Source organism: Nisaea sp., assembly GCF_039990255.1.
In the GTDB taxonomy this organism is placed as follows: Bacteria; Pseudomonadota; Alphaproteobacteria; order Thalassobaculales; family Thalassobaculaceae; genus Nisaea.
On sequence record NZ_JBDXGG010000009.1, the window covers coordinates 57,672 to 112,481 of the forward strand.

Sequence of the window (54,810 nt, forward strand, 5' to 3'; positions counted from 1 at the left end):
CCAAGCTGAACTAGCGAGCGAGAATGTCGCACAATCGAAACGACCGCTTTGGGTCGCCTGTTGCCAGGATGAACGCAAAGGCATTGAATTCCGTGTCAGGAGGGATGGAGCATTCTTTTGAGAGGATGCGACGATGCTTACTGACCCTGATGGTTTTGAAAGTTCCGCACTGCGTACCCCCTGGAACAAGGGAAGACTGGTCGGCCAGAACCAGAAGCGGCCGCACAAGCCGAAGGATGTCTGGTCAATCCGGGTGAGGCTTGAGATAGCGGGGAGCCTGCGCGACCTCGCTTTGTTCAATCTCGCTATCGACAGCAAGCTGCGGGCCTGCGACCTGGTGAGCCTGCGGGTTGATGATATTCTTTCCGACGGCCGTATTCGCGAGCGCACGACAGTTGTTCAACAGAAGACCGCACGTCCGGTTCAATTTGAGATGACAGCAGCAACCCGGAATGCATTGGCCGCGTGGATAGATCAATCAGGACGACGTCCCGGCGGCTATCTCTTTGTCAGCCGGCTCCGTAAGAGCCCTCACTTGTCGACGCGCCAATACGCCCGGATTGTACATGGCTGGGTCGAGAGCGCAGGTCTCGATAGCTCGGCTTAGGGGACTCACACCATGCGCCGGACCAAATCGGCTCAGATTTACCGGAAGACTGGTAACTTACGCGCCGTTCAGCTTCTCCTCGGTCACACGAAGCTTGAGAGCACGGTGCGCTACCTTGGTATAGAGGTCGAAGACGCATTGGCGATATCCGAGCAAGTCGAACTATGACTATGACCGTCACTGGCTAGACCACAGGCGACGGTTATCGTTCTGCAGGTGCATGACAATGAGGTGGTCTCGGAGAGGTATCCTGAGACCACCGATCAATTGCATCGCGGACAGTGGTCAAACGAGGCAATCACTGAATTTATCCTGCAAATGTCAAACATTACCAATTTGCCGGATAAGTTGTTATTTTACATATGGTTAAGGGGCCTTTTTCTGAAGATATCAATTGAGCGGTATTTCGTGTGCCGAGCAAACATTCAGGAATATCGATGGGCACTTTGGGATGCCAAAGGCCGAAAAGGCCATCAGGCTCTGCTGGGGAGGGTAAAGCCGTCATGGATGGGCCCCATGCGAGAAACTAGTTTGGCTCGGATCCGGGCGGTCAGGCTGCATGCATTTTTATTCTTTTTTGTTCCCATGTGCCACATTGCGCAGTCCTCAGTAGCGAAATGGAGGCCTTTGCTCGAATTGCAGAAACCACGATTTCGGGTTGCGCAATGACGTTCAGCGCATCAATCGCCCTTCATCATCGATGACGCCCAATGTCCCGAACGGCGGTTTGTTCCACTGCCAAAGAACGAGGTTCAGTTCGCCAACTGTCGCACCGGGCACGAAGCTCTGGACGAGTAGTCCAGCATATCCATCTTCCAGGAGCTGCCACGCAAGCTCGTGTGTAGGCACCGTTTCGCCCGCATACATCTTCGTCCGCCAGGCGTCGTCTGCCAGGTCCTCGGCTGACATCGCATACCTAGCAAGCGCAACATCATCCCGCGTGTCGAAAAAAGGCCCGATATCTGCTTTGTAAGCGACGAGCGTCGTCGGCTGCAGGGTTCCGACCTGATTGGCCTCACGAATAGCGGTCTCAAGCCTCAGAGAGGTATAGAGGGCTTCGACACCGCGCTTGTTGAAACGGCCGCCATGAATAGCGGCACCGTACCCTGACAGCGGCTCACGAGCATAGACGGGGTTGAGGGCTCGAAACAGAAGCCCTTTGAATCTGTCGTTGCTAAAGCGGGGGCTGGTCATGCATGGACGCCGGCATCCACAGCATCGACATATTGGAGCACTTGATCGGCCTTCCCGTCTTGAATGAGCTGCATCGCGGTCCAGCCGGAAAACCCGGCAAGCGGTGTGGATCGAAGCCAAGCATAGGCCATCAATTCCGAGCCGAAGCGCGGGGTCACCTTGTTGATGATCTCCACCATTTCCCTCAGACGGCGCTGGGTTTTGTGAGACGTCACCCGGTCTTTCCGCTGCACGGCGTCCTTACCGAGGCCAACCGTGCTCGCGACCTCTTCGGTCGTTGTATGAAGAACGGAGGCGATCTCTTTCGGGGAGAACACACCGTTTCTCGCAAATGCTGTGATTTCCATGGCATCCTCGTTCGCACATCATGGCACAATGATTTAGACGCAACATAGCGTCTAAACGAGCGGCGTTCAAGGTGGCGTCATACTGGACTTAGACGAGCAATCTCGTCCTCAAGATCTTTCAGCCGCTTGGCATCGGATATCTCCCCACGCCGGGCACCATGTGCAAGCGATGTGGACCTAGAACAGCGAGTTTTTCAGTTTTATGGCGCCGGACAATTTGCGCTCACTGGATCGGATCTGTTCGCAAAAGCGAGAGGGACGACACCATCGACCAGTCGACCCTGCACAACATCACGGGCATTTAAGGCAATAGAGCCATGGTTAGATCATGCCATGGTTCGGTGTTCCCCGTCACTCGACAAGCGCTTTGGAAAACCAGTCACGGATGGCATTTAGCGAATGTCCGCTTTGGGCCGCGTTCAGCTAACAGAGAAATGCTTCACAAAACCCGGGTCCGGCTCGACCCCAAGCCCCGGACCGCCCGGCAGGCCGACGCTCCCGCCGCTTTCCTTGACCTGTTCGCCAACGCGGAGCGGTTCTGTAAGCAACTCCTCGCGGAACCGGTTCGGCGTGGTGTCGTATTCCAGCATCGGCTGGACCGGGTGTGCTCCGCCCGGCAGGTCCGGCAGGGCGGCCAGCAGGTGCATGTTGGTGGCAACAGCTACCGCCGAGCCCCAGACATGGTTCACGATCGGCATGAAATGAGCTTCGGCCAGCGCCCGGACCTTCAGATATTCCGTGATACCGCCAAGTCCGCAGACTTCCGGCTGCAACACGTCGACGCAGCGGTTATGGATCAGGTCCCGGAAGCCCCAGCGGGTGAACTCCCCCTCCCCACCGGCAATCGGCATGTCGAGGGCGAGGCACAGATCGCGATAGCCCTGCCGGTCCTCCGGCGCGACCGGTTCCTCGAACCAGGCGACGCCGAGCCGCTCCAGCTCACGGCCGAGCGGGATGGCCTCGCGCGCCGTATAGGCGTGGTTTGCGTCCACCATCAGGCCGATATCCGGGCCGATGGCATCGCGCACCGTCTCAACCAGCGCGATATCCTCTTTTACGCCGCGCCCGACCTTCATCTTCATGGCCTTGTAGCCGGCATCGCGTATCGCCGCGCTCTCGGCCGCGAACCGTTCCTTCAGGTCCGGCACCCGTTGCAGCATCATGCCATAGCCATAGACCTGAATACGGTCGCGGAAAGCACCGCCGAGCAGCCGGTAGACCGGCACCCCGTGGATCTTTCCAGCCAGATCCCAGAGCGCGATATCGACCCCAGAGAGAGACTGGATCGGCATACCCTTCTGTCCGTGGTCCCGCAGAAGGTTGTAAACCTTGTGCCAGATCACCTCGCGCTCAAGCGGATCCATGCCGAGCACCATCGGCTGGATCACCCGTTCGACGATGGCCTTGTTGGCGAAGGCGATATCGCCACCACCGAAACACTCGCCCCAGCCAACCACCCCCTCGTCCGTGGTGATCTCCACCAGATGGGTCGTGCGCTTCAGATAATATTGCTGGGAATAGCCGAGCTCTTCATCGAGATCGTACTGGAGCACATGGCTCCGGATGCCGGTGATCTTCATGAGCGACAGACCTGCAGTGTTGCCAACCCTGAAAGCCTAGATCATCCGGGATCACATAGGCCACGCGCTTTTCACGGGACGGTCCAGCTCCCGGCGAGAGGCGGCCACACCGGACCGCCCCATAAGATCATTCAGGCCGGAACATCATACGCAGTGATCGTCATGTCCGCCGCTTCCTCGCGCAACGGAATGATCGCCTGATAGGCATCCGAAGCGTACCAGGCTTTCAGATCCTGCATGCTCGGGAAGGAGGCAATGCCGGTCGCCTGATGAGTGGCGGAACTGCCGGTCAGAACCTCGCCAACCTTGCCGCGCAACACCATTTCACCGCCGAACGGCTTGAAGGTTTCCGCAGCTTTCTTTGAATAGTCCTGCATCTTTGCCGGGTCCTTGACCGCGACCACAGCCACAAAAAACGCCGTCATGAATATCTCCTCATTCCCTGAACGCTCGACAAGATTTGTCGGGCACGTTATGTACAGGTGTGGATAAAACATGCGTGTAGCTTTTTGTCCATACCTGTACAAAAATTTTTTCGTGAGTGATTTTGGCCCGACCGAGCAAATTCGACAGAGACGAAGCCGTCGATACAGCGATGGAAATCTTCTGGCAGGACGGCTATGAGGCTTGTTCAGCCAAGGCGCTTTCCGAACGTCTCGGGATCACCCGGTCAAGCTTCTACAACGCCTTCGGCAGCCGCGAAGAACTGTTCCGCGAGGCACTGACCCGCTATGGCGAGCAAGCGCCGGACCGGGCTTTTGCAAGAGACCCTGCTTCAGCGGGCAGCGTCCGCCGGCTGATCACGCAGACGTTCCGCGCCGCATGTCACGCACGCGCCACCGACCCCGATGCCAAAGGCTGTTTCGCAATTAAAAGCGTCGCCGAACTCTGCAACCGTGACGAAGCGCTTGGCCCGTTACTTGATGAGATGATCCAGGCCAATGTCGCACGACTGGAACGATTGCTTGAATTCGGTAAGGCGACCGGCGAGCTCCCTTCCGAACTCGACCCTCATGCCACCGCACTTGCCATCAAGACCGTTCTGGTCGGCCTCAACGTCGTCTGCAAGGTGATCCGCGAGGAAGGCGAACTCTGGCTCTCGGCCCGCACCGCCCTCAAAGCCCTCGACCTGCTTGAGGAAGATACAGCGCCGTGACGTGATGTTTCGTGTCACACCTTCCTGCCGTCCGGTCTCTAAACTTTCAGACCAACGACGGAGCGACGGACATGCCCCTGAATGAACCCGGTACGAAAACCCTGAACAATCTAGCCGAACAGGCCAGAACCGGAGACAAGAGCGCCCTAGAAGCTTTGATACGCGCTTCACAGGATTCCCTCTACACCCTAGCACTGCGCTTTCTCGCCAATCCCGACGACGCACGGGACGCAACGCAGGAAATCCTGACTATCCTGGTCACCCGGCTCTCAACCTTTGAGGGGCGCAGCGCCTTTCGCACCTGGGCCTACAGGATTGCCGTCAATTACCTGCTGCGCTCCCGCAAGATCCAGAGCCGCACCCTGACCCTGAGCTTCAAGGCCTTCGAAGAAGATCTGCATGCGGGCCTGGTCGAGAACCCGGCTCCGGCAGCGGATGATGTTGCCATGCTCGGCGAACTCCGGATCGCCTGTACCATGGCCATGCTGCTCTGCTTGGATGTCGAGCACCGGATCGCCTTCGTGCTTGGAGAAATCCTCGAGCTCGGTCACCGAGAGGCAGCGGACGTGCTGGAGATCGCACCCGCTACGTACCGTAAACGTCTGTCCCGTGCCCGCACAGAGGTCATTGCCTTCTCCGGCCGGGTCTGCGGGCTCGCCAATCCGACGGCGCAATGCACCTGCCCGCGCCGTCTTCCTGAAGCGCTTCGCCTCGGGCGTCTCAACAGATCGCGCCCCCTCACGAACGGCGCTGAAGACGGCGACTACGCTGATGTCCTGGCCCGAACCCGCGATATGGAACGGGATCTGGCCACACTCTGCCTGCAAAAGAGTCCCGCGCGATTTAGCTCTCCCGGGGACCTCGCAGCCACAGTGCGCTCCATCGTCACAGAGCAGAAGCTCCACTAAACATTCGCGCCCTCTGAACAGTACCCGTCCGTTGACGCGGGCCCGACCGACATTCAGCGCGCGCCGGTTTGTGCTGCTCCTGCACGCGTACCTTGAATGCAGCATATGAAGGAACTCAGACCATGGAAGACAAGCAAGCCGTTCTCTCGACTATCCTGACCATGACAGCCAATCTTGAGAAAGGCGATCTGGACGGTGTCATGGCGTCCTACGAACCAGGCGCCTCCATCCTGTTCGAACCGGGCCAGCCAGTTGCAGACGCAACCGCCGCCCGGCAGATCTTCGGTGACCTCGCGGCCACCAAACCGGCCGTTCACTACGGGGAGCATGAAGTCTATGTCACCGGCGACATGGCTGTGCATCTTGCCCCCTGGGGCATGCGGGGTACCGCTCCCGGCTGCGAGGACGTCACCATGGGCGGCCTCACTGTTGCCGTCCTGCGGCGCCAACCGGATGGCAAGTGGTTGATGCTGTTCGACAACCCACACGGCGCCCATGGGCTTGAGACGGCAAAAGCAGAATAGAAGCCGATCAGCTCGGGCCGCTCGTCACCCTCGACGGGCGGCCCGGGCACTGCGCCGGGTTGCCAGCAGCAGGTTGGTCTCAGAATTCGCGATGCCTTCGATCAGTCTGATACGGCGCAGCACATCATCGAAATCCGTGAGGGTTTCGGCGCCGATTTCGGCAATCAGATCCCACTTGCCGTTCGTACTGTGAACCGCGCCAACCTCACCTATGCCAGTGAGCTGACGGACCACATTCTCCGTCCCGCGCCCCTCGATCTCGATCAGCATGATGCCGCGTACCGGCATTTCTGACGCATCCCCGCGCAGCACCACCGTGTAGCCGAGCACATGGCCGTCTCGCTCCAAGCGTTCCAGCCGGCTACGCACCGTGGCGCGCGACACCCCTACCGTGGCGGCAAGCTCCGATATCCCTGCCCGCCCGTCCCGGCGCAGCGCGGCGATCAGTTTCTGATCAACAGCATCCATGTTTCATATCGCCATATAGAGATGACCATTTTGATCATATCATGGATCAAATTGCGCAAATTGCCATCTATTTTGCGCCAGAGACTTGTCCACATACTGAACCAAGTTCGATGCGGACAGATAACCCGCACGATTTCTTGGAGTCGAGAATGACTGATCCCCGTTCCTGCGTTCTTGTCGGCGCCCCCGTTCAGATCGGGGCCGGCCAGCCGGGCTGCCTCATGGGACCAGACGCGTTCCGTACCGCCGGGCTCGGCCGGGCGCTGGAAAGTCTCGGTCACTCTGTCGAGGATCTCGGCAATTGCACGGCGGCACCGCTTCCAGAACGCAACCACCCGAACAAGGCGATCAAGAACCTGACCGAAACAGCAGGCTGGGTGGAAACACTCACCGAAGCGGCCTATCAGGCAAAACAGAACGGACGCACGCCGATCTTCCTCGGTGGTGATCACGCCCTGGCGGCCGGAACGCTTCCCGGCATTGCACGGGCGGCCCGTGACGAAGGCCGTGAACTCTTCGTGCTCTGGCTCGACGCCCATACCGACTATCACGATCTGGACAGCACCGGGAGCGGCAACCTGCATGGCGTCCCTGTTGCCTACTTCACCGGCCGCGACGGCTTTGACGACTACTTCCCCGCGCTGGATGTGCCGGTGAAGCCCGAAAACGTGACCATGATGGGCATCCGTTCCGTCGATCCGGCAGAGCATCTCGCACTGGTGAAACAGCCGATTGAAGTGATCGACATGCGCGCCATCGACGAGCATGGCGTCAACATCCTTCTGAAAGACTTCCTGGCCAGGGTCGAAGCGGCGGACGGCATCATTCATGTCAGCCTCGACGTCGACTTCCTCGATCCCGAGATCGCGCCTGCGGTCGGCACAACAGTGCCCGGCGGCGCGACCTTCCGCGAAGCGCATCTGATCATGGAAAAGCTGAACGATTGCGGGCGCGTCGGCTCCCTTGATCTGGTCGAGCTGAACCCGTTTCTCGACGAGCGCAGCAAGACAGCGCGCCTGATGGTCGATCTGACAGCGAGCCTCTTCGGCCGCAAGGTCATGGACCGGCCGACCCGCTCTTTCTGATTTCATTTTTATCTGGCCGAGGAGAAGCGTCATGACAGCCGTTGCAGCAGACTTCATCGCTACCGAACAGCGCCTCGGCGCACACAATTACAAGCCGCTGGACGTGGTGTTGTCCCGGGGCGAAGGCGTGCATGTCTGGGACGTGGACGGCAAGCAGTATCTCGACTGCCTGTCCGCTTATTCGGCGGTTAACCAGGGTCACTGCCACCCGAAGATCTTGGAGGCGATGGTCGAGCAGGCAAAACGCATAACCCTGACCTCCCGTGCCTTTCATAATGACCAGCTCGCCGGTTTCTACGAGGACATCGCCCGGCTGACCGGCTCCCACAAGGTGCTGCCGATGAATTCCGGCGCCGAGGCGGTTGAGTCCGCCATCAAAGCGGTCCGCAAGTGGGGTTATGAGCAGAAGGGCGTCGAGGAGAACCAGGCCGAAATCATCGTCTTCTCCAACAACTTCCACGGCCGCACCATCGGTGTTGTCGGTTTCTCCACCGATCCGGTCGCACGCGGCGGCTTCGGTCCGTTCGCGCCGGGCTTCCGTGTGGCCAAGTTCGGCGACATCACCGCTTTCGAGGAGGCGATCACACCAAACACCGTGGCCGTGCTGATCGAACCGATCCAGGGTGAGGCTGGCGTGATCATTCCGCCCTCAGGCTACCTGAAGCGGATGAGGGAGCTCTGCACCGAGCACAATATCACGCTGATCCTCGACGAGATCCAGTCCGGCCTCGGTCGCACCGGCAAGATGCTGGCGGAAGAGCATGAGGAGATCGAAGCGGACGTGACACTGGTTGGCAAGGCGCTGTCCGGCGGCTTCTACCCGGTTTCGGCCGTACTTTCGAATACCGAGGTTCTCGGTGTGTTGCAGCCGGGCCAGCATGGCTCAACCTTCGGCGGCAATCCGCTGGCATGCGCCATCGCCCGGGCCGCGCTCGACGTACTGGTGAGCGAGGGCATGATCGAGAACTCTGCAGAGCAAGGCGCCTATTTCAAAGCTGGGCTAGAAGATATCCGCTCGAACGCGGTGAAGGAGATCCGGGGCCGGGGCCTGATGCTGGCGGTCGAGCTGCAGCCGGAAGCGGGCGGGGCCAAAAAATACTGCGAGGCCCTGAAAGAGCGCGGCATTCTGGCGAAAGACACGCACGAGCATTCAATCCGTATCGCCCCACCGCTGGTGATCACCCGCGATCAGGTCAACTGGGCGCTGGAGCGTTTCCAGGACGTGCTGACCAACATTCACTGATTGGCGGATGAACCGCGCGCCAGCATTCGGAGTCCGAAGAGACCCGGCTCAGGATGCCGGATGCGGTAGACAGGGATGGCCGCGAGATAGTCAGCCATCCTCCCTTCCCCATTGAAATGCGCTCGAAACAGATCTTCACGAAAATCATTACCGGCGTGCCCCAGCACACCGCCGGTCAGATAGACGCCACCGCGCGCCCCGACCGTCAGGGCCGCATTCGCGGCAACAGCGCCAAGAAAGGATGAAAACTGGTCCAGCGCCTCCCGTGCAACCGGGCAGCCCGTATCGGCCAGCCTCGCCGTAACGTCTTCACCTTGCACCACTCGAATGCCGGCGTCGTTCGCCTCCGCAACGGCATTGAACAATGCCGCAAGCCCTGCGCCGGAAAGGACGGTCTCCGCCGAGACGGGACCATCACGGCGAAGCACCTGGTGAAGCTCGGATCCCGACTCATCCCGACACGGCAAGTCGACATGACCGCCCTCGCCATCAAGTATCGCCCAACCTCCCTCGGCCGGAACCACAGCGCCGACGCCAAGCCCGGTACCGGGACCGAGCACGAGTTTTGGCGCCGCTCCGTTGTTCGCTCCCGTCTGGACTGTCAGCAGATCCTTATCGGAGAAATGGGGCAACGCCGCAGCAACGGCGGAAAAATCATTCATCAGCCGGAACCGGTCCCAGCCAAAGCGCTCTGCAACAGCGCGGCGGGAGAAGCTCCAGGGACAGTTGGTCAACTTGCACCGGTCACCCGATACGGGCCCCGCCACAGCCAGAAAGGCGGAGACCGGCCAGGCTGTATCAGGCAGGCTTTCGAGGTACCGGTCGAGAACAGATTCCAGTCCTGGGTGATCCGCAGTCCTGAACCGGGCCTCGGCTTCGACAGACGTGCCGTTTGTCAGGGCAAGGCGCAAGTTCGTCCCGCCCAGATCGCCGATCAATGTCCTTGCCGTCATGCACTACCAGTCGCGCCACGCGCGAACCGTCCCTATAGATTTCGCACGCACGAGGTACCGGAAGCCGTCATTCTATGCAACTGTGACGCAGTGACGGCTCCCGGCCCAACAGACGAGGCTTCAGGCTTTGACACTGCACGGGATAGCGCACTTCTGACGGAGGCGTGATTTCACACGCACGGCTAGAACAGGCATATGCATACCCTTGGTGAAATCGGGAAACATCAATGGAAAGCATCTACTACGTCCTCTCCTGGGCCTGTCACCGGCGCTGCAAGCATTGCTATGAAGAGCGCTTCCGCCCCTATGTCCGTGACGAGTTGAAAGCGGTCGTCAGCACGGCGGAGGAGAATTTCCCGAGGATCATCCGAAACCTGCCGGAACGCCTTACTTATCTCGACCTCGAACAGCCGGACGACAATGCGCCGGGCGGTTATGTCGAGCGGAACAGCCGGATCATCGTCTCCGGTGGTGAAGTGCTGATCGATCCGGTACGAGAGGCCATCCTCTATCCCGCGCTGGAAATGATCAGGGACAAATACAAGGCGCAAGGTGGCGTCAGGGTGGTAGTCCAGACCACCGGCGACCTGCTCACCGAAAAAATCATCGACGAGCTTCTGGAGCGCGGCGTCTACATGATTTCGGTCGCGGGTATGGATGATTTCCACGTCGGCATGGAGGGAGAGAAGCGGGTTCCGCTTCAGGAACAATTGACACAATGGTTCAAGGCGGCCGACATGCGCGACTTCGTGCATGAACCTTCCAAGCGCGCATGGGAAGATGATGGACCGGCTTATTCCTTCTTCGGCGCGACGGAGGATGCCTGGATCGGTAAGATCTGGCCGCGCGGCCGCGCCTGGAAGAACGGCCTTTCGAAAGCCACCATCAGCGACAATTTCTGCAATGTCTGGTCGGGCGGACTGAATTTCCTGAATCGGCGCTATTCCGGATCGGAGGTCTCCATCGATCCGAACGGCGACGTCTTCCCCTGTTGCCTGAAGACCAAGGCACCGCTCGGCAACCTTACGGAAGAGCCGCTGGATGACATCATCGACAGCCTGGTCGGCCACCCGGCCTTCGAGGCAATCTCGATGGGCCATCCGGAGCGCATGGGCATCGCCCATGGCTGGGATGTCGAGACGTTCTTGAAGAAGTCAGAGACTATCACCGTAAAAGGCGAGCCCTATCGCAACCTTTGCATCGGCTGCGACCGGTTCCACACCGAAGTGCTGGCTGGTGTGCTCGATACGGCACGGCACCAGCGGCTCTCGGCAAGAAACCAGGACGCGGCCGACTAAATTCGCAGGCCGCTCGCCGCCAGCAAGACTGTGTAGACACTTTTTGTTGCGGTGATGAAAAGCCGATTTCTCTTCGGTCCACCAAAGCAGAGGTTCGAGACGATTTCCGGGATGAGTATCTTTCCGATGAGCATTCCGTCCGGAGCGTAGCAATGCACTCCGTCTGCGGCGCTCGTCCATAAGCGGCCCTTGTTGTCGAAACGGAACCCGTCGAAAACGCCGGCCTCGCATTCGGCAAAGACCTCCCCGCCCCGGAGCCGGTTATCGTCCGTGACGTCGAACACGCGAATATGCTTCGGCGCTCCCGGATAGCGCGTCGCCCCGCTGTCTGCGATATAAAGTTTCGTCTCATCGAGCGAGAAGGCGAGACCGTTCGGGCAAGTAAAGTCGTCAGTGAGCTGGGTGATCACGCCCGTTCCGCCGTCGATCCGGTAGACGTGCTGCCCACCGATTTCTTCCTCGCTCTCGAAACCTTCATAGTCGGATTCAATGCCGTAGGCCGGGTCCGTAAACCAGATCGATCCGTCCGATTTCACGACCACATCGTTCGGGCTGTTGAGCCGCTTGCCTTCGAACTGGTCCGCAAGCGTTTCGATTGAGCCGTCGTGGTTCATGCGCGTGACGCTCCGGCTACCATGCTCGCAACAGATCACCCGGCCCTCACGATCGAGGGTACTGCCGTTCACATTGGCTCCCTCATTAAGGCGGAACTCTCCGACAGCACCGCTGCATTCGTCCCAGCGCAAACGGCGATCATTGGGGATATCGCTCCAGATGAGGGACTTATAGGCCGGGACATAGACCGGGCCCTCGGTCCATTTCCCGCCGGTCCAGATCTGCTCGACCGTCTCGATCGTCTTGACGCATCGGCTGAACCGCTCGTCACGGATCTCGTAGTCACTGGCACTCATTCTTATTTCCTCCCCACACGAAGCCCACAGCTTTCCCACCTAGAAGAAAACCGCAGCCTTCCCATTGTCTCCACAAATCGGCAGGCTCGCCACGACAAAAGAAGTTCAAAAAGGGAGGGGAACGATGGAACACCGCTACGATGCAACAGCACTCTCAGCTTTCGCCACGGGTCTTTTCGAAGCAGCGGGACTGAATGCAGACAAGGCTTCGACGATTGGCTCCCTTCTGGTTGAAGCCGATCTCATGGGCCACACAACCCATGGCCTGCAACTCTGTGCGCCTTACCTGAAAGCGCTTGAGGAAGGCACAATGCTCAAGGAAGGTGGCCCGGAAATATTGAGCGACCGGGGCGCTGTCGCAACCTGGGACGGCCGCCGTCTGCCCGGCGTATGGCTCACCGCACGCGGGGTCGATCTTGCCGTCGAACGGGCGAAGACCTACGGCACCGCAAGCATCGCCATCCGGCGCAGCCATCACATTGCCTGCCTTGCGGTTTTCCTCGAACGGGCGACGCGGGAAGGCTGCATGGTCCAGATCGCCTGCTCAGACCCCGCCGTCGCCAGCGTGGCTCCCTATGGCGGAACCGAGCCTCTCTTCACGCCAGACCCGATTGCAGTGGGCATCCCCACCAGCGGCGATCCGATCCTGATAGACACAAGTGCCTCGATCACCACGAACGGACTGACCGGCCGGCTGCAAAATGAGGGCAAGAAACTGCCCGGCAAATGGGTTCAGGATGCGGATGGCGCTGCAACTGACGACCCGGGCGTCCTGTTCACCGACCCTCCGGGCACGATTCTGCCAATAGGCGGTCAGGGATACGGGCATAAGGGGTACGGTCTGGCGCTGATGATCGAAGCTCTGACGCAAGGGCTCGCCGGGCATGGCCGTGCGGACCCGGCGGATGGCTGGGGTGCCGGCGTACATATTCAGGTGTCAGACCCAACCGCCTTCTCCGGCAGAGACGCCTTTAATCGACAGATTGATCATATTGTTGAAAAATGTCTCACCAACAAACCCGCCACTCCAGGCACCCCGGTGCGCCTGCCAGGGCAGAACGCAATCCGGAAACGCCGTACCGCCGAGGAAAACGGCCTCCAGCTCTATCCCGGAATCATGGAGGCGCTGAAACCCTGGGCGAAGAAATACAATATAGCCCTGCCTTCACAATGGACCCCCTGATAGGGCGGCCCGAGCCTAGCAAGTCACAGTCAAGTATGCTGCAGTGCAGAAAGATTCTTTGGAGTTGCGCCCTCAAGATCTTGCCATGACAATTTGAGCCTGCAATGCTGCCATTCCTAATCGGTCAGGACAGTCAGTCCAACGGAAGCGACGCACCTAATCCCATCCTCGCCTCGCGACCTAGAAACCGGCCTAACGAACAGGAGTGGACATGAGAAAACTTCTTGCAGCTTCGGCGCTATCGCTGGTGGCTTTGGCTTCGGCGACCCCGGCAGCCTTCGCCGGCAAAGCCGACGACACGCTGAACATTGTCTGGGAACGCGAACTGGAGAATGTCGACAGCTATTTCAACACCGCGCGTGAAGGCATCATCGTCTCCCGCATGACCTGGGACGCCTTGTTGTACCGTGACCCGGCGACGATGGCCTACAAGCCGTTGATCGCGAAATCCTACAAATGGGTCGACGACACCACGCTGGAATTCGAACTGAACGAAGGCCTCACCTTCCACGATGGTGAAGAGCTTGACGCCGACGATGTGGTGTTCACCTACAACTGGGTTTCCAACCCGGACAACGGTGTGAAGACCCAGCGCAATGTCAACTGGATCAAGAGCGCGAAGAAGCTCGGCAAATATAAAGTCCAGGTGATGTTGAAAGCGCCGTTCCCGGCAGCTCTGGAATTTGTCGCCGGCTCTGTGTCTATCTATCCGAAGGATTATTACGAGAAGGTTGGCCCGAAAGGCATGGCGCTGAAGCCTGTCGGCTCCGGACCCTACAAGATCACGGAACTCGAGCCCGGCCGTAAGATTGTCTGGGAAAAATTCGACGGCTACATGCAAGGCAGCCCGAAAGGTACGCCGGCAATCGGTAAGATCGTCCAGCGCACCATTCCGGAACGCAACACGCAGATCGCCGAGTTGCTCTCGGGCCGTGCTGACTGGATGTGGCGGGTTCCCGCCGATCAGGCCGACCGCCTGAGTTCATCGGGACGCGTTCAGATCGTCAATGAGCAGACCTTCCGCATCGGCTACATCACCATGGATGCAGCGGGGACCACCGGTGACACTCCGCTGAAAGATGTGCGTGTGCGTCAGGCGATCTCCCATGCCATCGACCGTGAAGGCATCGTCAAGGCGCTGGTTCGAGGTAAATCCGCTGTCGTCGACGCTGCCTGCTTCCCGAGCCAGGTTGGTTGCACGGCCGCAGTCCAGAAGTACGCATACGATCCGGCCAAGGCCAAAGCCCTGCTCGCAGAAGCCGGATATCCGGACGGGTTCAGCATCGACTTTTATGCCTACCGCAACCGTGATTATGCCGAAGCGATGGCCGGTTTCCTTGGACAAGTCGGCATCAAGACCAACTTCAACTACCTGAAGTATGCGGCGCTGCGTGACAAGATCCGGGGCAAGGAAGTGCCGATGGCCTTTATGACCTGGGGCTCTTATTCGATCAACGATGTCTCGGCGATCACCAGCCACTTCTTTACCCACGGTAAGGACGATCTAGCCCTTGATCCGAAGGTTAAAGAGAATCTGGTCATTGGAGATACCACTGTCGACCTGGCAGTGCGCAAGGAAGCCTATGGCAAGGCTCTGAATATGATTTCGGAGAATGCGTACTGGCTGCCGCTCTGGTCGTACAACACGAACTACGCTTTCTCGAATGACGTGAACTTCACCCCGACATCCGACGAAATTCCGCGGTTCTTCACGGCGTCCTGGAAGTAATCCAAACATTTTAACCCCGTCCCCACAGCTATGGGGGCGGGGCATATAACGAAGGATCAGGATGTGCCGCGAGCACTGGAACCTGGCCATACCGGATATTGAGATATGCTGGTCTATACCCTGAAACGATTGTTTCTGGCCTTTCTCGTCGCTTTGACGGTTTCGGCCATAACTTTCTCGCTTACATACCTCGCAAGCGACCCGGCAACAGCTATGGCCGGGGAGACCGCGAGCGACGCGGATATCGAATATATTCGGACGCTCTACGGTTTCGACCGGCCAATCACCGTCCAGTATCTGGAATGGGCTGGAAAAGCGATACAGGGCGATTTCGGAGAAAGCTTTTACTTCAAGATTCCGGTGTCCACTCTGCTGTTCGAGCGCTTGCCCGTTTCCATGACCCTAGGGGTCAGCGCCATTAGCTTTGCGATCATCCTGTCAATCCCGCTTGGCGTACTCGCCGCCATCCGGCCGAACAGTTTTCTCGACCGCATGGCGCTCGGGATTTCCGTTGTCGGGCAGGCCATGCCGAGCTTTTGGTTGGCACTGCTGCTGATCCTGATATTCGGGGTCAATCTCAATCTTCTGCCGATCACCGGATCCGAGACCTGGAAGCATTTCATCCTGCCGACGATCGTGCTCGGCTATTACGCAACACCGGCGATTATGCGTCTGACCCGGACAGGGATGCTCGAAGTGCTCGGATCCGACTATATCCGTACCGCCCGGGCCAAGGGCTTGTCCCTGCCTGTCATCCTCTTCAAGCATGCCCTGCGTAATGCGGTGATCCCTGTGGTCTCTCTCGCAGCCGTACAATTCGGCTTCATGCTTGGCGGCTCCATCGTTATCGAAAGCATCTTCGCTCTGCACGGGGCCGGTTACCTTGCTTGGGAATCCATCGGCCGGAACGATCTGCCCGTTGTGCAGGCCGTCGTGCTGGTTTTCTCGCTTTTCTACATCGTCCTGACATTTCTCTCGGATCTGCTGAATGCCTGGCTCGATCCGCGCATCCGGGTGGGCTAAGACAATGACCACAACAATCGCAAATCGAGGCCTGCCCGCCGCCGAAGACATTGTCGGGCCGACGCCGGGACAACAGATGCGGCGCCGCATTTTCGGCCATTTTGGACTGCTGTTCGGCGGCACCATTCTCGGCATCATGTTCCTCATGGCCATTCTGGCTCCACTCATAGCGCCGCACGACCCGTATCTGCAGGAACTGCTCGGACGCATGCAGCAACCGGTCTGGATGAGTGGAAACTGGGATCACATCCTTGGCACAGACCATCTGGGACGGGATTTTCTGACCCGCCTGATGTACGGCGCCCAAATCTCATTGCTGATCGGTTTCGCCGCCGCCCTCATCTCTGGCGTCATCGGGACCGCCCTTGGCGTCGCGGCCGGCTACTTCGGCGGCCGCGTGGACATGGTCGTCACCTTCCTGATAACGGTTCGCCTGTCCATGCCGGTGGTTCTGGTCGCCCTTGCTGTGGTTGCCCTGATCGGCGGATCACTGACAGTCGTTATCAGCGTTCTCGGACTACTGCTCTGGGACCGTTTTGCGGTCGTCATGCGCTCCGCGACCATGCAGATCCGGCAGATGGACTATGTCGCTGCCGCAAAGGCAGTCGGTTGCTCAACCCCGCGCATCCTGTTGACCGAGATCCTGCCGAACATCGTGAATAGCTTGATCGTGGTTGTGACTCTGGAAATGGCGCATGCCATCCTGCTCGAAGCAGCTCTGTCCTTCCTCGGCATGGGCGTCCAGCCGCCAATGCCTTCCTGGGGACTGATGGTCTCCGAAGGCAAAGAGCAGATCTATTTCGAGGCCTGGATGATCACCATCCCGGGCATCGCTCTGTTCCTCCTCGTGCTGGCAATCAATCTTGTTGGCGACGGTATCCGAGACGTTACCGCGCCGGAGCACAGGAATTGATGCAAGCCCCCCGAATTCCCCTGAATGGAGCGCAGCATGTCAGCCGTTCTTGAAATCAGCGGCCTTACGGTCGACATCCCGGTCGCGGCGGGCGATCTGCATGCCGTACGTGGCATTGACTTTTCTGTCGACAAGGGCGAAACGCTCTGCATCGTCGGCGAGTCCGGCTGCGGCAAATCCCTCACCTCCCTGTCGATCATGAGTCTGCTGCCGAAGCAGGCAAAGATCAACGCGGCCAAGATGGAATTTGCTGGCACCGATCTGCTCAGCCTGAAGGAACGCGAACTGGCGGCAATACGCGGCAACCGGATGGCGATGATCTTCCAGGAGCCTATGACCTCGCTGAACCCGTCCTACACCATCGGCAACCAGTTGATGGAACCGTATCTCCGGCACAAGAAGTCGAGTGACAAGGAAGCCCGCGAGCGCGCGATCTATCTGCTGGAGCGGGTTGGTATCACAGCGGCGGCCAGCCGCCTCTCCCAATATCCGCACCAGCTTTCCGGCGGGTTGCGCCAGCGCGTCATGATCGCCATGGCGCTGATGTGCGACCCCGAGCTGATCATCGCTGACGAGCCGACTACGGCGCTCGACGTCACCATTCAGGCGCAGATCCTGCACCTGCTGGCGGAGCTGCGAAACGAGTTCAACTCGGCCCTGATCCTGATCACCCATGATCTCGGCGTCGTCGCCCGGGTCGCGGACAAGGTGGCGGTAATGTATGCGGGCAAGATCGTCGAGGCCGGCACGGTCGAGGAAATCTTCAATCAGCCTCTGCACCCTTATACGCAAGGCCTGATCAATTGCATTCCGGTACCGGGCAAGACCGCGCGCGGCTCCCGCCTCGGCTCCATCCCCGGCATCGTCCCGACACTGATCGGCGACATCGCGGGATGCAGCTTCCGCAACCGTTGCGGCTTCGCCCATCACGCATGCGATACCAAAGATCCGTTCCACACGCTGAACCCTGGGCGCGGTTACCGCTGCACCCTTGATGTGACCGCGTGTGAAGCCAATGCGAAGGAGCTGGTGTCGGCATGACCGGACAGACCCCGCCCCCCGTCCTCGAAATGCGGGACGTCACGAAGACCTATATGATCCGCCGCGGCATCTTCAGCCCGAAGCAGCCGCTCCATGCGGTGAACGGAATCTCCCTGAAGATCAATAAAGGCGATGTTCTCGGCCTGGTCGGGGAATCCGGCTGCGGCAAGTCGACTCTGGCCAAGATTCTGCTCGGCCTCGAATTGCCGAGCACGGGCGAGATCTTCATCGATGGAGAGACTGCCCACCAGAGCGGCGACCGGAAAGCAATCTCCCGCCGCATTCAGCCGATCTTCCAGGACCCTTATTCCTCACTCAACCCGCGCAAGACAATCGGCTCCATCGTCTCGCTGCCGTTGCGGGTGCACAAGGTGGGCGATCCGTCGACCTGGCGGAAAGCCGTCGAGGACATCCTGGATATCGTCGGCCTGCCGCGCCGGGTCTACGACAGCTATCCGAACCAACTTTCCGGCGGCCAGCGTCAGCGCGTCGCCATCGCCCGCGCACTCATCATGAAACCGGAAATCGTCATTTGTGACGAGCCGACTTCCGCGCTCGACGTCTCCGTACAGTCACAGATTCTCAACCTGTTGATGGACCTGCGCGAAGAGCTGAACCTCACCTATGTCCTGATCAGTCACAACCTGGCTGTGGTCGAGCATATCGCAACCAAGGTGGCGGTTATGTATCTCGGCCGGATCGTCGAGGAAACAGGCACGGACAAGCTGTTCGAGGCGGCACGGCATCCCTACACCAGCGCCCTACTCAGTTCCGTGCTGACACCGGAGCCCGGCCTCGGTGTTCCGGACAGCGGTCTCGGCATCGCCTTTCCAAACCCGATCAACCCGCCGAGCGGATGCACCTTCCATCCGCGCTGTGCCAAGGCATTCGGCCCATGCTCGATGGACAAGCCGTCGATCATCAAGGATACCGACGGTCACGTGGAGTGTCATTTGTACGCCTGAGGCGCCGAACGGCTGAATGACGGATGCTTTACCGGACCCTGACTCCTGACGACTTCAATGACGCATTGGCGCTGTATCGGGAATTGTCCGGAACGCAGCCGGTCGCGGACGGCGATTTCGGCCGTGACCGTTTCAAGGAACTCCTCAATCGCGACGGCACCGCAATTTACGGCGCCGAGACAAACGGGCGCATTGTCTCCATGGCCACACTCCACCTGATGCCAAACATGACTTATGGCGGCCGCCCCTATGCGCTTGTGGAGAATGTCGTGACCCTGAAGACACGTCAGGGAGAGGGTATTGGACGTGGCGTGATGACCGCACTGATCGATGCGGCGTGGGCTGCCGATGCCTATAAGGTCATGTTGCTGACCGGACGACGCGCCGAGGCACGCGGTTTCTATGAAAAACTAGGGTTCGATGGAGACGAAAAGCACGGGATGATCCTGCGCAAAGCCTAGCTCTCCGCATGATTTTCCTGACCACGTCACGCCCTTGTCATGCTCTCCCGCTAAGGTTCCGGTCCCTCCTTCAGATATCTTTCCCGGAACCGTCATGCCCCTCATCTTCGCGACCTACAATATCCAGTTCGGCCTCGGCCAGGACGGTACGTTCGATACCGGCCGCATTGCCGACGCAGTATCCGACGCGGACATCATCTGTTTTCAGGAAGTAGTACAGAACTGGCCACGGGACGATTACGAGGATCAAGCCGCCAGCATCGCGGAGCGGTTGAACCTGTTTTACGTTTTCGGCTCCAGCTTCAACGTGGATGGCAGTTTCCGGGACGAGAACGGCAAAGTCGTTAACCGGCGCCGGACTTTTGGCAACATGGTGGCAAGCCGCTGGCCGATCACGGCATCCCGCACCCTGCACCTGCGCAAGAAACCGTCCCCGGGCGTGTTCGATCTGCAGCGCTGCGCCGTCGAGGCCATCGTCGACATTCCGTCTGGCCCAATCCGGGTCTACAGCACCCATCTGGCGCATCAAGCGCCGTCACACCGGATGCCCCAGGTCGAGGCGCTGAGAGAATACATCTTCCGCGCCCCCTACGAGGGCGGCCCGATCGACGGCCCGCACCCGCTGCCGCCAGAATCGGCTTTCGATTGGACGGAAGGCCTGGAGTTCGTGCCGGCGCCGCACTCCGCCATCCTGGCCGGCGACCTGAACTGCCGCCCGACATCGGAGGAATACGCCCACCTATGTGGCCGGCCCGATTCAAAACGCGGACGAACCCGGCATTACGACCAGCTGGTTGATAGCTGGGTTGCCGCAGGTAACGATGAGGAAGGCGTCTCGACCATTTATCAACGGAACGGCGACTTCAAGATCGACCATGTGCTGACAACCGATGATCTCGCGCAGAAAGTGACCAGGAGCTGGGTCGCGACAGATGAGACAGCTTCCGACCATTATCCGGTTTTTGTCGAATTTGACTTCTGACCGGCAAGGCGATTGGCGGCGGGGTCCGTTGAACGGCTTTCCTCCCAGGCGCGCCTGAGGCTCCCGCCATCGCCCTCGAACCGTTCGTCTAGCGACGTGCATTCATGCATCCGGTCCGGCCGGAAATGCCGGAAGTCCTTCCGTAACCGGCACCAGGCCGCCAAAACGGCTACCTCGGCATAGTAGATCAAGGCAATCGGCAAGACCTTGCGCCGGGTCAGGCTGCCTGCATCGTCCGCATAGACGATCTGCAAGGCACGCTCTTCACGTATCGCCGCCCGAATTTCCGGTAGCAGATCCAGATCCGGTGCCCCCCAGCTGCTCGTCAGCAGGGCTTCACTGAGCGGTGTGGCGGCGTTGAGCTTGCGCGCCGCACGCGCCGCCGCCTGCTTCAGCCCCGCATCACCCGTCCGCGCCAGCATGGACAGTCCGACGGAGATGGCCTCCGCCTCCTCGATATCGAAATTGATCGGCGGCAGGTCATAGCCACGCTGCAGGACGTAGCCAATGCCGGGCTCGCCCGCGACCGGTATACGCATGGACTGAAGCGTGGAAATATCGCGATATATCGTCCGGACCGAGACCTCAAGCTGTTCGGCAAGGCGCGCTGCGATGACCGGAGCACGGGCTCCACGCAGAATCTGGATGATCTCGAACAATCTGTCAGTAGGGCGCATTAATGGATGCCTTTCATACTGAAAAATAACAAATCATTCCTGACAGCATGTTGTCAGTAGGCAATTGATATTGAGTGGCCAGCCCAGTTATCCCACCGAGGAAATCCCGCCATGCTTATCAGTCTGTCCGCCCCGTCGCCGCGCCTTCGAGGCATCGGCCTTGTCGGCATCTCCGTCCTGTTCTTCAGCACTGCCGGCCTGTTCACAAAAGGGGTGCCCGAGGACGCCTGGACCATTGTCTTCTGGCGCGGCCTGACTGCTGCCGGCGTCACATTCGGCTATCTGCTGATGACCAGCGGTTTGCGTCGGGAGCTTGCAAGCTTCGGCTGGCCTGCCCTTTTTGTCAGCCTGCTCGGGGCGAGCGGGTCGGCCGCTTTCATTGCTGCCTTCAAACTCACCAGCATCGCCAATGTCGCCCTGATCTACGCCACCGTGCCATTTCTGGCCGCGATCCTCGCCTGGGTTTGCCTGCGGGAGCGGCCAACCCGCAGAACACTCCTTGCCAGCTGTGCGACAATTGCAGGGGTTGTGATCATCTTTGGGGGATCGATAGGCGGCACCAGTCCTACAGGAGATCTGCTGGCACTCTGGATGACCTTCACGCTGGCAGGCTCGATGGTGGTCTACCGCAGATGGCCAGAGACGTCCGCAGCAATTCCCTCGGCCCTCTCTTCCATCGTGCTGCTTCCCATCGCGCTGATAGTAGCCGCCCCGCTCAATGCGGCGCCCGAATTCATGCCTGCCATGGCTGCTTTCGGTCTCGTTTTCGCGGTCTCATCAATCGCGCTGATGGCCGGCGCGCGGCTTCTACCCTCCGCCGAGACCGCCTTGCTCAGCGCTCTGGAAACGCCCGTTGCGCCGCTGCTGGCATTTCTGTTTCTGGCCGAAGTGCCGCCGACAGCGACCTTTATCGGTGGTGGCATGATCCTATTTGCCGTTCTCTGGTCCCAATGGCCCCGGAAGTAACCGCCAGCATCAGGTCTCGGCGCGCTTCCGCCGTGCGACCGCTTCGCGATGTGCGATATAGGAAATACTGCCGACGATGATTGCCGCCCCGATCCAGGTAAAAATCTCCGGCACCTCACCGAAGATCGCAAAGCCGATCAGGGCGGACCAGACCAGTTGCACGAACTTGATAGGCTGGATCGCTGACATCTCCGCGACCTTGAATCCCTGCGTCATCAAAAGATGTCCAAGCGTCGCCAAACCGGCTGTGACAAATACCAGTGCGAGTTCCTCAACGGTCGGCGTGCGCCAGACATAAAGGGCTGGAATGAAGGTGAAAATGGTCACAAAAACAGACAAGTAAGCGACCACTGCGGCGCCTGTTTCCGTCGCTGTCAGTTTCTTGGCAACGATGTCGGCAAAGGCAAAGATAGGCGCAGCCAGCAACATGGCAATCGCGCCCGGATCGACCACCTCAAAACCCGGCCGGATGATGACAAGGGCGCCGAAGAGTCCGATCACGATCGCCACAATCCGTCGCAGACGGATAACCTCTCCCAGAAACAAAGCTGCCAGCAGCGTGGTATAGACTGGTGCCGTGAAGCCCATTGCCGTGACTTCGGCCAAAGGCATCCGCGTCATGGCATAAAACCAGAGCAAAACACCGGTACCATGCAGGAACCCGCGCAGGGCATGCATAGGCAGCTTGGCTCCCCGCAGGTCCGACGGTCGCAGTCTCAGGAAGAAGGGCGCCATGAACAGAAGTGCGAAGGCATAGCGCAGAAACCCGGTCTGGATAGGATCCAGCGTAGCGCCAACATAGCGCACGATTGCCATAAAGCAGGAAAACACCAATCCCGAAAGGGCAATCCAGATCATGCCCTGGACATTGGGCGGAATGGCGTTAAAGCGGGATTTCATATCCCTGAAGAAGGTCAAAAACATATTGTCCATTTGGAAACAATAACGGGCCTATGTCTATCATTACTCCCGTCAAAGGAAATGACAAAGTCGGCGGTTACCGGGACGAGACGTTCCCACCGTCACCCATCCTCATGTTCCGACAACAAATGGAGACGGGCCTTCTGAGCCCCGCGAATATGCTCCCGCATCAGACGCTCTGCACTTTCCGGGTCCTTCTCCGCGATGGCCTGAACAATTGCCGCGTGTTCGGCTTTCGCCGCATCGGAACGTCCCTCTACGCGCATCGTCGTCGGCCCGAGCAACGCCATTGCATCCTGCAGGACATTGAGCGTCTTCAAAAGATACCGGTTATGGGCGGCATGATAGAGGCTGGTATGGAATCGACGGTTGTGTCCGGCGACCGTAGCAGGAGAACCTGCACCGGCAGGATCAATCGAGACGATTTCCTGGAGGATTGATACCTCCGCTTCCGATGCACGATATGCAGCGAGGCCGGCCGCGGTCCCTTCCAGCACCTCACGCATAAAGTAGAGTTCCATCACCGCCTGATGATCGAGCTCGGAGATCACCATCCCCCGATACGGAGCGAAGCTGAGCAAGCCATCCGCTTCCAGTCGGCGGAAGGCCTCGCGCACCGGTGTGCGACTAACATCAAGCCGCGCGGCCATCTCGCTTTCACGGACTCTCTGGCCGGGCTTCAGGTCACCGGACCGGATCGCATCCTTCAGCTTGAGATAGGCGGTCTCCCCCCGCGGCTCACCCGCCGGCGCTATATCGCCATCTTTTGCCATCCGCTTGCGCGCCATTGCCGTTCCTTCCCACGCCGATCTGCAGGCGCCTCTCACTTTACGCAACGATACTGGAACCCCGACCCTGCGCCCACCCCAGTGGCACTACACACCAGTGGCACCACACATAAGTGGTACGAACACATATGCCCCAGACACAGACTTGTCGCTGGCCCAGCGCGACCACCTCCGCTACGGTGCGCGTCATATTGGCTGGAGGAACCCCATACGATGCCTTACGTCTATCCGATCCCCAATCTGCTGCCGCCGGAACTGGTCACCGAAATCCGCAACCGGCTCGAATCGGAACCGGATAGCTGGGTTGATGGCTCACAGACCGCGGGCCGCGATGCCGCCAAGAAAAATAATCAGGAACTTGCATCGGACAGCGCGCTGCGCGTGCAGGTCTCGGACGCGATAACGACGGTCCTGCGCGACTATCAGAGACGCGAATCCCTGCTCTTCACGTTCCTCGCCGCCCCCTCGAAGATCGGCGCCTTCCTGGTCTCCAGTACGGAGACCGGCGGCGGCTACGGCGATCACATGGACAATAACGTGATGAGCAAGGGAACGCCGGAGGAGCTCCGTTCGGATCTCTCTATGACGATCTTTCTGTCAGATCCGGAAAGCTATCAGGGCGGCGAGTTGGTGATCGACAGCGATATGGCTTTCGCGCCGAGCTTCAAGATGCCGGCTGGCGGCGCGGTACTCTATGCCACCAATTCCATCCACCGGGTCAACCCGGTGACTGCGGGCAAGCGCGACGTTGCCATCGCCTGGATCCAGAGCGAAATCGCCGATCCCTTCATGCGTCAGATGAATGCCGACCTGCTACAATGTCTGAATGCCGTCTCTCAGAATGCCGAGCAGATTCCGCAGCTGTCTAATTTCCTGACGCTTAAGCTGGAAAAAGTCCGGGGCAACCTGCAGAAACGGCAACGCTGAGGAAGAACTGTCACATTGGCCGGAAGGCGTCAGACCTTCCGGTTTTTCTTGGTGGTGACGTAGGTACCGTCCTCGTTTTGCACGAGGTCGACAACATCGTCTTTCCTGGCCGTGTCAGGCGCAACTCCGCCATTGCTCCGCGCGGCCTCTTTCAGCTTCTGCTTCCGCGCGGCATCGAGACGGCTCACCAGCTTGAAGCCATACCAGATCGCCGTGATCACAGCGACGAGCACAAAGATTTTCTGAATACTGAACATATAGTCGTTTTAGCGGATCGTTCCGGGAGTTCAAGACCCGGATTGACTGTGCATCACATACTTGACGACTCCGTAATCCTGGCCGGGGCTGTCCTGCCGTCCGTCAAAGACCATGCCGAGCTTCTCCAGAACATTGTGAGAGCCCAGGTTATCACCACGAGAGCGGGCGACAAGGACAGGGAGCTTCAGCACATCCAGGGCGACATCGCGGATCGCCACCGCTGCTTCCGTCGCATATCCTTTTCCGCGAAACGGCGCGAACAGGCCATAGGATATCTCGACCTCTGCGCCGTCATCAGTATAGCGCAGCCCACATTCTCCGCAGAAAACGCCGCTCTCTCGCTCGATTACCGCGTAAAGGCCAAAGCCATGCATCTGCCAATGCCGCATTAAGACATCGAATGCCGCACTGGCGGCCTCGGGATCCCGTGCACCGTATTTGCGGATCGCCATTACGCCTGGATCGCCATAGAAGCGCACCATATCGGCTCGGTCGATTTCCTCGAACCGGCGCAGCAGGAGCCGTCCGGTTTCGAGCCGTTTCGGAACAACCGCCGTCATCCCCATCACCCGCCGCACCAGTCTTCCGCATAACGGGAATTACTGCAGATGTTATTGAATTGCCTGCTCATGCAATCATCTCTCCAATACGTTCACATGCTATGCCGGTGTCCCCCGCCGAAAACAGTCGAGGAGAAAGCTTATGAAAGCCGCAGAATTGTCACGTGTTGGCCCGGCAGAGGAAGTCGTGATCTGCCGCGAGATTGCTGACGCCCCCCCTCCGGGCAAGGGCGAAGCCAGTATTGAGCTGATTGCCTGTTCGATCAATCCTGCAGACATCCTTGGCATCGAAGGTCACTACGCCAGTATTCCCGAGACGCCGTCTCCGCTCGGCATTGAAGGGGCCGGACGTGTGACCGCCGTCGGCAGCGGTGTGAAAGACCTCGCCGAGGGCGACATTGTGATGAGCCTGCACCGCGCCAACTGGAGCCAGACTCTCACTGTCCCGGCAGCGGCCTTGGTAAAACTCCCGCCCGACATCGATCCGGAGCAGGCGGCGATGATGAAAGTCAATGCGGCCACCGCAATGCTGATGTTGAAAAGCTACGTCACGCTGAAGCCCGGCGACTGGGTGATACAGAACGCCGGAAATTCCGGAGTCGGTACAGACGTCATAAAACTCGCCCGTAAGCGCGGCCTGAACACTGTCAGCGTCGTACGCCGTCAGGAACTAATCAAACCGTTGCACGACATGGGCGCCAATGTCGTGGTTCTGGATGGCCCCGACCTCGCCATACGAGTGGCGGCAGCGACCAACGGGGCGGAGATCAAGCTCGGCCTGGATGCCGTCGCCGGTTCCGCCGTGAATGACATGGCGGGATGCCTTGCCGAAGGCGGCATCATCGTCAATTATGGGCTACTCAGCGGCAATCCCTGCACACTGGACGCACATCAGGTCGTGTTCCGGGACATCACCCTCACGGGCTTCTGGCTGGCCAAACTGATGCGCGACATGCAACCGAAACAGATCCGAGACATGTATGCCGAACTCAGCAGCTACTTCATCGACGGCACCCTGAAGGTCGCGGTCGAGGCCCGCTACGGCCTCGATGACATCCAGCAGGCAATGGCCCACGCCAAGCGTGAAGGCCGGAACGGCAAGGTGCTGCTGCGCCCGAACGGATGACCTAAAGACCGAACCTGTTCCAAAGCAGCCGCTCCTCGATTGCGGCGATCAGGGAATGGGCAAGCGACGGTGCTTCGCCCGCGGGACCGCTGAAATCGGTCCCGCGCCGCAACCGCTGCCAAAACGAGCGTTTGGGACCATAGCGGCGGAACCGGACATCCTCGCCATAACGTTCCCGCATGACGCCGCGCAACTCACCCAGCCCATCTACCAGCCCCTTCTCAAGTGCCCGTATTCCGGTCCAGACGGCGCCACTGAACAACTCTTCGTCTTCGCCTTTCAGCTTCGTTCCACGACGGAGGCGGACCATGTTTTTAAAGGAATCGTAGAGATCCTGCTGCAGAGCATCGAGATGCTCCAGATCTTCCGGCTTCTCGGCCTGGAACGGGTCCAGCATGCCTTTTGACGTGCCTTTGGTGTGGACCCGGCGTTCGATGCCGAGCTTCGCGATGGCGTCCTGCATCCCGAACCCGGCGGTGATCACACCAATAGAGCCAACGATCGAGGAAGGGTGCGCAATAATGTCGTCCGCAGCCTGCGCGATCCAATAGCCGCCGGAGGCGCAAAGATCTTCCGTGAAGGCGGTGACCGGCTTGTCGAACTCGCGGGCCAGTGCCTCGACCCGGGTCTTGATCAAATCGGACTGCACCGGGGACCCACCAGGAGAATTGATCGAAAGCGCCACCGCCGTCGTCCGGCTGGACTCGAACGCGGCCCTCAAGGGCTCTTCCAGACGGTCGATGGACAATCCTTGGCGGAAGGACGAGCCGCCGCCAATGGGACCATGCAAGCGCACAACAGCGACCTGCGGGTCTTTGGGGCCAAACGGGTTCAGGCGCGACCACAACGGGCGGGGCATTGGTATTCTCCTCTAAAGCGGCTCGCCGAGCGCAAGTGCCGCTCCATCGAGTGCGGCTGCAATTGGCGGTGAATAGCTTCCATCCATATTGTGCAGCACCAGTCCGGATGAAAGGGAAAGCGGTGTCCGCACCCCTTTTCGAGCCATGACGATCACCCGTTTCGCATCCCGGCCGGGTTTGGAATAAAGAGGGTGCACCTCGATCCCGCCGAAGCGCTTCTGAATTGGCTCCAGCAAATCACCCAGCCGGTCGGCTCGATGCACCATGGCAAGCTTGCCCTTGTGACAAAGAGCACGGAAGGCCGCCTCGATCCACTCGGTCAGCGGCACCTCTCCCTCGACATGGGCTGCCGCCTTCAGCGCGCTCTCCGGCACGTCCGCGCGGTCTGTTTCAAGATAGGGCGGATTGGCGAGGACAAGGTCGAACGCGCCTTGCTCGAATTGAGGCGGCCGGGCCTCTACCTGCCCAAGATGCGGCTTGAAGCGGTCCGTCGCGCCGTTGAGGACGGCATTGCGTTCGGCAAGATCCAGCATTTCCGGCGCCTGCTCGATACCGGTCACTGTCAGGCCGGGCACCCGCTCCAGCAAACAAAGGGAAATCGCTCCGGCACCGCAGCCGAGATCCAGCACCCGGTCACCGTCCTGCGCCGGGGCGGACGCCGCCAGCAGCACCGGATCGACCGCGGCGCGGTATCCCTCGACCGGCTGTAAAAACCGCACGCGTCCACCGAGCAGGCTGTCCTCGGTCACAGCAGCCGGAGACACATCAGTCCTCGCCGAGTTGCTCACCGGACTCCTCCAACACCCACTTCGCCCGGCTGAAATCCTCATCCCGCACGGCCAGGCGGCGCGGGATCGCGTTGGCGCTGCCCTCGAGCACGCTCATATGATTGTCCAGCACCAGCGGCTCCACTCCCGCATCACGCAGCAGCGCACTCAGAAAAGAGAGCCGGACAATGTCAGTCGTTCGCAATAATTCCTTCATCGACGTTCCCTGCTGTGAAGTGTGACCGTCGCCACCTAACAGCCACATATCCCGGTGTGCGTCACCGAGAAGCAGGCGCGAGACTTGACCACCTGAAAACCGGACCTATGCTCGCTTCGCGAATGTGAGGCGTCAAGCGACACGGAGTTTGCCTTGGGCGTGGTTGTGGATTTCGAGGATAGCGGGAAGCGCAAAGCCTCAATCAATGGTCTGACCGATCTGGTCAAGGTTGACCTGGAACAGGTCAACCAGACCATCATCGAACATATGCAGAGCCCGGTGGCACTGATCCCGCAACTAGCGGGGCACCTGATCGCGGCCGGCGGCAAACGGCTGCGTCCGATGCTCACGCTCGGCGCGGCAGCACTCTGCGATTACAAGGGCGACCGGCATATCCGCCTCGCGGCCTGTGTCGAATTTATCCATACCGCCACCCTGCTGCATGACGACGTGGTTGACGAAAGCGACCTTCGGCGCGGCCAGGAGTCGGCGAATGCGGTCTGGGGCAACCAGGCCAGTGTGCTGGTTGGCGACTTCCTGTTCAGCCGCTCCTTCCAGCTGATGACTGCCGACGGATCCATCGAAGTAATGCGGATTCTCTCCGAAGCGTCCGCTGTCATCGCCGAGGGTGAGGTGCAGCAGCTCATCACCACGAACGACACCGCGACGGAGGAAAGCGCCTATCTTGAGGTTATCAAGGGCAAGACCGCGAAACTCTTCGCTGCAGCAGCCGAAGTCGGCGCTGTTGTCGCGGAGCGGCCGAAGGCGGAGCAGCAGGCACTTGAAAGCTATGGTATGAATCTCGGCATTGCCTTCCAGCTGGTCGATGACGTGCTGGATTATTCGGCCGAGCAAGAAAAACTCGGCAAGACGGTCGGGGACGATTTCCTCGAAGGCAAGATCACCCTGCCCGTGATCCTCGCCTACCGGCGCGGCGACGACGAGGAACGCGCCTTCTGGCGCCGTACACTGGAGGAGCTGGATCAGCAGGACGGTGATCTGGCCAAGGCGCAGCAGTTGATGGCAAAGCATCACACGCTGTCAGACAGTCTCGACCGTGCCCGTCACTATGCGTCCATCGCCCGCGACGCGCTCGGGCTGTTCGAGGACGGCCCCGCGAAGGATTCCCTTATCGACGTTGTCGATTTCTGCGTCGAGCGGGCCTATTGATCGGCGGCAGAAACGAGCGAGACCCGTTTCATCTACAAGCAGCCGCTATCGCCGCCGCATTGGCCCCTTTGTCGTGGAAGACGAGGCTGGCAGAGCCATTGCGAGCGGAGGCCACCCGGCTCCGAATGCCGCTCGCGACGCCGTCAATCGAGATGGTACCTTCCGTGCCTTCAGCAAATTCCTGATCCGTTTCAATCTGGCACCCGCCGGGCGCGAGATCGATCACCGTGGCCGTGATCGAGGCGCCTCCGAACACAAGTGTGCACCCGATCCGGACAGCCTTGCGCTCGTCCCGGCGGCGGTCGACGTTCGGATCGGCGGAACGGACCGAAGCGACTACAGTTGACCTCAATTCCTGAACTTCCCGCGCAACTTTTTCAGCAACCCCAGAGACTTCGCCGGCGCGGCGCCCGGTGGATTCCGCTTCCTTTGTTACGGCGGTAATCTGTTCCGTCATCTCGCGCGATGCCGACGCCGTCTCAGCAACGTTGTGGGCGATCTCGTCGGTCGCGTTCTTCTGCTCGCCGACCGCGTAAGAGACGGCTCCAGCCACCTCCTCGATCTCTCTAACCTTGGCAATAATTTCGCTCACCGAGCGGACCGCCGCTTCGGTTACGTCCTGAACTTCGGCGATCTGCTGGTTGATCTCCTCGGTCGAGCTACCGGTCTGATTGGCGAGATTTTTGACCTCGCTCGCGACGACTGCAAAGCCCTTGCCGGCCTCACCCGCACGGGCCGCCTCAATGGTGGCATTCAACGCCAGGAGGTTAGTCTGCTCGGCGATGTCCCGGATCACGGTCACAACCTCGCTGATGCGCACCACTGCGGATTGCAGATCCAGGATTGTCTTTTCCGTCCCTGAGCCGAGATTGGCGGCATCGCGGATAATGCCGGTCGCATTGCCCATCTGGCCGCTGATTTCGTTGATCGAGGCCGTCAATTCCTCGGCGGCGCTGGCGACGGTTTCCGCATTGGCAAGCGCCTCATGGGCAGCGGCGGCGACGCTCTCGGAACGCGCGGAAACGCTTTCAGCCGACTGGCCCATTTCCGTTGCCGCATTGCGCAGCTCAGCGGTTTCTCTCGATATCTCTTCCGCTGCCGCCGCCGTCTCGCTTTCGACCGTGTTCGCCATGGATCGGAGGGCTTCAGCGCGGCCCTCCTCGGCGCGCGATTGCTGTTCCATCGCCGCCCGCTCAAGAGAGGCACGCTCCCGCGCAGCGACGAGGAACGTTCCCGCCGCCTTGTTGAGATTACGAACCTCCGTCGGTCCGGCATCCGCCTTCGCGATCTGGATAGAGTCGTTGCCTGCGGCAATCGCCAGAAGTGTGTCCGTGATACGGCCGAGTGGCCCCGTGGTTGAACGAATGATCACCCAGGCGGCCGATGCAGCAAGAACCAGCGCGACCAGGTTGACCAGTAGAATCTGGATCATCTCTATGAACTGCGCATCAATATGACTTTGCGCGTCGAGGAGCAACTTGTCCGCAAGCGCATCCTCGACCTGCTTCATGAGGTTGATTCTTGTGGTCGCCGTTGCGAACCAGTCGCTGCCTGCGATGCCCTGCGTATTGTTCGTGGCTGGCAAGTCGAGGAGAACCTTCAGCCAGTCCTGATACTGCTGAACGACGGGACCGGAGACTATCCGGTCGAAGATCTCTGTCTCTCCAGCAATCGAGAAAATTTCGAACTCATGCAGAAAGATCTTCTGGCCACGGACAAAATTCTGGAAGCGGGCGTAGAGAGCCGGGTCTCCGAAATTCGTATTGAAGACACCTGCGCCAATCGCCCGCTCGAGCCCCGCATTCTCTTTTGCCCAGACCAGGGCGCGGAGCGCGAGCAACTCTTGTGAGATTTCAGGATCCGGGCTGGCTTCTTCGACGATCGCGATGATGTCAATCAGATCGCGAATGATGGCGGAATAGAAACCGACATTCTGGGGCACACTTACCGAGCCGGCATCGACCGCAGATCGATGCGCCGCGAGATCCGCAAGCTCGCTCTCGACCTTGTCCAGGAACTTATGAACATCTTCAAGATGTCCACCGTCATGCAAAGAGCTGTTTTCGTGGAATGCCTTGACGAAGGAATCGTAGCGACCGAGTTCTCCGTCGCTGATACCTCTTGCCTTCGCTACTCGCTCGGCAGCGCCGGCACCGCCGGTCAGCAGGCCGACAGAAGTCCCGCGCTCGATCTGAAGCTCATGCACAAGAGAGCCTGCGCGTTTTGAGAGTTCTCCCAACGGTATCAGAGCCTTCAGACCGTTATAGGTATTGAGCTGCGTGACCAGTAGGAACAGCGTAACGGCCACCAGGGCCATCAGCGGAATGACCGCTATCAGCGCGATGCGTATCCCGAGCTTATTGAAATCCATTAAAATCACCTACCGCAATCCGCACCAGTTTCCGAACGCCAGCCCTCGCCGTATTTCGACATCACGGAAGGCCGCCCCTTGGCGTTTGTCGCATTGCCCGCTGAATAAAGGGTTAAGGCCGCTGAATTCATTTTTTAAATCAGAATTTTGTGCAGCAAGGCGCTGGAGATCTCTTAACAAAAAACGAAAATCACCGCTTGATGCACTCGAGAGGTCACGCTATATAGCGGCCTCTCCTCGGTCGGGGAGTAGCTCAGCCTGGTAGAGTACTGCCTTCGGGAGGCAGGGGCCGGAGGTTCGAATCCTCTCTCCCCGACCATTTGAACCCTACTGCTTCGGAAAAAGCGCTGCTTCATTGTTCAATTGAACAATACCGCCAGCAGTGAACCGTTCCACTAGTTGCTGTAATCTGTATCAGCATGTTGCGGTTACGCTGGGTCGCAGGAGAGCATTCAGAAAAATTCGGATCTCAATTTCGTCGAGCAGGCTCGCTTAAAAAGGGCCGCATCGCTGTGGCGTGGGCGGGTGCGAATTCGATCCGGCGAACCCATTGCAAAGGGTCACCGTCGCCAGTGTCCTCATTATCCCCAAACTCCTCGACGGTCCGATAGAAGAGTGCATCAGATTCCGCATAGCCAAGGGTCAATCCTGCCCTTCGAATCAGCAAAGGCCATTCCACGTCGTTGGCCAGTGTGTCGACTTGGCCTTCTTTCAGGATCAGCTTGATTGCCTCAGGTGATAGGCGGCGAATAGCAAACATCAAATCCCAGCAATCTCCGGTCAGCAACGCAAAAGTGTGATTAACGATAACCTCGGTCTCCTGGAGCCGCCGGGGCCCGATCGCCATTGCATCTGCCGTTCGACCAACGACCAAACAGTCAATCTCCGGCGCCGCGGCTAGGACGCGCTCCAGATCATCAGCACCAAACTCAAGCCATCGAAGCAAGTGATCGAAGTCGGAATAGAGTGCAGGCAGCTCCGAGCCGACAAGCGCAAGACTGTCACGCCGCGCTTTACCAATAATAGACTCGCCAGCGGCGTGAACCATGATGCGCCCGCCTAAAGGCTGAAGCGCCTCAAGAACCTCGGGGCGCGTTGCATCCGAGACGTTGAAAGCCATCGCAGGAAATGTCGTTCGTAGACCTTCAGCCATCCGCTGGATCGCCTCCGTAAATCTGCCAATCGGATCATGCACGGTCGTCGCTAAAGACACGGCCATCATTCTGGTCTCCTTCTCTCGCGGGCGTATTAAACTTCCATTTTCTCATCTGATTGAAGCGGTCTGGGATGGCGTTTAACGCGCGCCTTCAGCCCAGCAGGTCCAGCCGCGCCTGGAGCCAGATCAGGGACGGATAGGCGGCGGCCCAAACCCAGACGAACCTGTTAAAACCGAACATCACGAAATTGGCGACGTGGAAGGCCATGGCCATCGTCAATCCGGCGGCGAGAGACCATTGCGACAGCATTGTCAGCGGGAAAAGCAATTCCAGCAGGATGACAGCCCACGACATTATCCAGAGCAAGCGCGGGTATGCGGCCCATTCTCTGGTCGCCTCGCTGACCGGATAGACGGAAAACGCGAAGACATCCCGGAGCGCCTGCCCGCTCCGCCAGTCCCGATAGATAACCTTGGACCACCCGGACTTGAAGTAGGAAAACATCACCTGAAGCGCTAGATATCCGAAAACATATTCCTGCCATTGCGCGTTCGGCATCAGGTGCACGACGCAGAGGCAGGTGATCAAAAGCACGCTCAACAGATCACTGCCGCCGTTATAGGGACCCTGAAAGCGCCTCAGAATGAAGAGCGCATTGATAAACAGGGCGGCGCAGACCCATTGCGGCTGGATGCCGGCAAGCAGCAGCACGCTCAACACCAGACGCACCAGATAATGCACCCGCTCGTCCCGCAGCCCGAAAACATGCTCTAGGCACTGCTGAATGAGGGCGACCGACAACAGGATTTCCGTCAGCCGGATTGCGAGATCCAGGCTCATCGGTCGCTCGGATCGACTGAGCTGTAGGCTGGGGAGACGAAGGCGACATCCTGTCTCAATGCGTCACCATCACGGCTGACAAACACCAGCCTGAAGCGGAAATAGGCCGGCATGGCCTCGCTCGCCATGTCACGCAGAAGATCACCCCGTAAGCGCCGCCGGATCTCGCGGCTGGCATGATCCTCCTGTCCCTGAATGAAACGCTCGGCGCAATTCGTCAGATAGAGCGTCTCGTTCCATCGCGCGTTCCAGAAGAACCCCTTGAGCCTGTCCCCCAATCCGAGCCGCGCAGGCCGCGGGCGGCATTCCCGCCAGACGGCGGCATCGTCTTCAGGAGTGTCGAGCAGGCAAAACTCAACGCGCGGGGACGGCCCGATGACATCGAAAAAACGCCAGGATGGAAACAAAGCGGGCAAAAGCAGCTTCAACAAATTCAGAATGACCAAACACCCCCGAAGTGTCTGACGAGACAGATCGCACGCACTCGCGTATTTCAAGTATCGACCAGATCACGCGAAGCAGGCTACCGCCAACTTGACGCTTTCCACCCAAAGCTTCGTCCTCTGGCGCCTGTCACTCTCCATCATACGCCGGGCCGACCGATGAGATGCGTCACCCGAACCGGCTGAATGCGAACGGCTCCAGCAGCTTCGGTTTCTGCCCTGCGAGCACCCAATTCGCCATCATCTCCGCCACTGCGGGGGCGATGGCCCAACCGTGGCCGGTCCAGCCGACGGCGTAGAGGACGTTTGTATTACCCGGCAAGCTGTCGATGATCGGGATATGGTCGATGCTTTCGGCCTCAAGGTGGTTCGTATCAGCTGTTTCGATCTGCATGCCCTCCAGCGACGGATATGTCGCCACCGCATCTGCGACGTTCAGATCGACTTCCTTCTGGATCGGCGTGCCGGTGCGTGTCTCCGGGTCCCAGATACCCGGACGGCCGCCGGAGATCATCAGCCGGCCGTCCGGCTCCCGCTTCAGCGACAACGTACGGCTGGCATGACCGACGAGATGGCGTACCGGATTGTTCTCAAGCGGCTTGGAGACCGCAACAAGGAAGGTCCGGCTCCAGACCGGCAGATCGACCCAGGGGGAGACAAGCCCCTTCACACCGGCATTGCAGAACAGCAGCACCTTTCCGTCGACAAGGATCTCATCGCCATTCGTCGTCAGAACACCGAGCACCTTGCCGTTTCGCTCAAGGAGCTTTTCCGCCTCGACGCCCTCGCGTAGAAGCGCACCCGCTTCCTTGGCGAGAGCGGCATAGGCCAGCGTGGTTTTCTCGTGGAATGCAACGCCATCATCCGGGCAGAACAGGCCCGCGCGGATCGCCGGAGACACATCCGGCTCAAGCTCCCGCACCTCGTCCGAAGAGAGCACGTGGGACGGAATGCCGAGCCGGGTCTGCAAGGCGGCACGCGCTTCCGCCGGGGCGATATCGATTTCCCGCTCGATCAGCTGCAACTGGCCGGTTGTCTCAAAAAGCGGCTCAGTGCCGAGGGTCTCATGCAGGCTTGGCCAAATCTCCCGCGCCCGGACCATCAGGGGGATTTCCCGGACGTCGCGTCCGTTTGCCCGGACACCTCGCCTGCCGGGGCCACCCGACGCACCGGTGGCGAGCTTTCCGGCCTCGATCAGTTCAACCGCCTCGCCGCTTTTAGCCAGATGCCAGGCGACGGCCGCGCCATAGACGCCGCCGCCGACAATGAGATGTTTGGACATGGTTCGCTCCAGAACAGGATTGCTGTTCTCCTATAGGCGAGGATGAATGTCCTGTCGAAGCCAACCGACATGGCTGCGGTGAGTTTACGGCGCGAGGCGCAGGAAACACGCAATCATGGCATAGTGCGCTGACTGCAATTTTCCGGTTCCGTGATTCCGGTTCAATGGTTAGGGAGAAAACATGTCTGCAATCAAGGCGGTCGACGCACGCCTTTTTCACATCCCTCTTCCGGAAGTCCTGTCCGATGCCCGGCACGGCGATCACACTCATTTTGAGCTGGTAACAGCGACAGTTACCCTTGCGGATGGCACGGATGGCACAGGCTATACCTATACCGGCGGCAAGGGGGGACACGCGATCCGGGCGATGATCGTGCATGATCTCGCCCCCGCCCTGATCGGCAGCGATGGTGCCGAAGTCGAGGCACTCTTCGATTTCATGGAGGGACACATCCATTATGTTGGACGCGGCGGCATTGCCGCGTTCGCACTCTCCGCCATCGACACGGCCCTCTGGGATTGCCGGTGCAAGGCTGCGAGGCAGCCGCTTTGGAAACTGGCTGGCGGTACGGCCGAAAAGGCCAAAATCTATTGCGGCGGGATCGATCTCAATTTCCCTCTGCCGAAGCTTGTGGAGAGTGTCCGCGGCTACGTGAGGGATGGGTATAACGGCGTCAAGATCAAGGTCGGCCACCCACGCCTCGAAGATGATGTCGAGCGCGTCGCTGCGGTGCGCGCGGCGCTGGGCCCAGACATCACTTTCATGGTCGACGCCAACTACGCCCTTTCGGTAGAGGAGGCGATCAAAGCCGCCAGGGCTTTCGAGCCTTTCAATATCTACTGGTTCGAGGAGCCCATCATCCCGGACAATTATGCGGGATATGCCGAGATCGCGCGGGAAAGCCAGGTTCCGCTCGCCATGGGAGAGAACCTGCACACCATTCACGAGTTCGAATTCGCTCTTGAGCAGGCTCAACTGTCCTACATTCAGCCGGACGCATCAAACTGTGGCGGCGTCACCGGCTGGCTACGGGTTGCCGAACTGGCGCGTCATCACGAAATCCCGATCTGCTCACACGGCATGCAGGAGCTACATGTCAGCCTCGTCGCAGCACAGCCCCATGCCGGCTGGGTAGAGGCACACAGCTTCCGCATAGACCAGTACACGACACGCCCGCTACGGCTCGAAAACAGCCTTGCGGTCGCGCCAAACGAGCCGGGCATCGGGGTATCGTTCGATTGGAGCCGGCTCGCACCTTTTGCGGTCTGACGCTCCCGCCTTGTAGATCTCAGAGATGGTTACTCGAACTCCATCTGCTCGAAGACGCGCCCCGCATTCTTGGTAGCCAGTTCCTCGAACGTATCCAGATGCCTGTAAGGAGACTGGTCGACATAATAGGCATCCGTGAGGGAACCGCCTTTGTCGATATGCTCCCGGATTCGCGCTCGCAAATAGACCAGGTAATCTTTCGTGTAGCGCCGCACCTGATCCATGTTGGTCGGGTGGCCATGTCCGGGGATGACATAGGTCGCCTCCAGCGGCTCGAACCCCTCGTCCCAGCTTTCCAGCCAAGCAGCCGTATCGGTTTCCTCGAAGATCGGCAGCATGCGCTCGTGAAAGGCCATGTCGCCAGCAATCACCAGGCGTTGCCTGGGCAACCAGACAGAGATGTCACCGGGCGCATGTGCCGGTCCCAGATTGAGGACCTCGATGGGGAAGTCGCCGAACGCGACAACGTAGCGCTCGGAGAAGGTCTCGTCCGGCATGACAACACTTGTCTTGTCCGCCTTCTCCTTCTGGATCGTGCGGGCCCTTTCAAGACTGTCGTAACCAGTCTCCTCGAATTCCTCAGCAGCCTCTTCGCTCGCCACGATCTTTACGCCCCGCGCGCGCCAATAGCTGTTACCCAGCATGGCATGGCCCTGGCCGTTTTCATTAACGACGAGGCGGACCGGCTGATCGGTAGCCGCCTTGATCTCTTCATGCAACGCCGCCGCGAGCTGCCAGGACGCGCCGCCATTGACTACGACCACGCCGTCGCCGGTGACGATGAAGCTGAGATTGTTGTTGTGGCCGCTATTCTCATAGGTCGGCGGTGCAGTGGCACCGATCGCCGAGAAGACACCCGGAATGAATTCGACCGGCTTCGAATAGAGCACCGATGCCGGATACTGGTCGGGAATGTCCTGGCTGGCACCGGCCCCTCCGGCAAAGCCCCAGAACAGCGCGCTTGCCGCCAGAGCGGCGCCTTTCATGCCCCTGATCATTTGTTACCGTTCCTCCCGTCACGAATTGTTTTTGGCGCGTTTGGCCCTTGATTGCCCGGAGCTAGCCCGGAAAACCGGCACGCACAATGCCGAACCGGGGCTGGACAAGAAGCGTATCTATTCCGCCGGGACCTCATGCTTCCTGCCCCCCAAGGGATCCGCTCCAGCAGCAGCCCGAAAGACCGTCGAGCACGCCTATTAGGAGAGAATTGCAAACGCTCCGCTTGCGTTTCCAGCGTAGCGTGAAAACATAAAGGGTAAATAGACTATGGGAGGAATCGCTATGATACGGCGCGTGGTCCCTGACGTTGTTTCCAATCAGGATCTCCTGACCCTGCCAAAGACTGCCACTGTCGAGCAGGCCGCGATCCACATGGCTGAGCGCCATGTCCGCTCCGTTCTGGTGATCGATGAGGACCAGCTGGTCGGCGTCTTTACCGGCACCGATCTTATCGAGCGCGTCGTCGCTGTCGGGAAAATCCCGCAGGCAACGGTTCTTGCCGAGGTTATGAGCACCAGTCCTGAGACGATCTCCCCGGATCAGCCTGCGATCGAGGCACTTCGGGTCATGCGGGCGGGCGGATTCCGTCATCTTCCCGTCGTTCACAAGAGCAAGCTCGTCGCCGTTCTGTCACGACGCGACTTCGTCCGCGAGGAAGAAGACGAGATCGATCTAGAAGAAAAACTCTGGGAAGAAATGTAAGACCCAGACGTACGAGAACACACGAGTCCTGAAGACTTTTTCTGCCACCAAACCATCTCCCCTGGAGCCGTAGTCCTTTTTCACACTGCGGATTTCACCGTCCCTCCACTCTGGACGGAGCGGCGAAATGACGTACAAACTCCCCTCAAAAATCATGGAGCGAGAGAGATGGCTGATACAAAGAATCCTAGCGAGGCGCATGGCTTTGCCCGGGGGCTGACCAATTATGGCGATTTCGATTTCTCGCTTTACCTGCGTCGCTCCTTCGCAGCCTCCATGGGATATCTGCCGGAGACTCTGGAAAAGCCCATCGTTGGCATCGCCTATACCGGCTCCGGCTTCAACAATTGCCATCGGCATTTTCCCGAGCTGCTGGAGGCGGTGAAGCGCGGTGTGCTGATGGCGGGCGCCCTGCCGATCGACTTTCCAACCATCTCCCTGGGAGAGGTCTATCTCAACCCGACCAGTCTGAAATTCCGCAATCTGATGAGTATGGATACTGAGGAGATGATCCGGGCCCAACCGATGGACGCGGTGGTTCTGATGGGCGGTTGCGACAAAACCGTACCCGCCCAGCTGATGGGCGCGGTCTCCGCCGACCTACCGACCATCCAGCTCATTGGCGGGCCGATGATGACCTCCCGCTACACGACCTCAGAGGGAGATGAAGAACGGCTTGGCGCCTGCACAGACTGCCGCCGGTTTTGGGCGAAGTACCGCGCCGGCACCGTGGATGACGTAGAAATCAGAGACATCGAGCGCCGGCTGGCGACCACGGCGGGGAGTTGTGCCGTGATGGGGACCGCCTCGACTATGGCCTGCATAGCCGAAGCCCTTGGCATGGCGCTGCCAGGCACGGCAGCCATACCGGCCGTCCATGCCGACCGGTTGCGTGCCGCCGAGGCTACCGGCGCCGCTGCCGTTCGCATGATCAGCCATCCGATCAAACCGACCGAGATCGTCACCCGTGACTCCGTCGAGAACGCATTGCGCGTTCTGCTTGCCCTCGGCGGCTCAACCAACGCCGTCATTCACCTGGCTGCCATCGCTGGACGAGCAGGCATCGATATCCCGCTCGACTGGTTCAACGAGCTTTCAGAAACCACCCCGGTGCTTGTTAACCTGAAGCCGGTCGGCAGCCATTATATGGAAGACCTGTTCGCCGCCGGCGGCCTTGGCGCCGTGCTGCGTGAGCTGAAGCCGTTGCTCAAGCTCGATTGCATGACTGTGACCGGAGAAACCCTCGGCGAGCGCCTGGCTGCAGAGAGCGGCCCGGTGAACCGGGACGTTGTGTCCCCTGCCAGAAACCCTCTCGAGCCCAAGGGCGGGCTTGTAGCCCTGTTTGGCAGCCTGGCGCCCGGCGGCGCCATCCTTAAGCGCTCTGCCGCCGACCCGGCCTTGCTGGAAAAGGAAGGCCGCGCCGTCGTATTCAGCTCACTGGAAGATCTGTCGGCCAGGATCGACGATCCGGATCTCGACGTTACAGCAGATGACATCCTGGTACTGCAAAATGCCGGCCCGCGCAGCCCGTCCGGCATGCCCGAGGCCGGCTATCTGCCAATCCCTAAGAAGCTCTCCGCAAAAGGCGTCAAAGACATGGTGCGCATTTCAGATGCACGCATGTCCGGAACCGCGTTCGGAACCATCGTACTGCATGTCACCCCCGAGGCCGCGATTGGCGGCCCGCTCGCCCTGGTGCGAAACGGAGACCGGATTGCATTGTCGGTAAAAGAAAAGCGTCTCGACCTGCTTGTGGACGAGGCTGAGCTGAGCCGCCGACGCGCAGATCTGATAACCACAGAACGCGATCCACAGACCTTGCGCGGCTATGATCGCCTTTATGCCGAAGAAGTTCTCCAAGCCGACCAAGGCTGTGATTTCAGCATGTTGCAGCCAGTGACGAAGAACTTAAAATAACTGAGGCATAGACTGTTGCGACACCCTTGCTAACACGCTATGGTACTCAAATCAGTGGCACGGGTAACATCTCGATGGATCAAAGCACTCCACCGAACTGGAATTTTTTCGGTACTGTAGAACGCTTGATTAAAGCAACAGAAGCGCTCATCGACGAGCGTCCGGAGAAGTCTGAAAACGATCAGGATCTGGTGCGGAATATGGTCATGCGCCTGACGGTGATCATGGAAGATTCCGCTGGCTATCTGGCGCAGGAAGAGAGCGGCCAACGTACCCTGCTTGAAAACAGGCTGAATTCAATTAGAGCCAAGCTTTCTCCCGATTACCGAATTCGACGAGAGACTGGGCGGGAAAGAGCCCCATTGGGTCATAACGTTCGGCGACTGGGCAGCGGCAGCATTCGACTCTAGCCCCCCTTTCCGGCCCTCGGCGGGAAGGGACGGAAAGGCGGAACCAGATAACTCCGAGTACTATTCCGCAGCCATCAAAACACCATTAAAGCTGTCGACAGTCGTTCGCATGCTGTGGGTCGGTGCGGTCTCGAGAAACTGGGTGCGCATACGCACTTCTTCCCGCATTTCATCGCCCGTGATCCAGACCAGAGCAAGCGGGACCTTTCCCTCTGCAAACGGAAACGCGTGCGGCTCCGCCATAAGCGAATGACGATAGCCATAAAGGCGGGGGGCGAGCTGGGCGGCCGTAATCTTGGGCAGCGTGTTGCCTATCGTCGCGGAGGCACCAGCCTCGATCGCGTAGGTATAGGCAACTGTCGTAATATACCAACTGATGCTGTTGCCACGGTCATAGCTGTGAAGGCCGCCGCGCGAGCAAATGTTTCCACTCAGATTGACCTTTCCGCGCAAGCCGGAATGGTGGTGACGCCAGTTATGCTCCGAGGGCCTGTCGTAGAAGAAGCGGCCTTCCTCGAAATCATCCATAAAGTCGTCAGTCTCGAAGAAACGGAAAGCAATCGTGCAGGCAAGTTCACCCGAGTTCTTGCGAATACTGACATAGCGACTCGCAGACTGATCGAGGTTTTCCGGCATGAATTGCGGATTTACAAATTCGGAATGCTGGCGGATTTCATCACACCAGAACTCCATGTCCGTACCGCTTTCGAGCGTGTATCCAAAACTCTCAAGGTAGCTTGAAAAAACCCGCCGGCATCGCGGCACCAAAGCCGAAGATGAGTAATCCATAATTGATAACCCCGCCTTGAATTCAACGGCATTGCCAATTTCATAGCGCTGCCGATCACAAGCGCGCGGCGTTCTGCCGCCAGCCAAATAATGGACTCGCAGCCTCAACTGCAAGTTCCCTACCGTGAACAGCGGAATACAGTTTTACCCTTCGTCATCGCGAAGAAACATCCGCCTCGATGCAATTATACACGACTTCGATCTGAATCAGACGCTGATTCGTTTAGAGTTTATTCATAAATACGGGGATTCTATACTACATAACAATTCATGCGCGCTTAATGCTCTGATTTTTCACTCGAATCAAGTTTCTGTACCTCCATTGACCGCAATCATCTGACTGCAGATGAAGCCACCCTCGGCGCTACACAATAGGGAGACCATGGCTGCAATTTCGCTTGCCTCTCCCAAACGTCCAACCGGGATGCGCGAAAGTTGGGAACGGATATGTTCGGCGTGCTCAGAATCAGTCTCTTCCGGCCTTATGGGGCCAGGAGAGATTACATTCGTGGTAATTCCTGCCGGGGCAAACTCCTTACCAAGCGCTTTCGTCAGCCCCCAGACCCCATGCTTCGCCGCCGATACCGGAGCGCGTCCGGCATAACCGTGAATAGCGTTCATTCCCGCCATGTTCACGATGCGGCCCCACCCGGCATCCACCATTCCAGGCAAGAAAGCACGTGAAAGATAAAAGGCACCGTTCAAGTCGACGGAAATAACCTGGTCCCAGTCGTCATCCGACATTTCCAGAAGTTTCTTCTGCGGCCTGATCGCCGCATTGTTGACAAGGGCATCGACTCGCTCAAACCGTTCGAGGGCATTCTTGGCCATTGCGCGCACATCGGCGCTGCTTCCAACATTGCCCATGACGACCATGGCATCAACGCCGGCCCTTTTGACTTCGGCCGCCACGCGTTCGCACGCGTCTCGGTCACGACTTCCATTCACAATAATGTTGAATCCATCCCGCGCCAGCCGGAGCGCGATGGCGCGCCCTATGTTCCGCGCCGAGCCACTGATAAATACCGTTTTATTTGTCGATGCCACAATAGTACCCCCCGATTTTTTGACGGCAGGATAGCGGCTAAAATCCGGAGACAAAAGATGGAACGATCAATCGCGACAACGCGGCGGCTGGTCGTAGATCGTCAGATTGGCGCAATCGCGCTCGAAAAAACCCGCCATATATTCGAATGGGTTTTTATCGGCATAAGCTTCAGTTCCAACCCATGTCGCACCGCCGACGACTGCAACGGCACAGCCTGAAAGTCCAACAAGGACGACCAAAAGGCTAAGAAATTTGGTGTATGGACGCATTGTGCTTCCCCATTCGCAACGCTTTTGTCGCAAATACCATACATTAGACCATATCAAAATTTCCGATGCAGCGCCAGCAGCCAGCGGCATACTTCTTGCTGCATTCTCATTATATCCGGAACAAGGTATACCCGGTTACGCGAACGATAGTCGCAAACAGCATTCGGACGGACGAAAATGGGCATTAGTTGGACCAGCGCAGACTATCCGCGACTTACCGACCCTCACTTCATTGATGCAATCGGTCAGATCGTGCATGCGCGCCAGCCAGACGGCTACGAGTTCTCCATCGCTTTGATGGGATACCAGGCACTTTTCTTCGACTCCGCATTCGAAGAGTTGGTCAAACAAGAAACACAAATCACCAGTCTGCAGACCGTCGTTCACGAGATCCGACGGGGCTCCTTCATCAAGCCCGGCGCGGACGGATGGGAGGTCAGTTTTCGTGCTGATATTCTGATCCGTAACGAACTTGATCCGGAGACCAAGAAGCCTGTCGGCGAAGTCGACTATGCCTCCGACCTCGAGTATCGCGACCAAGTCCTGTATGCAGAGGATGAAAAAGGCATTGAAAACTTCAAGGCTTGGTGCCGCGAAGGTGGAATCGAGCCCTGAGCAAACGGCCAGCTCGAGAACCTCTCTTGCGCTGGCCAGCTAGTCGCTGAACAATTTGTCGAAAGGCATGGAGTAGACCAGAAGCACTGATTCTGTTCCTGGGTTTGGCTCGTCCAACCCTGCGTTAGAGATGTGATTAAAGGTTAGACCGAGACGGGATCGATCTTCGAAACGGTAGGCAAGCTCGGCCCCAGATCGAAACTCGACAGAGGAGCCAAGGTCCTTGCCTTCTCCATTGCCATAAAGGCCAACGCCCAAATTCGGTGTCAGAATCCAACGATTCCCTAAGAAAATTTCGAGCCCGATCCCGCCATATCCATATGTCGCGCCTTCAGCAGTCGCCATCATCCCGACGAATGGCGTGAAATGCCACAGCTTGTTCGCCTCCGAGAAGCGGTATTCTATTCGGCTTTCCGCGGTCGTCTCGCTATCGTTCACATCATAGATGCCTGCGCCAACGGAAAGGAAAGCCGGTTCCTCCGCCCAAACAGCGTTCTCCATCGCGATCACGGCTCCAATCGCCACAATCGCGGAGCTCAAATACCGACGCACAGTGATTCCCCCACTTGGAACGCGTGCATAATAACGAGCTAAGCGCTCGCTTCAACCTTGGATTAGCGACCTCAAGCGCTCCATTGCCCCGATGAGCCCTTTCGCGATGCCAGGCTCCATGGCGGAATGCCCGGCATCGGTCACGATTTCAAGAACCGCATCGGGCCAAGCCGACGAAAGTGTCACCGCCGTTTGAACCGGGCAAATCACGTCGTACCGCCCTTGAATGATGGTGGCCGGCAAATGCGCGATACGGTCAAGGCGATTGAGTAATTGTCCTGGCTCAAGGAAAACCCGATTCACGAAGTAATGAGCCTCAAGGCGCGCGAGGGAAAGCGCCCGCGCTGGGTCTTCCTGCACAACGGTAGGCAACGGCAACAACGTAGAGCAAGCCCCCTCATACCCGGCCCAAGCTTCCGCCGCTGGCAGGTGAACAGCGGGATCCGCATCGATCAAGCGACGGTAATAGGCGTGCAGTAGATTGCCCCGTTGATCCTCCGGCAAGAATTGTTCAAACCGCTGCGCCGCTTCTGGGAAGAATTTGCCCATGCCGTGCATGAACCAGTCGAGCTCGGCATCCGAGCCGAGAAAAATACCCCGCAGAACGAAACCGAGACAGCGTTCCGGGTGCGCCTGGCCATACGCCAGCGCAAGAGTGCTACCCCATGAACCGCCGAACACGATCCAGCGCTCCACACCGAGCATTTCGCGGAAGCGCTCGATATCCGCGACAAGATCCTGCGTTGTGTTACCCGTCAGCTCCGCCAAAGGCGTCGAGCGCCCGGTTCCTCTTTGGTCGAACAGCAGGACGTTGAAATGCTCCGGATCGAAAAATCTGCGATGTGCTTCGGAAATGCCCGAGCCGGGTCCCCCATGCAGGAACACCACCGGAACACCCTCCGGGTTACCCACCTGCTCCCAGTAAAGCCGATGCGGCTCATCGACAGTCAGGTAACCGTTGGCACGCGAATCAACCCGGGGGAAAACAACTCGATCCAACACATCATCTCCCGCAGGTTAAAAACTGTAAGACTCAGGCTCCATCATCCTCACCAGCAAAGACCCTCGCGGAAAAGCAGCTTGCCTGAGTTTGTATCTTTGCAAGTGGCTCGACATAGTCGAGATCGCACAGGAAGAAACACTCACCAAAAACCTACATCAGTGACGAAGAAACAATCAATCTGGCCGTTTTGACTCCGGCGTGATCGGATAAGCCCATGGACATTTGCCGCGCCCTGATACGCCTCCTCGCTCTGTGCCTCAGCGTTCTGCTCAGTGACATGAAAAAAGTACAGGCAATCGAATGGCCGCAGGCCGCGCCAACAGCAACCATCAAAAATCAGGCCGTGACAGAGATTGTCGACGGCGACACGCTGATGCTGGCATCCGGTAAGGAGGTCCGTCTCGTCGGCATACAAGCGCCGAAACTGCCTCTCGGCCGTGCGGGCTTCGGGAAATGGCCGCTTGCCGGCGAATCTCGTAGAACCCTGCAAACATTAACCGCAGGCCATACCGTTTCGCTCCATTTCGGCGGGCGCCGGGAAGATCGCTACAGGCGCTATCTCGCCCATCTAACTCTGCCGGACGGCACATGGATCCAGGGAGATTTGCTCGCAACCGGCATGGCGCGTGTCTATAGCTTCAAAGATAATCGCAAACTGATCAGTGAGATGCTCGCACTCGAGCGAACCTCTCGCCAGGACCGCCGGGGCATCTGGGCCCTGCCCTACTACCGCATCCGCAATCCGTCCGAGACCTGGAACGATATCGACAGTTTCCAGCTTGTCGAAGGACGGGTGGTAGACGCCGCCCGGGTGCGCAATGTCGTCTATCTTAATTTCGGCCCGGACTGGCGAACCGACTTTACGTTCCGCATTGGCCGCAGTGCACTGCGGCTTTTCGAGCGTGCCAACATTGATCCCCTGACCTTTTCCGGTCGCGCCGTCCGCGGGCGCGGCTGGATCAAACTGCAAAACGGCCCGCTGATCGAGATCACCCACCCCGAACAACTTGAACTCCTGGGCGAATAGGTGAACATAACGGACATGGGAACCGTGACCCGACCGATGGAGAGACTCTTGCCGAACTCGATCTGGCCGATGCATGTCACCGCTCGCAACCGCTTTGCGACATTATTTTTGCTTGCCGCCACCACGATTTTACCGGCCCTCACAGGCTGCAGTACCAATCCTGCGACCGGGGAACAGAGCTTTACAGCCTTCATGTCGCCGGAACAGGAACGCCAGGTGGGACGACAGCAGGACCCACAAATCAAACAGGAATTCGGCGGCGCCTACAACAACGCGGAGCTGGCGGCCTATGTCACCCGCATAGGCAATAAACTCGCCGCCACATCCGAGATGCCCGATCTCGACTTTACATTTACGGTGCTCAATACACCGGACATCAATGCGTTCGCTCTGCCAGGCGGCTATGTCTATGTCACGCGCGGGCTAATTGCCCTGGCGGAGAATGAAGCCGAACTGGCCGGTGTCATTGCCCATGAAATCGGCCACGTCACCGCCCGCCACAGTGCCGAGCGTTACAGCCGCGGCACGGCGATTGGTTTGGGCGCCACGATCCTTGGCGTCCTGACGGACAGTAAAGCAATCGCCGACCTCGCCGGTCTGGGCTCGCAGCTCTACCTGAAAAGTTACTCGCGGGAACAGGAATTTCAGGCCGACACCCTCGGGGTGCGCTATCTCAGCCGCGCCGGTTATGAAACCGGTGCTATGGCAAGCTTCCTCCAGAAGCTGGGGAATGCAAGTCGGCTCCAGGCTGAGATCGCCGGCGCCAACCACGATCCCGATGCGGTCGATCTCATGGCAACGCACCCTCGGACCGTCGACCGTGTACAGCAAGCTCTTATCGCGGCCCGCGTACGGTCGGTATCGAACCCCGTGGTACGACGCGATCCATTCCTGGATAAAGTTGACGGCGTTCTCTTTGGAAATGATCCGAAGGAAGGCGTGATCCGCGACCGAACTTTCCTACACAAGGACCTCAATTTCCGCTTCGAAGTACCGCCGAACTTCCGGATCTACAATCAGCCGCACCGAGTGCTTGCCTTGGACCCGAACGGCGCCCGGTTCATCTTTGACGCTGCGCCGAAATCCGCCGAACAACGTCCAGCAGGCTATATCCGGAATAACTGGGCAAGGGGCCAGGCGGTGCGGGATCTGGAAAATATAACGATCAATGGCATGAACGCAGCCACTGGTTGGCTGGCGATTACGGCCAAGAACGGCACCACCTACATGTTGCGGCTGGTGGCCATCCGGTACGACGCAGACACACTCTACCGGATGCAGTTCCTCGTCCCGAGCCATCGTACAAGCACCCTTAACGAAAGCATGCGGCGGACGACCTATAGCTTCAACCTGCTTACCAAAGAAGACAGGGCCGCAATCCAGCCCTACCGAGTAAAAGTAATGCGTTTTGACGGAACAGTATCGGAGCAATCGCTCGCGGGGAGCATTCCATTCCCAGGATATGAAGTGCGTTACTTCAGGATGATCAACAGCCTCGAGAACGGAGCGCGGCCACCGTTGGGATCACGCATCAAGACGATCGGCCCGCAATAGCTGGACCTCACACCTCTGAATACAGATCCGAGCTGCGATCGATATTGCGGCTGATATGCTGCTTCAGCTTGAGCATTGCACGATGCTCGAGTTGCCGCACGCGCTCCTTGCTGACACCGAGCACAGTCCCGAGCTCTTCCAGCGTCGCACCATCATCGACAAGCCGGCGACGCTCAATAATTGTTTGCTCGCGCGGGCTCAACTCAGACAGCGCTTCCTTGAGCCATTTCGAGCGCGTTTCCGCATCCCGCATTCCAGTTACAACGGATTCCGGCGTGGGGCGCTCATCAGAAAGCATCTCCATCCACTCATCCTCGCCACTTTCCCCGATCGGGGAGTTCAGCGATTGATCGGCGCCGGACATGCGCTGCTCCATTGCCTCGACATCCTTCAGCGGTACGCCAAGTTCGGTGGCAATACGCTCGCGCTGCTCCTCCGGCGAGAGTGCGTCAGAAGCCTGCTGTATCTTCGCGCGCAGGCGCCTCAGATTGAAGAAAAGAGATTTTTGGGCCGCTGTGGTCCCGGTCCTCACAATGGACCAGTTCCGCAATACGTAATCCTGGATGGCTGAGCGTATCCACCAGCTTGCATAGGTCGAGAAGCGAATCTCCCGCTCCGGCTCGAACCTGGCTGCTGCCTGCATTAGGCCGACATTGCCCTCCTGGATCAGATCACCGATCGGCAAGCCATAATTTCGATAGCGAGAGGCAGAGCTGACCACCAGCCGAGTGTAGGAGCGGACCAGAAGATGCAGTGATTTCTCGCAGTCGTCTTCACGCCACGCTCTCGCGAGTTCGAATTCGACGTCTCGTTCAAGCAGCGGTTCGTTCATGCTAGATTTGATGTAAGAGACGTTGGCTCGCCGGGTTACAGGATCGTCGATATGTGCCATGGCTCCACCTCCAGACCGCATCAGTGAGAACTTTCACATTCGAATACGCTACCTTGTGGAAAGCGGATCACTTCGATCGGATCTTGGCGACTCCTATCGAATCACAAGACCGCGAGACTATCAGACTTTGAGTATTATTTGGGGACAGCCCTATACGCTGACCCGATCAACGATACCGCCCGCAGCATCGAGGCACACGGCGTTTAACGACCCGCCAAATCCTGCGCCGCTGTCGATGCTCACCGTCATCTCGCTCTCGACAATGCCCTCATGGGCCGGATCATACCCGCGGACCAGCTTTTTGAAGCCCTGGTAACCGGACGCAGCAGTTTCAGTAAAGCCCTGGCTGTTCCACCAAAACCCGTCTTCCTGATCATTGAGATCCTTGGAGGGATCGAGCCCGGCGCTGACAAACAAAAGCGCGCCTTCATCGGTGAAAGCGGCCCGGCGAAACCCGGTCATGAAATTATTGTGGCCGGCATGTCCTCGGATGGCCTGCCGCAGCTGTCCCGTCCATCGGCTGATGGCGAGCAATCCCTCCATTATGGCAGAGCGGGCGTCAGCCGCACGTCCACCATAAGCCGCAAGTGTCGCGCCCGCACCGCGCTCCAGCATCCAGTCCAGGATTTCCTGACAATCACCGGCGAACTGAAGTTGCAGCATCTTCCGCCACATCTCTTCCTGGCGACCGCGCAGATAAACAATATCGTCAAGATGCGTATAGGGCGGCTGCGACAGTACAATCCGTCGGAACCGTAGCAATTCGTCCACCGTTTCCAGAATTGCCGATCCGTGACCGTAGTAGTTTCCAAGATAAACGAAACGATCTCCCGCCTCATATCGGGTGGTCAGCGTTTCGTGTAGAGCTTCGAGTCGCTCAACGTCGCCATGAATGGAGGCGACGGCCCAGATTCTCCGGCAGCGGCGCAGTATAGCGAAGCGCTTGTCCATTCCAGGCGGAAGGTCGGTAGTCTGGATCACGTTCTGTGTCGCATCTGACATTGCTGGTGTGCTCCCACACTCCAGATAGCAATTTCAGCGTCAGCCGCCAACGTTTGTGGTATATTCAAGGTTCCGCAGAAATGAAAAAGGCGGCACCAGAGGTGCCGCCTGCAATCACGAAACAACGAGGTTTCAGCAGTCGCTCAGGCTACTGCCATGATTTTCTCGAGCCGATCCGTGGCCGCGTCTTCATCTATTTTTTCAATCGCAGCGAATTCACGGGCAAGACGATCAAGTGCCGCCTGATACATCTGGCGTTCGCTGTAGGACTGATCGGCCTGTCCGGTGTTGCGGCGCAGGTCACGGACAACTTCCGCAATCGATACCGGATCGCCGGAATTGATCTTCGCTTCGTACTCCTGCGCACGGCGGGACCACATGGTACGTCGCACGCGTGCACGGCCCTTAAGCTTCGTGAGCGCAACATCCATCTGTTTGCGTGTGCTGAGGCGTCGCAGACCGGAATCGTTGGCTTTTCCAACAGGAATACGCAAGGTCATGCGGTCCTGCTCGAAGGTGATCACCAGAAGATCGAGCTGAGTACCGGCGATCTGCTGCGACTCGGTGCCGATGATCTTGCCGACACCATGGGTCGGGTAGACCACGAAATCCCCAGCCTTGAACTCCACTTTTTTTGTCATCAATCGGTCTCTCTCACTTATCAGGACCATGTGCAACGCGTAAAGCGCAAGGAAACGCCGGTATCGCTAAAAACGAGGCTTAAACCTGTCTCTGCAGATATCGTTCGGAAATGGTCCGAAACCTTCTCGGAAACGGCGGCAAGGCGAGACGTTTTGCCCCACCGAATTCAGAGACCTTATCACAAATCCGACAAAAGTGGGAGTCTGCCAGCGCATGGCCCGCTTTCATCTGACGCATGGCTTACCGTTTTATGACGGCTAGCCTCAGTCTCCCTTACCCGGAGCGGGTGAAAAAAACTTTTCCATCTTGCCCTGGACCTGCTGAAAATCGTCAGCTCCTGGCATGGCGTCTATCTTGCGGGTGATATTCGGCCATTCCTCGGAATACTTCCGATTCATTTCAATCCAGCTCTCTGCTTCCGGCTCCGTATCAGGGAGAATCGCCTCAGCCGGGCATTCAGGCTCACACACACCGCAATCGATGCACTCGTCCGGATGAATGACGAGCATGTTCTCGCCCTCATAGAAACAGTCAACCGGACAGACTTCGACGCAGTCGGTGTATTTGCACTTAATGCATAGGTCGTTGACGATATACGTCATCGGCAAGCTCCGAGTCCGGCTTCATCAGACGGCTTCGTTAATGAAAAATATTCTACTCGGCAAGTCCGAGTTTCTGCATGACACGCTTGCGCGCAGCGCCACTCTCTTGATCGGTCACATAAATCAAGCCCGTCACACGACGCATCAGGCTCGCTTCAAAATCATGCAGCACACCGTCGGCGTAAGCGACTTCCCACAACATCTCCATAAGCTCAACCCGTTGATCGTGGTCGAACTCATCACGGATCACCTTGGTGAAATTGTAGAAATCAACGCTGTTTTCCAAGGCCTTCAATGCCTCATCAACCTTTTTCGATGCCTCTTCCGCCGAACAGGCATAACGAGCGGCGAGCAGGGCTTCAATGGCCTGACGCTCGTCAGCACCAAAGTCACCATCAAGCGTTCCTGCTTTCACCAGAAGCGCGGCAACGGCATCTTCCGATCCGTCGACCTTTGAGGCTTCGTTTGATCCCCCGGAGCGGACCGCATCGAAAAAGACTTTTAGGGAGCCGAGCATGGCGTTTCCAGAGGTTGGTTAAAATTCAAAGTTTTATCTAAGGTCTTAGCACGATTTAACAAGCCTACCCCGCCTAGAGGCTCCGCAGCACTCCTAGGAAACGTTCAAGCTCATCATCGGTATTGAAATAATGGACGCTGGTGCGCACCAATCCGGCCTCAAGGCCGCGGGCCATAAAGCTGAGCTTCGTCCCAGACCCGTTTGAAACCGACATGTTAAATCCCTTTTGACTCATTGCAGCTTTTATCTCTTCGCACTTGAGACGATCATGCTGAAAAGTCACAAGCCCGCACTTCACAAGCCCCTCATCTGCCACTCTGATGCCCGGAGTATCAGCGAGCCCGGCGCGCAAGGTTGCAGCCAGCGAAAAGACACGGTCCTGGATCGCTTCAAGGCCGATATCCATTGCGTAGTCGATCGCCGTGCCGAGCGCAGCCTGCCCAGCGAAAAACCGTTCCCAGTTTTCGAACCGGCGGACGTCCCGGCGTATAATGAAGGTTTCTGAGTCAATCAGTTCAGCGGCATGTTGATCGAGAAACGGTGGCTCCAGCTTCTCAATCCAGTTCTTCCGGACGTACAGGAACCCGGTACCCCGTGGCCCACGCAAATATTTGCGGCCCGTGACCGAAAGCATATCGCACCCTAGTTCCTCTACATCGAGTCGCATTTGTCCGGCGGACTGGCAGGCATCAAGCAGATAGGGAACGCCATGCTTACGGGCGATCCTGCCGACTGCGGCGGCAGGATTAACCAGCCCTCCACCGGTCGGAATATGGCTGATGGAAATCAACTTCACCCGCTCATCGATCAAAGCTTCAAGCTGCTCGAGATCAATCTGCCCATGCTCGTCATTCGGGACCACGACCAGTTCTGCACCGGTTTTGCGCGCCTGTTGCAAGTACGCAATGAGGTTGCTGCCATATTCGGCGACCGTCGTTAGGATGCGGTCGCCCGATTTAAAGGGAAAGGCATAAAAGGCCATATCCCAGGCTCGGGTGGCATTCTCGACAAAGGCAATTTCTTCCGGGGAGGCATTCAACAACCGCGCGGCCGCTACATAGAAATGCTCCAGCTCATCGTGACGCAGGTCGGCGGTCTCATAGCCCCCCTTCATCTCCTCGTCGCGCAAGTATGCGTAAAGATGATCCGCGACAGGGGCCGGCGGCAGAGATGCCCCAGCATTATTGAGGTGGACAACGTTTTCACAGCCACGAGTTTCGGCGCGAAGACGGGCTACATCAATCTCGGTCATGGATCTATCCCAGTTTATCTCTCGATAGCAGAACGTGAAGTTATCCGGGCGTAAGGGGATCGACAATCGACAGAATTAATCATCCTCTGACCGGAAATGATCGATCAGCCGCCTGTCACGCTTGGTCGGGCGCCCAGCTCCCGGATCCCGCCGTGCCGGCCTGAGATTCGGTTCGGAAATTTCACTTTTCCTGCCTGGGGTCATAACCGGCGACAGGTCTTCGTAGAGCAGCTGAGCTTCCAGAGCCGGTCCACGGCGCTCAGCCAGGAACAGCACCTTCACGATCCGGATATTGGGCCCTTGGGGAAAAGTCAGCACATCACCGGAGCGGACAAGCTGGTGGGCCTTCAACACCACCTTTCCGGAAAGACGCAAGCGCCCCGCACCAAGCAACCTGTTGGCGAGGCCGCGGGTCTTGAAGAACCGCGCACACCAAAGCCACTTGTCGAGACGTTGTGTCTCCTGCTCGCTCATTTCGCCAGTTTGAGCTGCTGCAATATGGCGAAAGGGGAATCCTCGGGACGCATGGCCGGCCCATTCGAGCTAATCACCTTCGGCCCGCTATTCTGGCGTTTCGACCGGTCATCCTGGCGCTTAGGCTTTCGCGGCCCGCCTTTTTGTCCGCCCTTAGGCCCAGCATTGCGGTCCCGTTTCTCGCCGGAACCATCCTGCGCCGCCTTGCCGGAGCTACCCGGCTTCCTGACACGCTCAGGCTTTTCTCCACGCTCGGTTTTGCCGTCCAGCCCTGCCTTACGATCGCCTTCCGGCCGACGCTTCTGTTCCTGACGGCGCCGGGCGATGAAACGTGGTTGCTCCTCGACATCCTCGCCCCGGCGATACCCGAGATCCTTCAGGATCTCCGCCATAGCTTCGTGGCCGACACCGGCAAGCGACAGCATATCCGCAGAGATCGAAAACGCGCCCTCGCGGGCCGCCTGACGAACCATCTGGGCGACACGCTCAAGCATATCCGCCCGGACAGCATGACCACCAACCCGCTTGTAGCCGATGGCTAGGTAGAAAGCATCGGTCGCATCCTCGGCGCGCGTAATCATGACCCGACCTGCCGGTGGCGGGCCTTCTTCCGGGAACTGCCCAGAGAAGACGCTCCACAACATAGCCCGGAATTCCACAACTTTCGGCTTCAACAGAACTGGAAGAAATACGGTCTCGGTGCCGAACCGAATGCCGAGACGAGCAAGCGACTTGCGTTGCTCGTCATCGAGATCCCGGCGCAACCCGCCGATCTGATCGGCAGAAACACCGCCGATGCCTTCAAGTACCTGGAACCCGATACCGCGCGCGGCGCCTTCGAGTTCAGCAGTCTTGATTGCCAGCAACGGGCCGAGCCGCTCTTCCATCTCGCCAGTCAGCCAGGTGCGCAAACGGGCCTCGATCCGCTTGCGCATCTCGCCTTCGACCAGTTCCTCGTTCACGACTCGGATCTGCGGCGACAGAATATCGGCACCCGCTTCCAGCGATGCGATTTCAGCCCCAAGCCAAATCAGCGTCCCCTTGGGGCCTATCGAGAAGGCTGCGTTGTCGGCAGCTTCGATTTGGCCCGTACGCCGGGCCAGTTCTTCCGGCAGGACCTTACGCGCAGCTGCCAGCACGGGCTTTGCGTTGGTGCTATCCACTACATCAGGCACGAACTTCAATCCTTCCATGTGACCGACGGCATGGCCCTCCACGACCACTGTGCTGTCAGATTTTACTGCCGCCGCCAAGTTCCCCCCGTCCTTCAACTTGCGCAAGAACAATGCTGCGCGCTTGTCGACAAAACGCTGGGTAAGCTTGTCGTGCAGGGCATCCGAAAGTCGATCTTCAACAGCCCTTGTCTGGGCCTG

General features: G+C 58.7%; 60 protein-coding genes, 1 tRNA gene and 1 pseudogene (1 of these 62 cut by a window edge). 29 read left to right on the forward strand and 33 right to left on the reverse strand.

Annotation, left to right across the window (positions count from 1 at the left end; all coding sequences use genetic code 11):
• Positions 1–133: 133 nt before the first annotated feature.
• Positions 134–775, forward strand: a pseudogene (locus tag ABJ076_RS08230) (tyrosine-type recombinase/integrase).
• 504 nt (positions 776–1,279) lie between these two features.
• On the opposite strand, the gene ABJ076_RS08235 reads toward ABJ076_RS08230, so the two are convergent.
• The 4 genes from ABJ076_RS08235 to ABJ076_RS08250 form a co-directional block, all read right to left on the reverse strand.
• Positions 1,280–1,801, reverse strand: coding sequence for an RES domain-containing protein (locus ABJ076_RS08235; protein ID WP_348193635.1), 522 nt, complete (start codon positions 1,799–1,801; stop codon positions 1,280–1,282).
• Entirely contained in the window at positions 1,798–2,148 is a 351-nt protein-coding gene (locus ABJ076_RS08240) for an MbcA/ParS/Xre antitoxin family protein (RefSeq protein WP_348193633.1), read from the reverse strand. The genes ABJ076_RS08235 and ABJ076_RS08240 overlap by 4 nt, the downstream gene beginning before the upstream one ends.
• Before the next feature lie 419 nt (positions 2,149–2,567).
• Positions 2,568–3,728 (reverse strand): mandelate racemase/muconate lactonizing enzyme family protein, encoded by a 1,161-nt coding sequence (locus ABJ076_RS08245; protein ID WP_348193631.1) that lies wholly within the window; start codon positions 3,726–3,728, stop codon positions 2,568–2,570.
• Between the two features lie 131 nt (positions 3,729–3,859).
• Positions 3,860–4,153 carry a DUF1330 domain-containing protein gene (locus tag ABJ076_RS08250; protein ID WP_348193629.1) on the reverse strand — a complete coding sequence of 98 codons (294 nt, stop codon included), beginning with the start codon at positions 4,151–4,153 and terminating at the stop codon, positions 3,860–3,862.
• Positions 4,154–4,275: 122 nt separating this feature from the next.
• Between ABJ076_RS08250 and ABJ076_RS08255 the strand changes: the two genes are divergently transcribed.
• The 3 genes from ABJ076_RS08255 (at position 4,276) to ABJ076_RS08265 (ending at position 6,316) form a co-directional block, all read left to right on the forward strand.
• Entirely contained in the window at positions 4,276–4,884 is a 609-nt protein-coding gene (locus ABJ076_RS08255) for a TetR/AcrR family transcriptional regulator (protein WP_348193627.1), read from the forward strand.
• 71 nt (positions 4,885–4,955) lie between these two features.
• Positions 4,956–5,792, forward strand: a complete 837-nt coding sequence (locus tag ABJ076_RS08260; RefSeq protein ID WP_348193626.1) for an RNA polymerase sigma factor — start codon at positions 4,956–4,958, stop codon at positions 5,790–5,792.
• Positions 5,793–5,914: 122 nt separating this feature from the next.
• Positions 5,915–6,316 carry a nuclear transport factor 2 family protein gene (locus ABJ076_RS08265; protein ID WP_348193624.1) on the forward strand — a complete coding sequence of 134 codons (402 nt, stop codon included), beginning with the start codon at positions 5,915–5,917 and terminating at the stop codon, positions 6,314–6,316.
• 24 nt (positions 6,317–6,340) lie between these two features.
• On the opposite strand, the gene ABJ076_RS08270 is transcribed toward ABJ076_RS08265, so the two are convergent.
• Positions 6,341–6,784 carry an Lrp/AsnC family transcriptional regulator gene (locus ABJ076_RS08270; RefSeq protein ID WP_348193623.1) on the reverse strand — a complete coding sequence of 148 codons (444 nt, stop codon included), beginning with the start codon at positions 6,782–6,784 and terminating at the stop codon, positions 6,341–6,343.
• Between the two features lie 149 nt (positions 6,785–6,933).
• On the opposite strand from ABJ076_RS08270, the gene rocF reads away from it, so the two are divergent.
• Both rocF and rocD read left to right on the forward strand, forming a co-directional pair.
• Positions 6,934–7,869 carry an arginase gene (gene rocF, locus ABJ076_RS08275; protein WP_348193621.1) on the forward strand — a complete coding sequence of 312 codons (936 nt, stop codon included), beginning with the start codon at positions 6,934–6,936 and terminating at the stop codon, positions 7,867–7,869.
• Positions 7,870–7,900: 31 nt separating this feature from the next.
• Positions 7,901–9,112 (forward strand): ornithine--oxo-acid transaminase, encoded by a 1,212-nt coding sequence (rocD, locus tag ABJ076_RS08280; protein WP_348193619.1) that lies wholly within the window; start codon positions 7,901–7,903, stop codon positions 9,110–9,112.
• Here rocD and glk read toward each other — a convergent pair.
• Positions 9,106–10,065 carry a glucokinase gene (gene glk, locus ABJ076_RS08285; protein ID WP_348193617.1) on the reverse strand — a complete coding sequence of 320 codons (960 nt, stop codon included), beginning with the start codon at positions 10,063–10,065 and terminating at the stop codon, positions 9,106–9,108. The genes rocD and glk overlap by 7 nt on opposite strands.
• Positions 10,066–10,292: 227 nt before the next feature.
• Here glk and ABJ076_RS08290 point away from each other — a divergent pair, with 227 nt between their 5' ends.
• The gene (locus ABJ076_RS08290; protein WP_348193615.1) at positions 10,293–11,363 is read left to right on the forward strand and encodes a radical SAM protein; all 1,071 of its coding nucleotides are present in this window, start codon (positions 10,293–10,295) and stop codon (positions 11,361–11,363) included.
• Here ABJ076_RS08290 and ABJ076_RS08295 read toward each other — a convergent pair.
• Positions 11,360–12,274, reverse strand: coding sequence for an SMP-30/gluconolactonase/LRE family protein (locus tag ABJ076_RS08295; protein ID WP_348193613.1), 915 nt, complete (start codon positions 12,272–12,274; stop codon positions 11,360–11,362). The genes ABJ076_RS08290 and ABJ076_RS08295 overlap by 4 nt on opposite strands.
• A gap of 124 nt (positions 12,275–12,398) precedes the next feature.
• Here ABJ076_RS08295 and ABJ076_RS08300 point away from each other — a divergent pair, with 124 nt between their 5' ends.
• The 8 genes from ABJ076_RS08300 (at position 12,399) to ABJ076_RS08335 (ending at position 20,571) form a co-directional block, all read left to right on the forward strand.
• Entirely contained in the window at positions 12,399–13,457 is a 1,059-nt protein-coding gene (locus ABJ076_RS08300) for an Ldh family oxidoreductase (protein WP_348193611.1), read from the forward strand.
• A gap of 211 nt (positions 13,458–13,668) precedes the next feature.
• Positions 13,669–15,186 carry an ABC transporter substrate-binding protein gene (locus ABJ076_RS08305; RefSeq protein WP_348193609.1) on the forward strand — a complete coding sequence of 506 codons (1,518 nt, stop codon included), beginning with the start codon at positions 13,669–13,671 and terminating at the stop codon, positions 15,184–15,186.
• Between the two features lie 105 nt (positions 15,187–15,291).
• Positions 15,292–16,209 (forward strand): ABC transporter permease, encoded by a 918-nt coding sequence (locus ABJ076_RS08310; RefSeq protein ID WP_348193607.1) that lies wholly within the window; start codon positions 15,292–15,294, stop codon positions 16,207–16,209.
• A gap of 4 nt (positions 16,210–16,213) precedes the next feature.
• A complete protein-coding gene (locus ABJ076_RS08315; protein ID WP_348193605.1) occupies positions 16,214–17,122 on the forward strand; it encodes an ABC transporter permease in 909 nt (302 codons plus the stop codon).
• Between the two features lie 36 nt (positions 17,123–17,158).
• Positions 17,159–18,163, forward strand: coding sequence for an ABC transporter ATP-binding protein (locus ABJ076_RS08320; RefSeq protein WP_348193603.1), 1,005 nt, complete (start codon positions 17,159–17,161; stop codon positions 18,161–18,163).
• Positions 18,160–19,128: an oligopeptide/dipeptide ABC transporter ATP-binding protein gene (locus tag ABJ076_RS08325; RefSeq protein ID WP_348193601.1), complete on the forward strand. Its 969-nt coding sequence runs from the start codon at positions 18,160–18,162 to the stop codon at positions 19,126–19,128. The genes ABJ076_RS08320 and ABJ076_RS08325 overlap by 4 nt, the downstream gene beginning before the upstream one ends.
• A 23-nt stretch (positions 19,129–19,151) precedes the next feature.
• Positions 19,152–19,589, forward strand: a complete 438-nt coding sequence (locus ABJ076_RS08330; RefSeq protein WP_348193599.1) for a GNAT family N-acetyltransferase — start codon at positions 19,152–19,154, stop codon at positions 19,587–19,589.
• Between the two features lie 94 nt (positions 19,590–19,683).
• Complete coding sequence (locus ABJ076_RS08335; protein WP_348193597.1) at positions 19,684–20,571, forward strand: endonuclease/exonuclease/phosphatase family protein; 888 nt, start codon at positions 19,684–19,686, stop codon at positions 20,569–20,571.
• Here ABJ076_RS08335 and ABJ076_RS08340 read toward each other — a convergent pair.
• Positions 20,541–21,248, reverse strand: a complete 708-nt coding sequence (locus ABJ076_RS08340; protein ID WP_348193596.1) for a YafY family protein — start codon at positions 21,246–21,248, stop codon at positions 20,541–20,543. The two genes, ABJ076_RS08335 and ABJ076_RS08340, sit on opposite strands and share 31 nt — an antisense overlap.
• A gap of 111 nt (positions 21,249–21,359) precedes the next feature.
• On the opposite strand from ABJ076_RS08340, the gene ABJ076_RS08345 reads away from it, so the two are divergent.
• On the forward strand, positions 21,360–22,214 hold the full coding sequence (locus tag ABJ076_RS08345; RefSeq protein ID WP_348193594.1) for a DMT family transporter: 855 nt from the start codon (positions 21,360–21,362) through the stop codon (positions 22,212–22,214).
• A gap of 9 nt (positions 22,215–22,223) precedes the next feature.
• Here ABJ076_RS08345 and ABJ076_RS08350 read toward each other — a convergent pair whose 3' ends face one another.
• Positions 22,224–23,138: a DMT family transporter gene (locus tag ABJ076_RS08350; RefSeq protein ID WP_348193592.1), complete on the reverse strand. Its 915-nt coding sequence runs from the start codon at positions 23,136–23,138 to the stop codon at positions 22,224–22,226.
• Between the two features lie 98 nt (positions 23,139–23,236).
• Positions 23,237–23,923 carry a GntR family transcriptional regulator gene (locus ABJ076_RS08355; RefSeq protein WP_348193590.1) on the reverse strand — a complete coding sequence of 229 codons (687 nt, stop codon included), beginning with the start codon at positions 23,921–23,923 and terminating at the stop codon, positions 23,237–23,239.
• A gap of 213 nt (positions 23,924–24,136) precedes the next feature.
• On the opposite strand from ABJ076_RS08355, the gene ABJ076_RS08360 reads away from it, so the two are divergent.
• Positions 24,137–24,850, forward strand: a complete 714-nt coding sequence (locus tag ABJ076_RS08360) for a Fe2+-dependent dioxygenase (RefSeq protein WP_348193588.1) — start codon at positions 24,137–24,139, stop codon at positions 24,848–24,850.
• Between the two features lie 29 nt (positions 24,851–24,879).
• Here ABJ076_RS08360 and ABJ076_RS08365 read toward each other — a convergent pair whose 3' ends face one another.
• Complete coding sequence (locus ABJ076_RS08365) at positions 24,880–25,107, reverse strand: hypothetical protein (RefSeq protein ID WP_348193586.1); 228 nt, start codon at positions 25,105–25,107, stop codon at positions 24,880–24,882.
• 30 nt (positions 25,108–25,137) lie between these two features.
• On the reverse strand, positions 25,138–25,668 hold the full coding sequence (locus ABJ076_RS08370; protein WP_348193585.1) for a GNAT family N-acetyltransferase: 531 nt from the start codon (positions 25,666–25,668) through the stop codon (positions 25,138–25,140).
• A gap of 142 nt (positions 25,669–25,810) precedes the next feature.
• On the opposite strand from ABJ076_RS08370, the gene ABJ076_RS08375 reads away from it, so the two are divergent.
• Positions 25,811–26,794: a zinc-dependent alcohol dehydrogenase family protein gene (locus tag ABJ076_RS08375; RefSeq protein WP_348193583.1), complete on the forward strand. Its 984-nt coding sequence runs from the start codon at positions 25,811–25,813 to the stop codon at positions 26,792–26,794.
• Position 26,795: 1 nt separating this feature from the next.
• On the opposite strand, the gene ABJ076_RS08380 is transcribed toward ABJ076_RS08375, so the two are convergent.
• Genes ABJ076_RS08380 through ABJ076_RS08390 form a run of 3 tightly spaced genes read right to left on the reverse strand, consistent with a single transcriptional unit; the run spans position 26,796 to position 28,638 of the window.
• Entirely contained in the window at positions 26,796–27,653 is an 858-nt protein-coding gene (locus ABJ076_RS08380; protein ID WP_348193582.1) for a S49 family peptidase, read from the reverse strand.
• A gap of 12 nt (positions 27,654–27,665) precedes the next feature.
• Complete coding sequence (locus ABJ076_RS08385) at positions 27,666–28,442, reverse strand: methyltransferase (RefSeq protein ID WP_348193580.1); 777 nt, start codon at positions 28,440–28,442, stop codon at positions 27,666–27,668.
• Entirely contained in the window at positions 28,420–28,638 is a 219-nt protein-coding gene (locus ABJ076_RS08390; protein ID WP_348193578.1) for a DUF2007 domain-containing protein, read from the reverse strand. The genes ABJ076_RS08385 and ABJ076_RS08390 overlap by 23 nt, the downstream gene beginning before the upstream one ends.
• Before the next feature lie 153 nt (positions 28,639–28,791).
• Between ABJ076_RS08390 and ABJ076_RS08395 the strand changes: the two genes are divergently transcribed.
• Positions 28,792–29,808, forward strand: coding sequence for a polyprenyl synthetase family protein (locus ABJ076_RS08395; protein WP_348193577.1), 1,017 nt, complete (start codon positions 28,792–28,794; stop codon positions 29,806–29,808).
• A 28-nt stretch (positions 29,809–29,836) separates the two neighbouring features.
• On the opposite strand, the gene ABJ076_RS08400 is transcribed toward ABJ076_RS08395, so the two are convergent.
• Positions 29,837–32,179, reverse strand: a complete 2,343-nt coding sequence (locus ABJ076_RS08400) for a nitrate- and nitrite sensing domain-containing protein (protein ID WP_348193575.1) — start codon at positions 32,177–32,179, stop codon at positions 29,837–29,839.
• Positions 32,180–32,421: 242 nt separating this feature from the next.
• On the opposite strand from ABJ076_RS08400, the gene ABJ076_RS08405 reads away from it, so the two are divergent.
• Positions 32,422–32,498 (forward strand) — tRNA-Pro (locus tag ABJ076_RS08405).
• Positions 32,499–32,648: 150 nt separating this feature from the next.
• On the opposite strand, the gene ABJ076_RS08410 is transcribed toward ABJ076_RS08405, so the two are convergent.
• The 4 genes from ABJ076_RS08410 to ABJ076_RS08425 form a co-directional block, all read right to left on the reverse strand.
• Positions 32,649–33,401: a hypothetical protein gene (locus tag ABJ076_RS08410; protein ID WP_348193573.1), complete on the reverse strand. Its 753-nt coding sequence runs from the start codon at positions 33,399–33,401 to the stop codon at positions 32,649–32,651.
• Positions 33,402–33,486: 85 nt separating this feature from the next.
• Positions 33,487–34,176 (reverse strand): hypothetical protein, encoded by a 690-nt coding sequence (locus tag ABJ076_RS08415; protein WP_348193571.1) that lies wholly within the window; start codon positions 34,174–34,176, stop codon positions 33,487–33,489.
• Positions 34,173–34,592, reverse strand: coding sequence for a hypothetical protein (locus ABJ076_RS08420; RefSeq protein ID WP_348193569.1), 420 nt, complete (start codon positions 34,590–34,592; stop codon positions 34,173–34,175). Before ABJ076_RS08420 ends, ABJ076_RS08415 begins: the two co-directional genes overlap by 4 nt.
• 196 nt (positions 34,593–34,788) lie before the next feature.
• The gene (locus tag ABJ076_RS08425) at positions 34,789–35,901 is read right to left on the reverse strand and encodes an FAD-binding oxidoreductase (protein ID WP_348193567.1); all 1,113 of its coding nucleotides are present in this window, start codon (positions 35,899–35,901) and stop codon (positions 34,789–34,791) included.
• 181 nt (positions 35,902–36,082) lie between these two features.
• Here ABJ076_RS08425 and ABJ076_RS08430 point away from each other — a divergent pair, with 181 nt between their 5' ends.
• On the forward strand, positions 36,083–37,171 hold the full coding sequence (locus ABJ076_RS08430) for a mandelate racemase/muconate lactonizing enzyme family protein (protein WP_348193565.1): 1,089 nt from the start codon (positions 36,083–36,085) through the stop codon (positions 37,169–37,171).
• A 29-nt stretch (positions 37,172–37,200) separates the two neighbouring features.
• Here the strand turns inward: ABJ076_RS08430 and ABJ076_RS08435 are convergent, their stop codons facing one another.
• Complete coding sequence (locus ABJ076_RS08435; RefSeq protein ID WP_348193563.1) at positions 37,201–38,169, reverse strand: MBL fold metallo-hydrolase; 969 nt, start codon at positions 38,167–38,169, stop codon at positions 37,201–37,203.
• Between ABJ076_RS08435 and ABJ076_RS08440 the strand changes: the two genes are divergently transcribed.
• The 4 genes from ABJ076_RS08440 to ABJ076_RS08455 all read left to right on the forward strand — a co-directional run bounded on the left by ABJ076_RS08440 (position 38,156) and on the right by ABJ076_RS08455 (position 41,199).
• Positions 38,156–38,371 carry a hypothetical protein gene (locus ABJ076_RS08440; RefSeq protein WP_348193562.1) on the forward strand — a complete coding sequence of 72 codons (216 nt, stop codon included), beginning with the start codon at positions 38,156–38,158 and terminating at the stop codon, positions 38,369–38,371. The two genes, ABJ076_RS08435 and ABJ076_RS08440, sit on opposite strands and share 14 nt — an antisense overlap.
• Before the next feature lie 81 nt (positions 38,372–38,452).
• Positions 38,453–38,872, forward strand: a complete 420-nt coding sequence (locus tag ABJ076_RS08445; protein WP_348193560.1) for a CBS domain-containing protein — start codon at positions 38,453–38,455, stop codon at positions 38,870–38,872.
• 168 nt (positions 38,873–39,040) lie between these two features.
• Entirely contained in the window at positions 39,041–40,789 is a 1,749-nt protein-coding gene (locus ABJ076_RS08450; protein ID WP_348193558.1) for a dihydroxy-acid dehydratase, read from the forward strand.
• 74 nt (positions 40,790–40,863) lie between these two features.
• Positions 40,864–41,199, forward strand: a complete 336-nt coding sequence (locus ABJ076_RS08455; RefSeq protein ID WP_348193556.1) for a hypothetical protein — start codon at positions 40,864–40,866, stop codon at positions 41,197–41,199.
• A 60-nt stretch (positions 41,200–41,259) separates the two neighbouring features.
• Here ABJ076_RS08455 and ABJ076_RS08460 read toward each other — a convergent pair whose 3' ends face one another.
• A complete protein-coding gene (locus tag ABJ076_RS08460) occupies positions 41,260–41,988 on the reverse strand; it encodes a hypothetical protein (RefSeq protein ID WP_348193554.1) in 729 nt (242 codons plus the stop codon).
• 303 nt (positions 41,989–42,291) lie between these two features.
• Positions 42,292–43,035, reverse strand: a complete 744-nt coding sequence (locus ABJ076_RS08465; RefSeq protein WP_348193552.1) for an SDR family oxidoreductase — start codon at positions 43,033–43,035, stop codon at positions 42,292–42,294.
• Positions 43,036–43,092: 57 nt separating this feature from the next.
• Between ABJ076_RS08465 and ABJ076_RS08470 the strand changes: the two genes are divergently transcribed.
• Both ABJ076_RS08470 and ABJ076_RS08475 read left to right on the forward strand, forming a co-directional pair.
• Entirely contained in the window at positions 43,093–43,254 is a 162-nt protein-coding gene (locus ABJ076_RS08470) for a hypothetical protein (RefSeq protein ID WP_348193550.1), read from the forward strand.
• A gap of 228 nt (positions 43,255–43,482) precedes the next feature.
• Complete coding sequence (locus ABJ076_RS08475; RefSeq protein ID WP_348193548.1) at positions 43,483–43,920, forward strand: hypothetical protein; 438 nt, start codon at positions 43,483–43,485, stop codon at positions 43,918–43,920.
• A 39-nt stretch (positions 43,921–43,959) separates the two neighbouring features.
• On the opposite strand, the gene ABJ076_RS08480 is transcribed toward ABJ076_RS08475, so the two are convergent.
• A complete protein-coding gene (locus ABJ076_RS08480; RefSeq protein ID WP_348193546.1) occupies positions 43,960–44,421 on the reverse strand; it encodes an acyloxyacyl hydrolase in 462 nt (153 codons plus the stop codon).
• 102 nt (positions 44,422–44,523) lie between these two features.
• Complete coding sequence (gene pip / locus ABJ076_RS08485; RefSeq protein ID WP_348193544.1) at positions 44,524–45,474, reverse strand: prolyl aminopeptidase; 951 nt, start codon at positions 45,472–45,474, stop codon at positions 44,524–44,526.
• A 215-nt stretch (positions 45,475–45,689) separates the two neighbouring features.
• Between pip and ABJ076_RS08490 the strand changes: the two genes are divergently transcribed.
• Positions 45,690–46,502, forward strand: a complete 813-nt coding sequence (locus ABJ076_RS08490) for a thermonuclease family protein (protein WP_348193542.1) — start codon at positions 45,690–45,692, stop codon at positions 46,500–46,502.
• The gene (locus ABJ076_RS08495) at positions 46,503–48,056 is read left to right on the forward strand and encodes a M48 family metalloprotease (protein WP_348193541.1); all 1,554 of its coding nucleotides are present in this window, start codon (positions 46,503–46,505) and stop codon (positions 48,054–48,056) included.
• Between the two features lie 7 nt (positions 48,057–48,063).
• Here the strand turns inward: ABJ076_RS08495 and ABJ076_RS08500 are convergent, their stop codons facing one another.
• The 8 genes from ABJ076_RS08500 to ABJ076_RS08535 form a co-directional block, all read right to left on the reverse strand.
• A complete protein-coding gene (locus ABJ076_RS08500) occupies positions 48,064–48,948 on the reverse strand; it encodes an RNA polymerase factor sigma-32 (RefSeq protein WP_348193539.1) in 885 nt (294 codons plus the stop codon).
• A 150-nt stretch (positions 48,949–49,098) separates the two neighbouring features.
• The gene (locus ABJ076_RS08505) at positions 49,099–49,950 is read right to left on the reverse strand and encodes a hypothetical protein (RefSeq protein WP_348193537.1); all 852 of its coding nucleotides are present in this window, start codon (positions 49,948–49,950) and stop codon (positions 49,099–49,101) included.
• A 143-nt stretch (positions 49,951–50,093) separates the two neighbouring features.
• Positions 50,094–50,591, reverse strand: a complete 498-nt coding sequence (locus ABJ076_RS08510; RefSeq protein WP_348193536.1) for a CarD family transcriptional regulator — start codon at positions 50,589–50,591, stop codon at positions 50,094–50,096.
• 264 nt (positions 50,592–50,855) lie between these two features.
• A complete protein-coding gene (gene fdxA, locus ABJ076_RS08515; protein WP_348193534.1) occupies positions 50,856–51,194 on the reverse strand; it encodes a ferredoxin FdxA in 339 nt (112 codons plus the stop codon).
• A 52-nt stretch (positions 51,195–51,246) separates the two neighbouring features.
• Positions 51,247–51,711 carry a TerB family tellurite resistance protein gene (locus ABJ076_RS08520; protein ID WP_348193532.1) on the reverse strand — a complete coding sequence of 155 codons (465 nt, stop codon included), beginning with the start codon at positions 51,709–51,711 and terminating at the stop codon, positions 51,247–51,249.
• A gap of 73 nt (positions 51,712–51,784) precedes the next feature.
• Positions 51,785–52,963: an aminotransferase class V-fold PLP-dependent enzyme gene (locus ABJ076_RS08525; protein WP_348193530.1), complete on the reverse strand. Its 1,179-nt coding sequence runs from the start codon at positions 52,961–52,963 to the stop codon at positions 51,785–51,787.
• 75 nt (positions 52,964–53,038) lie between these two features.
• Complete coding sequence (locus ABJ076_RS08530) at positions 53,039–53,437, reverse strand: RNA-binding S4 domain-containing protein (RefSeq protein ID WP_348193529.1); 399 nt, start codon at positions 53,435–53,437, stop codon at positions 53,039–53,041.
• Positions 53,434–54,810, reverse strand: partial view of a helicase-related protein gene (locus ABJ076_RS08535; protein WP_348193527.1) — the 3' portion only. It continues 1,341 nt past the right edge of the window; only the last 1,377 of its 2,718 coding nucleotides appear in the window; its start codon lies off the right edge, out of view — the gene reads right to left on this strand; it ends in the stop codon at positions 53,434–53,436. The genes ABJ076_RS08530 and ABJ076_RS08535 overlap by 4 nt, the downstream gene beginning before the upstream one ends.

Bases quoted from the DNA above. Each gene is read 5' to 3' on its own strand.
- ABJ076_RS08380 (WP_348193582.1), bottom strand. From the start codon at position 27,653: ATGCCCCGCCCGTTGTGGTCGCGCCTGAACCCGTTTGGCCCCAAAGAC.
- ABJ076_RS08300 (WP_348193611.1), top strand. From the start codon at position 12,399: ATGGAACACCGCTACGATGCAACAGCACTCTCAGCTTTCGCCACGGGT.
- ABJ076_RS08455 (WP_348193556.1), top strand. From the start codon at position 40,864: ATGGATCAAAGCACTCCACCGAACTGGAATTTTTTCGGTACTGTAGAA.
- ABJ076_RS08310 (WP_348193607.1), top strand. From the start codon at position 15,292: ATGCTGGTCTATACCCTGAAACGATTGTTTCTGGCCTTTCTCGTCGCT.
- ABJ076_RS08390 (WP_348193578.1), bottom strand. From the start codon at position 28,638: ATGAAGGAATTATTGCGAACGACTGACATTGTCCGGCTCTCTTTTCTG.
- ABJ076_RS08400 (WP_348193575.1), bottom strand. From the start codon at position 32,179: ATGGATTTCAATAAGCTCGGGATACGCATCGCGCTGATAGCGGTCATT.
- ABJ076_RS08505 (WP_348193537.1), bottom strand. From the start codon at position 49,950: ATGTCAGATGCGACACAGAACGTGATCCAGACTACCGACCTTCCGCCT.
- ABJ076_RS08365 (WP_348193586.1), bottom strand. From the start codon at position 25,107: ATGTTCAGTATTCAGAAAATCTTTGTGCTCGTCGCTGTGATCACGGCG.
- ABJ076_RS08450 (WP_348193558.1), top strand. From the start codon at position 39,041: ATGGCTGATACAAAGAATCCTAGCGAGGCGCATGGCTTTGCCCGGGGG.
- ABJ076_RS08410 (WP_348193573.1), bottom strand. From the start codon at position 33,401: ATGATGGCCGTGTCTTTAGCGACGACCGTGCATGATCCGATTGGCAGA.
- fdxA (WP_348193534.1), bottom strand. From the start codon at position 51,194: ATGACGTATATCGTCAACGACCTATGCATTAAGTGCAAATACACCGAC.
- ABJ076_RS08345 (WP_348193594.1), top strand. From the start codon at position 21,360: ATGCTTATCAGTCTGTCCGCCCCGTCGCCGCGCCTTCGAGGCATCGGC.
- ABJ076_RS08235 (WP_348193635.1), bottom strand. From the start codon at position 1,801: ATGACCAGCCCCCGCTTTAGCAACGACAGATTCAAAGGGCTTCTGTTT.
- ABJ076_RS08460 (WP_348193554.1), bottom strand. From the start codon at position 41,988: ATGGATTACTCATCTTCGGCTTTGGTGCCGCGATGCCGGCGGGTTTTT.
- ABJ076_RS08260 (WP_348193626.1), top strand. From the start codon at position 4,956: ATGCCCCTGAATGAACCCGGTACGAAAACCCTGAACAATCTAGCCGAA.
- ABJ076_RS08240 (WP_348193633.1), bottom strand. From the start codon at position 2,148: ATGGAAATCACAGCATTTGCGAGAAACGGTGTGTTCTCCCCGAAAGAG.
- rocF (WP_348193621.1), top strand. From the start codon at position 6,934: ATGACTGATCCCCGTTCCTGCGTTCTTGTCGGCGCCCCCGTTCAGATC.
- ABJ076_RS08470 (WP_348193550.1), top strand. From the start codon at position 43,093: ATGGAACGATCAATCGCGACAACGCGGCGGCTGGTCGTAGATCGTCAG.
- ABJ076_RS08250 (WP_348193629.1), bottom strand. From the start codon at position 4,153: ATGACGGCGTTTTTTGTGGCTGTGGTCGCGGTCAAGGACCCGGCAAAG.
- ABJ076_RS08510 (WP_348193536.1), bottom strand. From the start codon at position 50,591: ATGACAAAAAAAGTGGAGTTCAAGGCTGGGGATTTCGTGGTCTACCCG.
- ABJ076_RS08325 (WP_348193601.1), top strand. From the start codon at position 18,160: ATGACCGGACAGACCCCGCCCCCCGTCCTCGAAATGCGGGACGTCACG.
- ABJ076_RS08430 (WP_348193565.1), top strand. From the start codon at position 36,083: ATGTCTGCAATCAAGGCGGTCGACGCACGCCTTTTTCACATCCCTCTT.
- ABJ076_RS08530 (WP_348193529.1), bottom strand. From the start codon at position 53,437: ATGAGCGAGCAGGAGACACAACGTCTCGACAAGTGGCTTTGGTGTGCG.
- ABJ076_RS08415 (WP_348193571.1), bottom strand. From the start codon at position 34,176: ATGAGCCTGGATCTCGCAATCCGGCTGACGGAAATCCTGTTGTCGGTC.
- ABJ076_RS08440 (WP_348193562.1), top strand. From the start codon at position 38,156: ATGCCCCTGATCATTTGTTACCGTTCCTCCCGTCACGAATTGTTTTTG.
- ABJ076_RS08370 (WP_348193585.1), bottom strand. From the start codon at position 25,668: ATGACGGCGGTTGTTCCGAAACGGCTCGAAACCGGACGGCTCCTGCTG.
- ABJ076_RS08525 (WP_348193530.1), bottom strand. From the start codon at position 52,963: ATGACCGAGATTGATGTAGCCCGTCTTCGCGCCGAAACTCGTGGCTGT.
- ABJ076_RS08500 (WP_348193539.1), bottom strand. From the start codon at position 48,948: ATGGCACATATCGACGATCCTGTAACCCGGCGAGCCAACGTCTCTTAC.
- ABJ076_RS08360 (WP_348193588.1), top strand. From the start codon at position 24,137: ATGCCTTACGTCTATCCGATCCCCAATCTGCTGCCGCCGGAACTGGTC.
- ABJ076_RS08305 (WP_348193609.1), top strand. From the start codon at position 13,669: ATGAGAAAACTTCTTGCAGCTTCGGCGCTATCGCTGGTGGCTTTGGCT.
- ABJ076_RS08330 (WP_348193599.1), top strand. From the start codon at position 19,152: ATGCTTTACCGGACCCTGACTCCTGACGACTTCAATGACGCATTGGCG.
- ABJ076_RS08435 (WP_348193563.1), bottom strand. From the start codon at position 38,169: ATGATCAGGGGCATGAAAGGCGCCGCTCTGGCGGCAAGCGCGCTGTTC.
- ABJ076_RS08480 (WP_348193546.1), bottom strand. From the start codon at position 44,421: ATGGAGAACGCTGTTTGGGCGGAGGAACCGGCTTTCCTTTCCGTTGGC.
- rocD (WP_348193619.1), top strand. From the start codon at position 7,901: ATGACAGCCGTTGCAGCAGACTTCATCGCTACCGAACAGCGCCTCGGC.
- ABJ076_RS08425 (WP_348193567.1), bottom strand. From the start codon at position 35,901: ATGTCCAAACATCTCATTGTCGGCGGCGGCGTCTATGGCGCGGCCGTC.
- ABJ076_RS08475 (WP_348193548.1), top strand. From the start codon at position 43,483: ATGGGCATTAGTTGGACCAGCGCAGACTATCCGCGACTTACCGACCCT.
- ABJ076_RS08355 (WP_348193590.1), bottom strand. From the start codon at position 23,923: ATGGCGCGCAAGCGGATGGCAAAAGATGGCGATATAGCGCCGGCGGGT.
- glk (WP_348193617.1), bottom strand. From the start codon at position 10,065: ATGACGGCAAGGACATTGATCGGCGATCTGGGCGGGACGAACTTGCGC.
- ABJ076_RS08270 (WP_348193623.1), bottom strand. From the start codon at position 6,784: ATGGATGCTGTTGATCAGAAACTGATCGCCGCGCTGCGCCGGGACGGG.
- ABJ076_RS08445 (WP_348193560.1), top strand. From the start codon at position 38,453: ATGATACGGCGCGTGGTCCCTGACGTTGTTTCCAATCAGGATCTCCTG.
- ABJ076_RS08245 (WP_348193631.1), bottom strand. From the start codon at position 3,728: ATGAAGATCACCGGCATCCGGAGCCATGTGCTCCAGTACGATCTCGAT.
- ABJ076_RS08520 (WP_348193532.1), bottom strand. From the start codon at position 51,711: ATGCTCGGCTCCCTAAAAGTCTTTTTCGATGCGGTCCGCTCCGGGGGA.
- ABJ076_RS08290 (WP_348193615.1), top strand. From the start codon at position 10,293: ATGGAAAGCATCTACTACGTCCTCTCCTGGGCCTGTCACCGGCGCTGC.
- ABJ076_RS08335 (WP_348193597.1), top strand. From the start codon at position 19,684: ATGCCCCTCATCTTCGCGACCTACAATATCCAGTTCGGCCTCGGCCAG.
- ABJ076_RS08490 (WP_348193542.1), top strand. From the start codon at position 45,690: ATGGACATTTGCCGCGCCCTGATACGCCTCCTCGCTCTGTGCCTCAGC.
- ABJ076_RS08315 (WP_348193605.1), top strand. From the start codon at position 16,214: ATGACCACAACAATCGCAAATCGAGGCCTGCCCGCCGCCGAAGACATT.
- ABJ076_RS08375 (WP_348193583.1), top strand. From the start codon at position 25,811: ATGAAAGCCGCAGAATTGTCACGTGTTGGCCCGGCAGAGGAAGTCGTG.
- ABJ076_RS08350 (WP_348193592.1), bottom strand. From the start codon at position 23,138: ATGTTTTTGACCTTCTTCAGGGATATGAAATCCCGCTTTAACGCCATT.
- ABJ076_RS08340 (WP_348193596.1), bottom strand. From the start codon at position 21,248: ATGCGCCCTACTGACAGATTGTTCGAGATCATCCAGATTCTGCGTGGA.
- ABJ076_RS08320 (WP_348193603.1), top strand. From the start codon at position 17,159: ATGTCAGCCGTTCTTGAAATCAGCGGCCTTACGGTCGACATCCCGGTC.
- ABJ076_RS08265 (WP_348193624.1), top strand. From the start codon at position 5,915: ATGGAAGACAAGCAAGCCGTTCTCTCGACTATCCTGACCATGACAGCC.
- ABJ076_RS08295 (WP_348193613.1), bottom strand. From the start codon at position 12,274: ATGAGTGCCAGTGACTACGAGATCCGTGACGAGCGGTTCAGCCGATGC.